The organism is Nocardia coffeae, assembly GCF_019890715.1.
GTDB classification, from domain to species: Bacteria; Actinomycetota; Actinomycetes; order Mycobacteriales; family Mycobacteriaceae; genus Nocardia; species Nocardia jiangxiensis.
The window spans coordinates 1-57,671 of sequence record NZ_JAINZY010000019.1 but is presented as its reverse complement, the minus strand read 5'-3'; the positions used below and the strand labels follow the sequence as shown (position 1 = coordinate 57,671).

46 protein-coding genes, 1 tRNA gene and 1 pseudogene (1 of these 48 running past the window's edge) are annotated in these 57,671 nt (G+C 68.3%); 18 read left to right on the top strand and 30 right to left on the bottom strand.

Annotated elements, in window-relative coordinates; translation table 11 throughout:
* On the bottom strand, positions 1-1,660 hold the 5' portion of the coding sequence (gene xdhB / locus K7711_RS41605) for a xanthine dehydrogenase molybdopterin binding subunit (RefSeq protein ID WP_222977656.1). It extends 839 nt beyond the left edge of the window; only the first 1,660 of its 2,499 coding nucleotides appear in the window; it begins with the start codon at positions 1,658-1,660; the stop codon falls past the left edge of the window.
* The gene (locus K7711_RS41600) at positions 1,657-3,093 is read right to left on the bottom strand and encodes a xanthine dehydrogenase small subunit (protein WP_222977654.1); all 1,437 of its coding nucleotides are present in this window, start codon (positions 3,091-3,093) and stop codon (positions 1,657-1,659) included. Before K7711_RS41600 ends, xdhB begins: the two co-directional genes overlap by 4 nt.
* A 594-nt stretch (positions 3,094-3,687) precedes the next feature.
* On the opposite strand from K7711_RS41600, the gene K7711_RS41595 reads away from it, so the two are divergent.
* The gene (locus K7711_RS41595; protein ID WP_222977652.1) at positions 3,688-5,058 is read left to right on the top strand and encodes a nucleobase:cation symporter-2 family protein; all 1,371 of its coding nucleotides are present in this window, start codon (positions 3,688-3,690) and stop codon (positions 5,056-5,058) included.
* Positions 5,059-5,191: 133 nt separating this feature from the next.
* Positions 5,192-6,076, top strand: a complete 885-nt coding sequence (locus tag K7711_RS41590; protein ID WP_222977650.1) for a sterol desaturase family protein — start codon at positions 5,192-5,194, stop codon at positions 6,074-6,076.
* A 114-nt stretch (positions 6,077-6,190) separates the two neighbouring features.
* On the opposite strand, the gene K7711_RS41585 is transcribed toward K7711_RS41590, so the two are convergent.
* Both K7711_RS41585 and K7711_RS41580 read right to left on the bottom strand, forming a co-directional pair.
* Positions 6,191-7,615 carry an MFS transporter gene (locus K7711_RS41585; protein WP_222977647.1) on the bottom strand — a complete coding sequence of 475 codons (1,425 nt, stop codon included), beginning with the start codon at positions 7,613-7,615 and terminating at the stop codon, positions 6,191-6,193.
* A 361-nt stretch (positions 7,616-7,976) separates the two neighbouring features.
* Positions 7,977-8,050 (bottom strand) — tRNA-Met (locus tag K7711_RS41580).
* A 535-nt stretch (positions 8,051-8,585) separates the two neighbouring features.
* On the opposite strand from K7711_RS41580, the gene K7711_RS41575 reads away from it, so the two are divergent.
* On the top strand, positions 8,586-9,137 hold the full coding sequence (locus K7711_RS41575) for a transglycosylase family protein (RefSeq protein WP_235748615.1): 552 nt from the start codon (positions 8,586-8,588) through the stop codon (positions 9,135-9,137).
* 89 nt (positions 9,138-9,226) lie between these two features.
* Here K7711_RS41575 and K7711_RS41570 read toward each other — a convergent pair whose 3' ends face one another.
* Complete coding sequence (locus K7711_RS41570; RefSeq protein WP_222977645.1) at positions 9,227-12,226, bottom strand: UPF0182 family protein; 3,000 nt, start codon at positions 12,224-12,226, stop codon at positions 9,227-9,229.
* Positions 12,227-12,459: 233 nt separating this feature from the next.
* Between K7711_RS41570 and K7711_RS41565 the strand changes: the two genes are divergently transcribed.
* Positions 12,460-13,053 (top strand): PPA1309 family protein, encoded by a 594-nt coding sequence (locus tag K7711_RS41565; RefSeq protein ID WP_222977643.1) that lies wholly within the window; start codon positions 12,460-12,462, stop codon positions 13,051-13,053.
* Positions 13,054-13,071: 18 nt separating this feature from the next.
* Here the strand turns inward: K7711_RS41565 and K7711_RS41560 are convergent, their stop codons facing one another.
* The gene (locus K7711_RS41560; protein ID WP_222977641.1) at positions 13,072-14,097 is read right to left on the bottom strand and encodes a YlbL family protein; all 1,026 of its coding nucleotides are present in this window, start codon (positions 14,095-14,097) and stop codon (positions 13,072-13,074) included.
* Between the two features lie 50 nt (positions 14,098-14,147).
* Here K7711_RS41560 and K7711_RS41555 point away from each other — a divergent pair, with 50 nt between their 5' ends.
* The gene (locus K7711_RS41555; protein ID WP_222977639.1) at positions 14,148-15,551 is read left to right on the top strand and encodes a zinc-dependent metalloprotease; all 1,404 of its coding nucleotides are present in this window, start codon (positions 14,148-14,150) and stop codon (positions 15,549-15,551) included.
* Position 15,552: 1 nt separating this feature from the next.
* On the opposite strand, the gene K7711_RS41550 is transcribed toward K7711_RS41555, so the two are convergent.
* Positions 15,553-17,091 carry a carboxylesterase/lipase family protein gene (locus tag K7711_RS41550; RefSeq protein ID WP_222977638.1) on the bottom strand — a complete coding sequence of 513 codons (1,539 nt, stop codon included), beginning with the start codon at positions 17,089-17,091 and terminating at the stop codon, positions 15,553-15,555.
* A 411-nt stretch (positions 17,092-17,502) separates the two neighbouring features.
* Between K7711_RS41550 and K7711_RS41545 the strand changes: the two genes are divergently transcribed.
* Positions 17,503-18,435, top strand: coding sequence for a hypothetical protein (locus K7711_RS41545; protein ID WP_235748613.1), 933 nt, complete (start codon positions 17,503-17,505; stop codon positions 18,433-18,435).
* 187 nt (positions 18,436-18,622) lie between these two features.
* Positions 18,623-19,966, top strand: a complete 1,344-nt coding sequence (locus K7711_RS41540) for an ABC1 kinase family protein (RefSeq protein ID WP_222977637.1) — start codon at positions 18,623-18,625, stop codon at positions 19,964-19,966.
* A gap of 87 nt (positions 19,967-20,053) precedes the next feature.
* Here K7711_RS41540 and K7711_RS41535 read toward each other — a convergent pair whose 3' ends face one another.
* The 3 genes from K7711_RS41535 to K7711_RS41525 all read right to left on the bottom strand — a co-directional run bounded on the left by K7711_RS41535 (position 20,054) and on the right by K7711_RS41525 (position 23,159).
* Positions 20,054-20,338 (bottom strand): WhiB family transcriptional regulator, encoded by a 285-nt coding sequence (locus tag K7711_RS41535; RefSeq protein WP_051193573.1) that lies wholly within the window; start codon positions 20,336-20,338, stop codon positions 20,054-20,056.
* A gap of 177 nt (positions 20,339-20,515) precedes the next feature.
* The gene (locus K7711_RS41530; RefSeq protein ID WP_222977635.1) at positions 20,516-20,836 is read right to left on the bottom strand and encodes a hypothetical protein; all 321 of its coding nucleotides are present in this window, start codon (positions 20,834-20,836) and stop codon (positions 20,516-20,518) included.
* Between the two features lie 172 nt (positions 20,837-21,008).
* Positions 21,009-23,159 carry an ATP-dependent DNA helicase UvrD2 gene (locus tag K7711_RS41525; RefSeq protein WP_235748638.1) on the bottom strand — a complete coding sequence of 717 codons (2,151 nt, stop codon included), beginning with the start codon at positions 23,157-23,159 and terminating at the stop codon, positions 21,009-21,011.
* Between the two features lie 278 nt (positions 23,160-23,437).
* Between K7711_RS41525 and K7711_RS41520 the strand changes: the two genes are divergently transcribed.
* Complete coding sequence (locus K7711_RS41520) at positions 23,438-24,454, top strand: DUF4189 domain-containing protein (RefSeq protein ID WP_222977630.1); 1,017 nt, start codon at positions 23,438-23,440, stop codon at positions 24,452-24,454.
* An 8-nt stretch (positions 24,455-24,462) separates the two neighbouring features.
* Here K7711_RS41520 and K7711_RS41515 read toward each other — a convergent pair whose 3' ends face one another.
* Positions 24,463-24,915 carry a MarR family winged helix-turn-helix transcriptional regulator gene (locus K7711_RS41515; protein ID WP_222977628.1) on the bottom strand — a complete coding sequence of 151 codons (453 nt, stop codon included), beginning with the start codon at positions 24,913-24,915 and terminating at the stop codon, positions 24,463-24,465.
* The gene (locus K7711_RS41510) at positions 24,912-25,394 is read right to left on the bottom strand and encodes an EVE domain-containing protein (protein ID WP_222977626.1); all 483 of its coding nucleotides are present in this window, start codon (positions 25,392-25,394) and stop codon (positions 24,912-24,914) included. The genes K7711_RS41515 and K7711_RS41510 overlap by 4 nt, the downstream gene beginning before the upstream one ends.
* Before the next feature lie 79 nt (positions 25,395-25,473).
* Here K7711_RS41510 and K7711_RS41505 point away from each other — a divergent pair, with 79 nt between their 5' ends.
* Entirely contained in the window at positions 25,474-25,725 is a 252-nt protein-coding gene (locus K7711_RS41505) for a mycoredoxin (RefSeq protein WP_040827175.1), read from the top strand.
* A gap of 195 nt (positions 25,726-25,920) precedes the next feature.
* On the opposite strand, the gene nudC is transcribed toward K7711_RS41505, so the two are convergent.
* Both nudC and K7711_RS41495 read right to left on the bottom strand, forming a co-directional pair.
* Positions 25,921-26,844, bottom strand: coding sequence for an NAD(+) diphosphatase (gene nudC / locus K7711_RS41500; RefSeq protein WP_222977624.1), 924 nt, complete (start codon positions 26,842-26,844; stop codon positions 25,921-25,923).
* A 60-nt stretch (positions 26,845-26,904) separates the two neighbouring features.
* Positions 26,905-27,969, bottom strand: coding sequence for a potassium channel family protein (locus K7711_RS41495; RefSeq protein WP_051193574.1), 1,065 nt, complete (start codon positions 27,967-27,969; stop codon positions 26,905-26,907).
* Positions 27,970-28,066: 97 nt separating this feature from the next.
* On the opposite strand from K7711_RS41495, the gene K7711_RS41490 reads away from it, so the two are divergent.
* Positions 28,067-28,456 carry a DoxX family protein gene (locus K7711_RS41490; RefSeq protein ID WP_222977622.1) on the top strand — a complete coding sequence of 130 codons (390 nt, stop codon included), beginning with the start codon at positions 28,067-28,069 and terminating at the stop codon, positions 28,454-28,456.
* A gap of 33 nt (positions 28,457-28,489) precedes the next feature.
* Here the strand turns inward: K7711_RS41490 and K7711_RS41485 are convergent, their stop codons facing one another.
* Together K7711_RS41485 and K7711_RS41480 are read right to left on the bottom strand one after the other, a co-directional pair.
* Complete coding sequence (locus tag K7711_RS41485; protein WP_222977620.1) at positions 28,490-32,083, bottom strand: ATP-dependent helicase; 3,594 nt, start codon at positions 32,081-32,083, stop codon at positions 28,490-28,492.
* Positions 32,080-35,847 (bottom strand): ATP-dependent DNA helicase, encoded by a 3,768-nt coding sequence (locus tag K7711_RS41480; protein WP_222977803.1) that lies wholly within the window; start codon positions 35,845-35,847, stop codon positions 32,080-32,082. The genes K7711_RS41485 and K7711_RS41480 overlap by 4 nt, the downstream gene beginning before the upstream one ends.
* Positions 35,848-36,362: 515 nt before the next feature.
* Here K7711_RS41480 and K7711_RS41475 point away from each other — a divergent pair.
* The 5 genes and pseudogenes from K7711_RS41475 (at position 36,363) to K7711_RS41460 (ending at position 39,980) form a co-directional block, all read left to right on the top strand.
* A complete protein-coding gene (locus tag K7711_RS41475) occupies positions 36,363-36,662 on the top strand; it encodes an MGMT family protein (protein WP_222977618.1) in 300 nt (99 codons plus the stop codon).
* A gap of 73 nt (positions 36,663-36,735) precedes the next feature.
* A pseudogene (locus K7711_RS49580) lies at positions 36,736-37,101 on the top strand (VOC family protein); the annotation flags it as partial.
* A complete protein-coding gene (locus K7711_RS49575; protein WP_443678117.1) occupies positions 37,081-37,470 on the top strand; it encodes a VOC family protein in 390 nt (129 codons plus the stop codon). The pseudogene K7711_RS49580 and the gene K7711_RS49575, both read left to right, overlap by 21 nt.
* A gap of 316 nt (positions 37,471-37,786) precedes the next feature.
* Complete coding sequence (locus tag K7711_RS41465; protein ID WP_222977614.1) at positions 37,787-39,520, top strand: NTP transferase domain-containing protein; 1,734 nt, start codon at positions 37,787-37,789, stop codon at positions 39,518-39,520.
* Between the two features lie 70 nt (positions 39,521-39,590).
* Positions 39,591-39,980 (top strand): limonene-1,2-epoxide hydrolase family protein, encoded by a 390-nt coding sequence (locus tag K7711_RS41460; protein WP_222977611.1) that lies wholly within the window; start codon positions 39,591-39,593, stop codon positions 39,978-39,980.
* A 68-nt stretch (positions 39,981-40,048) separates the two neighbouring features.
* Here K7711_RS41460 and K7711_RS49150 read toward each other — a convergent pair whose 3' ends face one another.
* Positions 40,049-40,483, bottom strand: coding sequence for a YdeI/OmpD-associated family protein (locus K7711_RS49150; protein WP_222977609.1), 435 nt, complete (start codon positions 40,481-40,483; stop codon positions 40,049-40,051).
* Positions 40,484-40,735: 252 nt separating this feature from the next.
* Between K7711_RS49150 and K7711_RS41450 the strand changes: the two genes are divergently transcribed.
* The gene (locus K7711_RS41450) at positions 40,736-41,617 is read left to right on the top strand and encodes a TIGR03854 family LLM class F420-dependent oxidoreductase (RefSeq protein WP_222977607.1); all 882 of its coding nucleotides are present in this window, start codon (positions 40,736-40,738) and stop codon (positions 41,615-41,617) included.
* Between the two features lie 82 nt (positions 41,618-41,699).
* Complete coding sequence (locus K7711_RS41445; RefSeq protein WP_222977605.1) at positions 41,700-42,203, top strand: anthrone oxygenase family protein; 504 nt, start codon at positions 41,700-41,702, stop codon at positions 42,201-42,203.
* A 1-nt stretch (position 42,204) separates the two neighbouring features.
* Here the strand turns inward: K7711_RS41445 and casG are convergent, their stop codons facing one another.
* From casG to K7711_RS41400, 9 genes are all read right to left on the bottom strand, one after another.
* Positions 42,205-43,854 carry a steroid-24-oyl-CoA synthetase gene (gene casG, locus K7711_RS41440; protein ID WP_222977603.1) on the bottom strand — a complete coding sequence of 550 codons (1,650 nt, stop codon included), beginning with the start codon at positions 43,852-43,854 and terminating at the stop codon, positions 42,205-42,207.
* Positions 43,855-43,888: 34 nt separating this feature from the next.
* Complete coding sequence (locus tag K7711_RS41435) at positions 43,889-44,932, bottom strand: NAD(P)-dependent alcohol dehydrogenase (protein ID WP_222977601.1); 1,044 nt, start codon at positions 44,930-44,932, stop codon at positions 43,889-43,891.
* Between the two features lie 157 nt (positions 44,933-45,089).
* On the bottom strand, positions 45,090-45,425 hold the full coding sequence (locus tag K7711_RS41430; protein ID WP_222977599.1) for a TfoX/Sxy family protein: 336 nt from the start codon (positions 45,423-45,425) through the stop codon (positions 45,090-45,092).
* 45 nt (positions 45,426-45,470) lie between these two features.
* The gene (locus K7711_RS41425) at positions 45,471-46,376 is read right to left on the bottom strand and encodes a 2-hydroxyacid dehydrogenase (protein WP_222977597.1); all 906 of its coding nucleotides are present in this window, start codon (positions 46,374-46,376) and stop codon (positions 45,471-45,473) included.
* 20 nt (positions 46,377-46,396) lie between these two features.
* The gene (locus K7711_RS41420; protein WP_222977595.1) at positions 46,397-47,374 is read right to left on the bottom strand and encodes an alpha/beta hydrolase; all 978 of its coding nucleotides are present in this window, start codon (positions 47,372-47,374) and stop codon (positions 46,397-46,399) included.
* A gap of 39 nt (positions 47,375-47,413) precedes the next feature.
* Positions 47,414-48,088, bottom strand: a complete 675-nt coding sequence (locus K7711_RS41415; RefSeq protein ID WP_308015190.1) for a DUF6875 domain-containing protein — start codon at positions 48,086-48,088, stop codon at positions 47,414-47,416.
* Positions 48,089-48,165: 77 nt separating this feature from the next.
* Positions 48,166-52,056, bottom strand: a complete 3,891-nt coding sequence (locus K7711_RS41410; RefSeq protein ID WP_308015189.1) for a non-ribosomal peptide synthetase — start codon at positions 52,054-52,056, stop codon at positions 48,166-48,168.
* 160 nt (positions 52,057-52,216) lie between these two features.
* Positions 52,217-52,663, bottom strand: coding sequence for a VOC family protein (locus K7711_RS41405; RefSeq protein WP_222977593.1), 447 nt, complete (start codon positions 52,661-52,663; stop codon positions 52,217-52,219).
* 104 nt (positions 52,664-52,767) lie between these two features.
* Positions 52,768-53,631, bottom strand: coding sequence for a helix-turn-helix transcriptional regulator (locus K7711_RS41400; protein ID WP_222977591.1), 864 nt, complete (start codon positions 53,629-53,631; stop codon positions 52,768-52,770).
* Positions 53,632-53,750: 119 nt separating this feature from the next.
* Here K7711_RS41400 and K7711_RS41395 point away from each other — a divergent pair, with 119 nt between their 5' ends.
* Entirely contained in the window at positions 53,751-54,815 is a 1,065-nt protein-coding gene (locus K7711_RS41395; RefSeq protein WP_222977589.1) for an aldo/keto reductase, read from the top strand.
* Between the two features lie 227 nt (positions 54,816-55,042).
* Here the strand turns inward: K7711_RS41395 and K7711_RS41390 are convergent, their stop codons facing one another.
* The 4 genes from K7711_RS41390 to K7711_RS41375 form a co-directional block, all read right to left on the bottom strand.
* Positions 55,043-55,774: a sirohydrochlorin chelatase gene (locus tag K7711_RS41390; RefSeq protein WP_222977587.1), complete on the bottom strand. Its 732-nt coding sequence runs from the start codon at positions 55,772-55,774 to the stop codon at positions 55,043-55,045.
* Positions 55,771-56,985: a uroporphyrinogen-III synthase gene (locus tag K7711_RS41385; protein WP_222977585.1), complete on the bottom strand. Its 1,215-nt coding sequence runs from the start codon at positions 56,983-56,985 to the stop codon at positions 55,771-55,773. The genes K7711_RS41390 and K7711_RS41385 overlap by 4 nt, the downstream gene beginning before the upstream one ends.
* Positions 56,982-57,365 (bottom strand): nitrite reductase small subunit NirD, encoded by a 384-nt coding sequence (nirD, locus tag K7711_RS41380; protein ID WP_222977583.1) that lies wholly within the window; start codon positions 57,363-57,365, stop codon positions 56,982-56,984. The genes K7711_RS41385 and nirD overlap by 4 nt, the downstream gene beginning before the upstream one ends.
* A gap of 101 nt (positions 57,366-57,466) precedes the next feature.
* On the bottom strand, positions 57,467-57,671 hold a 205-nt coding region (locus K7711_RS41375), incomplete at its 5' end, for a hypothetical protein (protein ID WP_222977581.1).

Below are 57,671 nucleotides of genomic sequence, written 5' to 3'. Positions count from 1 at the left end.
CCGCACCGCACCCGAGCCGGGTCGCGGCGACCTGCGAAAGTCGTTCGCGCAGCTGCTCACATGCGTTCTTGATGGCCGCGCCGTTGAGATCAGCACCGGAGCTGGCCGCGGTGGCCGAGGTGTTCGGCACCTTGTCGGTGCGGGTCGGGGCCAGCCGTACCGTGTCCAGCGGGACGCCCAGGGTGGTCGCGGCGACCTGCAGCATCTTCGTGTGCAGCCCCTGACCCATCTCGGTGCCGCCGTGATTGATCAGGACCGAGCCGTCCTTGTAGATCAGCACCAGCGCACCGCCCTGATTGAACGCGGTCAGATTGAACGAGATGCCGAATTTGACCCCGGTGATCGCCAGACCCCGTTTGACGTGCCGATGCGCGGCGTTGAACGCCTCGATCTCCCGGCGGCGAGAGGTCAGATCGGCGTTCTCGTGCACCTGCTGCCACACCGTTTCGATCCGCTCCGGCGTGCGCACCAACTGCCCGTAGGGCGTGCACTGACCCGCGGAATAGAAGTTGCGGCGGCGCAATTCGGCCGGATCCAGACCCAGCAGCGGTGCACAGCGCCCGAGCAGATCCTCCATCACGAGCATGCCCTGCGGCCCGCCGAACCCGCGGAAGGCGGTGTTGGAAGTCTTGTGCGTCTTGGCGATTCGGCCGCTGATGCGGGCGTGCGGAATCCAGTAGAGATTGTCGACGTGGCACAGCGCGCGAGCCAGGACCGGTTCGGACAGATCCAGACTCCAGCCGCCGTCGGCGGTGAGGGTCGCGTCCAGTGCGCGCAGGCGGCCGTCGGCGTCGAATCCGGCCCGCCAGACGGCGTGGAATCCGTGCCGCTTGCCGGATATGGTCAGATCCTGAGTTCGGTTGAGCCGCAGGCGAACCGGACGTCCGGTGAGGGTCGCACCGAGCGCCGCGATGGCCGCGAACCCGTGCGGCTGCATCTCCTTGCCGCCGAAGCCGCCGCCCATCCGCAGGCACTGCACCGTCACCTCGTGGCTGCGCAACCCCAGCACGTGCGCGACGATCTCCTGCGTCTCCGAGGGATGCTGCGTGCTGCTCTGCACGAAGACCTGCCCGGACTCGTCCACCATCGCCAGCGCGGCATGCGTCTCGAGGTAGAAGTGCTCCTGCCCCGAGAATTCCAGCTCACCGCTGAAGATCCGCACCGATTCGGCGAATCCGGTGTCGATGTCGCCGCAGCGGATCTGCGGCTGCGCACCCTGGAAACTGCCGGCCTCGATCGCATCGGCGATGGTGATCAGCGCCGGGAGCGGTTCGATACCGACCTCGACGGCCGCCGCACCGAGCCGAGCCGCCTCGAGCGTCTCGCCGAGCACCCAGCAGACCGGATGCCCGTAGAACATGACCTCGGTGGGGAACAGCGGTTCGTCGTGCTTGACTCCGGCATCGTTGATGCCGGGCACGTCCTCGGCGGTGAGCACCCGAACCACCCCCGGCACCGCCAGCGCGGGTGCGGTGCGCAACGAGGACACCCGCGCATGCGCGCACATGACCTGCACGGGGTAGGCGTGCAGCACGTCCTTGGTTCGATGTACCAGATCGTCGGTGTAGAGCGCGGCACCCGTGACGTGCAGAGCGGCACTCTCGTGCGGCATCGGCACACCCACCGACGGGTCCTCCGGTCGTTGCGACAGAGCGCTCATACCGCGGCCCCCTCGGTGGTGCGCGCATACATCTCGCGCAGACTCTGCCCGAGCATGGCGCGGCGGTAACCCGCGCTGGCACGGTGGTCGTCCAACGGGGTGCCCTCGGCTTCGAGAACCCGCGCCGCCGCCGCGATGGTCTCGGGTGCCCAGGGTCGGCCGGACAACGCCGATTCTGTGTCGTAGGCGCGGACGGGAGTTTCGGCCACTCCGCCCAGTCCGATTCGGACCGAACGCACCACGTCGTCGTCGACGTCGAGCGCGAAAGCCACTGCGACACTGGAGATATCGTCGAAGCGACGTTTGGCGATCTTGTGGAATCCGGACAGTCGGGCGAGCGGACGCGGAATGTGCACGGCGCAGATCAGCTCATCGGGGCGGCGCACACTCCGCCGATATCCGGTGAAGTAGTCGGCCAGATCCACCTCGCGCTCCCCGGCCGGGCCCGCCAACACCACCGACGCGCCCAGGGCCAACAGTGCCGGTGCGGCGTCACCGATCGGCGAACCGGTGCCGAGGTTGCCGCCGAGGGTTGCACTGTTCCGGATCAACCGGGAGCCGAACTGCGGGAACAGTTCCGCCAGCAGCGGCACCTCGCCTGCGAGTCGCCGTTCGAGTTCGGTGAGGGACAGGGCCGCGCCGAGTTCGAACCGATCGGGTTCGACGCGCAGCACACGCAGTTCGGGCAGCTGATCGATGGCGATCACGTAGTCGGCTCGGCGGGCGCGGATGTTCACCTCCACACCCCAGTCGGTGCAGCCCGCGACGACGTCGGCGTCGGTGTGCGTGTGCAGTAACGTCACCGCCTCGGTCAGCGTCGCGGGCCGGACGAAGGTGCGGCCATCCTGCTCGAGTACGGTCGGCGCCGGTTCGGGCGGCGCGGCCGCACCGCGCCGGGCGAGCGGATCGTCGGCGTCCGGTGTGCCGATCGCGAAGGCGGCATCGCGAATCGGTCGATATCCCGTACAGCGACACAGATTTCCGCTCAGCGCGTGCAGATCGAATCCGTTCGGGCCGTGCTCGGAATCCGCCGGGCCATCGGCTGCCACCCGGTCGGGCCGGTAATATTCGGCGGCCATACTGCATACGAATCCCGGTGTGCAGTAACCGCATTGGGAACCGCCGCGAATCGCCAGCTCGCGCTGCACCGGATGCAGCGCCTCCGGCGTACCCAGCCCCTCGGCGGTGACGACCTCCTGCCCGTCCAGTGCGGCAACCGGAATCAGGCAGGCGTTGACCGCGATCCATTCGGTGCGCCCGACGATCCCGGGGCGAGCGAGCATAACCGAACACGCACCGCATTCCCCCTCCGCGCAGCCTTCCTTACTCCCGGTGAATCCCCACTGCCGCAGGAATTCCAGCAGAGTCGTCGTCGGCGCGGCCGGAGAAATCGGCATGACTTCTCCGTTCACCGTGATCCGCGCCGTTACCATGGCAAACCCTCTTTTCGCTGTCGATCGAATGAACGTGCGGTCGGGTCGAGGACGACAATCACCATTTTAGGCGGCTTTCTGCATCGAGCGTGCCAGGCGAATTCGGTGGCGCATATCGATCTGCGCCGGAAATCCGGAAGGGTGGACGACACCGTCCGGAACGAGACGAAATACCCGGTCAGCAACCGTGCGCGACGCGGCCGGGAATCCAGACCCGGCGGTGAGCGAGACGACGCAGATCGCACTCGACACCCATCCCGATCACCTCCTCACATCGACCGTGCAACACGCTGGAATTTCAACGTACTCACCGCTCGCACGACCGGTCAAGCATCGCCGCGAGCACTCCGCGCCTTTGGGATGATCCTCCAAACGACACAACGTATTTCATCGTTCCGATCGGATTATCCACCGAACCGGCGCGACAGGGGTGTTACCTCCGGTAAACATATCGTTGCGGCACGGCCGGGCATCGACTCGCGGCATTTACGCTTGCGCCGCGGGACGTTCGCCTGACGAATTTCCCGCGACACTTTCGCGCCGGGAGTTCCGGCCGTCGTCGGCCGGTATATCCGCTCGCCCAGGAGGCTTGCCATGTCATTGCGCTTCTCGCGTCCCTCGCGCAATCCCGACGACGGGCCGCCCCATCCGGTCGACGAGGTGCCGCCCCCGGCCCGGCTCGCGCTCCTGGGCCTGCAACACCTGGCGATCATGTACGCCGGTGCGGTCGCGGTTCCGCTGCTGGTCGGCGGCGCGCTGAAACTACCGCAGCACACGATCGGCATTCTGGTGAACGCCGATCTGCTGGTCTCGGGGATCATCACGATCGTCCAGTCCGTCGGCATCGGCAAGATTCTGGGCGTTCGACTGCCGCTCGTGGCGGGGGCGACGTTCACAGTCGTCTCACCGATGATTCTGATCGCCGAGCAATTCGGCGGCGGTGCGGCGGGACTGCCCACGGTGTACGGCGCGATTCTGGTGTCCGGCGTCTTCGGTCTGATCATCGCGCGCTTCTTCGCCACGGTGGTTCGCTTCTTCCCGCCGCTGGTGTCCGGTTGCGTGATCTGCGTGATCGGGCTGTCGCTGATCGGCGCGGATGCCGGGCTGATCGCCGGCAACGACCCGAAATCGCCGGACTACGGCCAGATTTCGCACATCGGCCTGGCCGGGCTGGTGATCCTGATCATCGTGCTGATCCACCGATTCACCCGCGGCCTGATCAGTCAGCTGGCGGTACTGCTCAGCATCGTGATCGGCACGATCGTCGCGATCCCCATGGGGCTGGTGCATCTGGCCGAGGTCGGTAAGGCCGGATGGTTCGGGATCTCGCATCCGTTCCTGTTCGGCGCCCCCCAATTCCACATCGCCGCAATCATTTCCATGTGCGTGGTGATGCTGGTGACGTTCACCGAGTCGACCGCGGACATCGTCGCGGTGGCCGAGATGGTCGACAAACCGCTCCAGCCGGGCGATCTGGCGCGCGGCCTGGCCGCCGACGGCCTGTCCGGCGTGCTGGCCGGACTGATGAACTCCTTCCCCGACACCGCGTTCGCCGAGAACGTCGGCCTGGTCGGGCTCACCGGTGTGCGCAGCCGATGGGTGGTCACGGTGTGCGGCGTGCTGCTGGTGGCGCTGGGACTGGTGCCGAAGGTCGGCAGTCTCGTTGCGGCACTTCCAGATCCGGTGATCGGCGGGGCGGCGACGGTGATGTTCGCGATGGTGACCGCGGTCGGCCTGCGTGTGCTGCACAAGGTCGAGTTCGACGGGACGCACAACATGCTGATCATCGCGGTGACGTTGTCGGTGGCGCTGCTACCCTCGGTCGCGCCGAACTTCTACACCAAGTTCCCCACCGACTTCCAGATGATCGCCGCCAGTCCGATCACCTCCGCGGTGATCGTGGTGTTCGTGCTGAATCTGCTGTTCAACCACTGGCGGGCCGGCACCCGGGCGGCGGCGAGCTGATCCGGGGAACCGCGCGAACATCCCCTGTCCGGGGGATGTTCGCTCACCTGCCGAGGTGACGATTTCGCCCCCGGAACTTCCTACCGTGATCGGTGACGGCGGCACAGTGCGGCCGGCTCGCCAGGAGGTAGGGATGTCCAACGGTCTGTTCCTGTACGCGTTACCCGCGTTCGTCGTGCTGATGCTCGTCGAATGGGCGGGATACCGGTTCGATCCGGATCGCCGCGGCGGCACGATTCGCGATTCGACCACCAGCATCTCCATCTACCTGCTGGGGCGGGTGGCCAAGATGTTCGAGCGTTTCCTGGTGCCCTTCTCCATCCTCGGGGCGGCGGTCGCGCTGACGCCGTGGCACCTGAATCCGCACGAGTGGTGGGTGTGGGCGCTGGGCCTGGTGGTCACCGATTTCTGTTACTACTGGGCGCACCGGGCCGATCACCGGATCCGGCTGCTGTGGGCCGGGCACAGCGTGCACCACTCCAGTCAGCAGTTCAATCTGACCACCGCGGTGCGGCTGCCCTGGCTCATCCCCGGGACGTTCATCCGCTCGGCCGCGTGGATCCCCGCCGCGCTGATCGGCCTACCGCTGTGGATGATCTTCCTGCTGCAGTCGATCGGCCTGCTCTACCAGTTCCCGATCCACACCCAGCGAATCGGCAAACTCCCCGCCCCGATCGAGTACATCTTCAACACCCCCTCGCACCACCGCGTCCACCACGGCTCCAACAACCCGTACCTGGACAAGAACTACGCCGGAATCCTCATCATCTGGGACCGCATGTTCGGCAGCTACGCCGAGGAACTCGAACCCGTCCGCTACGGCCTGACCAAGAACATCGACACCCACAACCCCCTCGAGGTCAACTACCACGAATTCGTCCGCATGATCTCCGACGTCCGCCACGCCCACACCTGGCGAGCCCGCCTCGGCCACATCTTCGCCCCGCCGGGCTGGACCCCGGAACCGGTCGCCACCCCGCACGCCTCGGAACTGGAACCCGTCGGAGTCGGCGATTGACGCCCGCGCTCGAAATACTCGCGGCGGAAGAATCCCACCCGCTCGAGATCGTGACGGGAGATCACGCGAACGAGCGACTGGTGGCGGTCGGTACCGGCAAACTCCGCTTCGGCTTCACCGTCTGGCGGGATTGTGGGAGGGCAGAGCGAAGCACAGCGCGGCCGCTGCCGCCAGTGCGACGATGACGGCCAATGTGGCTGCGGTGAAACCGGTTTCGTAATCGACGGTGGCGAAGAACACGCTGCTGAGGGTGGCGACTCCGATCGCGCCGCCGAACTGTTGGGCGGTGGTCCACAGGCCCGAGGCCGAGCCCGCGTAGCGCTGGGGCACAGTACTGAGGAACAGGGTTGTCAGGGGCGGCTGGACGAGATTGATGCCGACACCGATTACGAACAAGCCTGGAACGAGCAACCATGGACCGATTTCGGTTGCGGCAGTGTGGGATACGGCGAGTACCGCGAGGGCGCCGATCGCGCCCAGCAGCGTTCCGGTCACGACGGTGACGCGGCCGAATCGTACGGTGAGCCGTCCGACGAGCGGGGCGATGGCCAGCGCACCGAGGGAGAACGCCACGGTCACCACCCCGGCCCGCAGCGCGGAGTAGTGCCGACCGTCCTGCATCCAGAGCACGAACACCAACTGGAATCCACTGAAGGCAGCAAAGGCCACCAGCTGCACGATCAGGGCGACACCGTTGTTGCGTTCCCGAAGCAACTCCCACGGCAGCAGGGCGCCGTCGCGAAGATCCGCGCGGCGATGTTCGGCGACGACGACCAGCGCGACCGAGGCGACGCCCGCGAGGAACAGCAGCCAGATCCACACCGCCCAGTGATACGAATGCCCTTCCAGCAGCGGAAAGACGATCGCCACCATACCCGCGGTCAGCCCGGTGGCGGCCGGCCAGCGTGGCCGCTGCGCATCCTCGGCGCGGTTCTCCGGGATCAGCCGGAGACCGAGGACGAGCAGGACCACCGCGACCGGCACCGTCACCCAGAACACCGCCCGCCACCCCGACCCGCCGACGTCGGCGGTGACCAGCACGCCACCCAGCACGAGACCACCGGCCTGAGCGAATCCCGCGACCACACCGAAAACGCCGAGGACGGTCGCGCGTTCGGGCCCACGAAACAGCACGAACAGACTCGCGAGCACCTGCGGCGCCACGATCGCGGCCGCCACCCCCTGCGTGGCACGGGCGGCGATCAACTCCCCGGGACTCTGCGCAAGTGCGGACCAGGCCCCGGCAGCGGCGAAACCGCCCAGCCCCGTGAGGAATACACGCTTGCGCCCGAACAGGTCACCCAACCGCGCGGAGGTGATCATGGTCGCGGCGAAGGCGAGCAGGTACGGCGTCGCAATCCAACCGACCTGCGCGGACGTCGCGCCGAGACCGGCCTGAATCGCGGGAAGACCGACGTTGACGACCGTGACGTTGAGCAGATCCAGCATGAAACCCAGTACGAGGATGATCATCGCCACCCACCGCCATCGGTACGGCGTGTCGGGTGCGCGATCCTCCGCGGTGATCGGTTCGGACATGACGAAATACCCCCTGAGCGGTCGGTACGCGTTGTTCAGCAGCAGACCGAACTTCCATATTTGAACTCGCTGGTTCAATCTAATGATCTCGTCCGCGAAGGGCAACAGCGAGTTCTGAAGCGCGAGTTCATCTGCCGAGGGCGAGGACTGCACTGCACAGCCCTCGACGGGCCGCGATGTGATGAGGATGCGGCGATGGCGGTGACATGGCGAAGGTGAGCCGCTGAGCGGCGGTTGAATCCGACGCATCTACGCCGATGGGCACGTGCGGGCGAAGTGGGCATCACGCTCCTGCGCGCGGCGCACGATGCCGGAAAAGAAAAACGGCCCGGAACCTGATGGTTCCGGGCCGCTTCGCTAGTAGCGGGGACAGGATTTGAACCTGCGACCTCTGGGTTATGAGCCCAGCGAGCTACCGAGCTGCTCCACCCCGCGTCGGTGAACACAACATTACACACGGGTGGTTCGCGATCGCAAATCGCCTGGTCGATAAGGGTTTTCGGGGTACAGAACGAGCGATTTGGATGATCTTGACTCTCCCGCTCCCATGTGACTGTCATCACATCCCAACGGATGCAGGGGTACGTGGTGGCTGTTACTTCGCGCACGCACGCGTGCGTCTCCAATGCAATAGGAAAATAACGTGATCCATGGCACAAATTGGCGGTGATTAGCGCCACATAATAGACAAATAACAGACCGACCAGAATTTACCATTATGGCATTGCCGACCTGCATGGACAGCGATTTTTCAGTTATTCGCTTCATGCAATTCCGTACGTTATCAAGACGTGATCTGCTGAAATTTGTTCGTTATGGTCGTCGACGACCCGGATCGACACCGTGACGGGCACCCATCCGAACCGCTGCCACCGGCAACCCTGCCCCGCGGTACGGGAAACCCCGACCACCTGGGGGCAGGGACTCGGCGTAAATCGCCGTGTCGGCGGGCACGGGGAGGGACAACCACATGAACAAGAACCGGAAGATCAGCAGTCGCGCCCTCGGCCTCGCCGCCGTGACCGGCGCCCTTGTTGCCGTCCCGTTCGGAATCGCCGGTACCGCCTCGGCCGCGCCGACCCACGACTGGGACGGCGTCGCGCAATGTGAGAGCGGCGGGAACTGGCACACAAATACCGGTAACGGCTACTACGGCGGTCTGCAGTTCACGCAGAGCACCTGGCGGGCGAACGGTGGCGACGGCATGGCGAGCCAGGCCAGCAAGGAGGAGCAGGTCCGCGTCGCGGAGAACGTGCTCAACACCCAGGGCGCGGGCGCCTGGCCCGTCTGCGGCAAGTACCTGCGCTGGGGCGCCACCAGCTCGCCCGAGGCCGCGGCTCCCAAGCCCGCCCCCGCCCCGGCCCCGGCCGCTCCCGCTGCACCGGCCCCAGGCAGCCGCGAGGCCATGATCGCCCAGGCCCAGGACACCGCCTCCCAGGTCGCCAAGAAGCTCGGCTTCGATGCGCAGTACCAGCAGGTGCTGCAGCAGAACAGCGGGCTGATCCAGTCCCTGGGTCGCTGATCCGGCGAAAGACTCCCCATACCGGAGACTCGAACGGCGTCGCCATCATTGTGATGGCGACGCCGTTCGCGTATTGCGAGCCGGGCGGACTAGCCGCCGGACTTGTTGTAGTCGTCGATGGCCTTCTGCAGATCCTGGAAGGCCGAACCGAGCTTGCCGAGATCACCGGACTTCTGGGCGTCCTGCACATTTTTCAGCGCCGTGTTGAGTTCCTGGACCGCGGTATCGCGCGCGGCCGAGGAACCGGTCGGCGGGATCACGGGCGGAGGCTGGGTCGCCCCCTGATTCGGCGTGCTCTGATTCGGCGACGTACTCGTCGCGGCCTGCCCCGGCTGCTGGGTCGCGGCCGCACCCAAGCCGGGCTGCATGCTGTTGAGCGCGTCGCCGAGCGTGGCCTCGTAACCCACGTTGCCACCGTAACTGGCCAGCACCTTCACCAGCTGCGGGAACGATGCCGCACTGGCACTGTTGCGTTCCAGATACCAAGGCTCCACGTACAGAATTCCGCCGTTCCCGATGGGTAGGGTCAGCAGATTTCCGTATCTGATCTTGTTGGTATTACCGCCGGTCAGAGTCGTTCGCTCATTGGATACGCGCGCATCCGTCGTCATCGACGTCTGCACCTGTTGCGGACCCTGGGTCTGCGAATCGGTCGGTAGCTGCAACACCGTGAACTTGCCGTAGTCGGCCGGATCCGAACTCACCGAGATGTACGCGGCCAGGAACTGACGCTTGTAACCGACCATCGCGCTGGTCAGATCGAAGGACGCCTGCCCGGTGGCCGGATTGCCCTTGAGGACGTAGTACGGCGGCTGATTGGCACTGGTCGGCGTGTCCGAGGTCGGATCGCTGGGCACCGACCAGAACGCGTTGTTGGTGAAGAACTCGCGCGGGTCGTCCACGTGGTAGCGGCCCAGCATGTCCCGCTGCACCTTGAACAGATCCTCGGGGTAGCGGAAGTGCGAGCGCAGCTCCGGGGTGATCGCACTGGCCGGTTTCACGGTGCCCGGGAACACGCCCTCCCAGGCCTCGAGCACCGGATCGGTCGGATCGACGGCGTAGAGATTGACCGTGCCGTCGTAGGCGTCGACGGTCGCCTTGACCGAGTTGCGGATGTAGCTGACCTCCTTGCGGGGCAGCACCCGCCCGGTGTTCTGGTCGATGCTGTCCTGGGTCAGCCCGTCCAGCGAGGAGTGCTGGGCGTAGGGGTAGTTGTCCAGGGTGGTGTAGGCGTCGACGACCCACTGGATGCGGCCGCCGACCACCGCCGGATAGACGTCGTTGTCGGTGGTCAGCCACGGCGCCACCTGCTGCACGCGGTCGCGGGGATCGCGGTTGTAGATGATCTTCGAATCCGAGCCGATCGCGCCGGAGAACAGGATGTTGCGCTGGGCGTACTTGGCGGCGAAGGCCAGCCGGTTGAACCAGTTGCCGATCGGCACGCCGCCCTTGCCGTCGTAGGTGAATTGCTTTGTGCCGGTGTCGTATTCACGCGACGGCTGGTCGTTGCCACCGACGATGGCGTAGTCGTCGTCGGATTTGGCGATCATCTCGCCGTAGTAGATCCGCGGCTGATCGACCTGGATCGCTTCCTTGTCCTTCTGCGAGAACAGATCGCTGACGGTCGACTTGTCACCGACGTTGAACACCGGGTAGCCGTAGGTGCCCGAACTCGTATTGGTCCCGTTGGCCACGCCCGTGGCCGCCTGCGAGGTCTCCTTCGGCGGCGCGACGTTGACGCGGTTGGCCGGGGAGGCGACGAATCCGTCACCGTGGGTGTAGACGGTGTGCTTGTTGATCCAGTCGGTCTGGTTGCCGGACAGGTTCTGCGGCACCAACTCTCGCGCGGCGACGATATAGTCCTGGACCTGGCCGTCGATCGTGTAGCGGTCGATGTCGAGCGGATCCGGGAAGCCGTAGAAGTTCTGCAACTGCTGCTTCTGGATGAACGTCTGGGTCAGCAGATTCGGATCCAGCAGCCGGATGTTCGAGATGGTCTGCTGATCGGCCGGGATGCTGGTCGGATCCTTGGTCTGGTTACCCGAGTAGTCGACGTACTGCACCTTGTCGCCGTCCAGACCGTACGCGTGCCGGGTGGCCTGGATATTGCGCTCGATGTAGGTGGACTCCTTGGTGGCCGCGTTCGGGCGCACCTCGAACTGCTCCACGATCAACGGCCACACCGCGCCGACCAGAATCGAGGACAGCACCAGCAGCGCCGCGGCCATCGCCGGAACGCGCAAGTCCCGCAACACGACTCCGGCGAAGAAGGCCAGCGCGCAGATGATCGCGATGGACAGCAGAATCAGTTTCGCGGGCAGCACCGCGTTGATATCGGTGTACGAGCCACCGGTGAACGTGGGCTCCTTGCGAGTGCTCGACAGCAGCGAATACCGGTCGAACCAGTAGGCGATCGCCTTGAGCAGCACGAAGATTCCCGCGATGACCGCCAGCTGGATACGCGCCGGACGGGTCAGCGTGCCTTCGCGCCCGGCCAGGCGCAGACCGCCGAACACGTAGTGCGTCACCAGATTCGCGAAGAACGCGATCACAGTGGCGACGAACAGCCAGTTCAGCAACATCTTGTAGAAGGGCAGATTGAACGCGTAGAAACTGACGTCCAGGTGGAACTGCGGGTCCTTGATGCCGAACGCCCCGCCGTGCAGGAACAGCTGCACCGTCACCCAGCTCGACTGCGCCACCAGGCCGCACAGCAGGCCCACCAGCAGCGGCAGGCCGATGCCGAACAGCCGCAACCGGCCCATCACCGTCGTGCGGTACCGCGCGATCGGATCGTTGGGACCCGCGACCGGGACGAACACCGGCCGCGCCCGGTAGGCCCCCAGCAGCGCCAGCCAGATGATCAGGCCGACCACCAGGGTCACCACCACGAACAACACGATCCGGGTGAACAGCACGGTGGTGTACACCTTGCGGAAACCGACTTCACCGAACCACAACCAGTTGGTATAGGCGTCGGTCAGCCGCGGCCCGACCAGCAGCAGTGCTGCTATGACGAGGGCTGTCACCAGCAGCACACGGCTGCGGCGAGACAGCGAAGGTAAGCCTGTCGGGGGGCGCATGCCCACGATGCCACTCTCCCAGGTCCGGCGGCACGCCGGTCCGAGTTCGTGACCGGCGCACCGCAGTTGCTTGCGTTGGGGGTGGTCCTTTACGGACCATTCGGGCCCCACTCTACGTAAATCCTGATCACGTGCACCGAACTCCCTAAGGAAGTGGGTGCGTGTGCTGGTGCGAGGTGTGCGCGAGCGAGCGGGGCCGACGAGTGCGCGACGCTTCGATCCCCCTAGACTCACCGCGCGTGACCGTAGACAACCCGGCCTCCGCCCTCTACCGCTGCATTCGCGAAGTGGCGGAGTTCGCCGATGCCGAGGGGTGGGACCGGCCGCCGCAGATGTTCGCACTGGTGCCGACCGCGGATCTGGTGGCCGCCGAACCGGCCCTGCAGGATCAGCTCGACGACGGCGCGGAGCTGACTCCCATTGCGCAGGAACCACTTCCCGACGACGTGACCGGTGAGCTGGCCCTGGACGAATTCCTGGCCACCACCAGTTGGCCCGAGGCCGTGCGCGGGTGCGTGCTGGTCCAGCAGATCGTGGTGCTGCCCCCCGACGCCGAACAGACCCTGGACGACGCCATCGCCCCGCTGCTCGCAGACCGCGACGCCGCCGACCGCGCCGGCCGCGACGCCGCCATCACCCACCCGGGCCGCCGCGACGCCCGCCTGTACGCAGGCGTCCTGCGCGAGGGCGTCTCACTGTGCCTGCTGCAGGTCCGCCCCGACGAGGACGACGAGGACGACCCCTTCGGCACCGACCTCGACCTGCGCACCGCCCCCAACCTGGCCCCCAACATCATCGAGGCCCTGGCCCACACCCTCGAGAACGAGAACTAGCGGAGTATTTCGGCCCCCTCAGCTGCAGCTGGGGGTGGGCTTTCCGGCGTTCAGGTCGTCGAGGGCGGTGACGGCGGTGGTGAGGGTGTCGACCTTGATCAGTTGCAGGCCCTTCGGGGTGCGCTGACGGGCCTCGTTGCAGTTGTCGGCGGGGACCAGGAAGGTCTGCGCGCCCGCGTCGTGGGCGGCGATCATCTTGTACTGGATGCCACCGATCGGGCCGACCTTGCCGTCCGGCTCGATGGTGCCGGTGCCCGCGATGAACTTGCCGCCGTTGAGTTTTCCGGTGCTGAGCTTGTCCACCAGACCGAGGCTGAACATCAGCCCGGCGGACGGACCGCCGATGTCGGCCAGATTGAAGTCGACCTGGATCGGGCCCTGGGCGACCTCGGTGGGCGTCACGCCGAGATAGCCCTTGGCCGAATCGTCCGGGCGCGCGGCGAGTTTCACCTCGACGGTCTGCTCGGCTCCGCCGCGGCGCACCACGATCGGCACCACCGCGCCGGGCTTGGCGCCCTGGACCGCGCTCACCACATCCGCGGAATTGGCGACCGGTTTGCCGCCGACGCTCACGATCTGATCGCCGACGTTCAACACTCCCTTGGCCGGGCCGTTGTCGGCGATGCCGCCGACCTGCACATCGGTCGGATACTTCAGGAAGTGCAATGCGGCCAGTTCCGCGTTGTCCTCGGAATTCTTGAAATCCTGCTGATTGGACTTGTCGACTTGATCACGCGGCACGCCCGGCGGATAGACCTCCGCACGCGGCACCAGACCGTAGTTTCCGTCCGCCCACAACCCGAACGCCTCGAAGATATTCAGCCCGTCGCGAACGGACACCGTTGTCATATTGAGATTTCCGGCGGTCGGATTCACCGTCGCGCCCCGCACGTCGACGACCTGTTTACCCTCCACCACGCCGAGCGTATTGAAGGTGGGACCAGGGCCGAGTGCGACGAAGGGCACCGTCACGGCGCTGCCGACGATACCGAGAACCAGGACGGGTATCAGGGCGGCCAACAGGGTGAGGATCCGACGATTCACCCGGCCCACAGTAGCGGCTCCGGTTCCGGCACCCGCGTAGCCTTGGGGGCATGAGCGACGTGCCCTTCGGATTCTCGAACCGCGATGACGACGACGACCGCAAACGCGGCGACGAGCATGGCGGCGCCGGGGCGAACAATCCGTTCGAATTCGCCATGGGCGGTTCGGGCGCGGCATTCGATCCGTCGCAGCTCGGGCAGATGCTGACCTCGCTGGGTCAGATGTTCTCCAATATGGGCCAGCCCGGCTCGCCGCAGGACGGCCCGGTGAACTACGACATCGCCAAGCGCCTGGCCCGCCAGCAACTCGGCGCGAGTGTGCCGCCGGTGTCCGCGGGCTCGCAGAGCGCGGTCAACGATGCCGCACATCTGGCCGAGCTGTGGCTCGACGCGGCGACCACGTTCCCGGCCGGTGCGACCCGGACGGTGGCCTGGACCGCCAACGACTGGATCGAGGAGACGCTGCCGACCTGGAAGCGGCTGTGTGATCCGGTGGCCGAGCAGGTCTCGGGCATGTGGACCACGACGATGCCGCAGGAGGCGCGCGAGTTCGCCGGTCCGATGCTCGGCATGCTGGGACAGATGGGCGGGCTGGCGTTCGGCTCGCAGCTCGGTCAGGCTCTCGGCCAGCTCGCCGGGGAGGTGCTGACCTCCACCGATATCGGCCTGCCGCTGGGTCCGGACGGCACCGCGGCACTGCTGCCCGCGGCGATCACCGAATTCAGCAAGGGACTGGAGCGTCCCGAGAGCGAGATCCTGGTCTATCTGGCTGCCCGCGAGGCCGCCCATCAGCGGTTGTTCGCCCATGTGCCGTGGCTGCGCCAGCAGGTGCTCGGCGCGGTCGAGGACTACGCACGCGGCATCCGGATGGACTTCTCGGCCATCGAGGAGGCCGCGCAGGGGATCGATCCGATGATGCTGGCCGATCCGTCCAAACTCGAGGAACTGCTCTCGCAGGGCACATTCGAGCCGCAGGCCACGCCCGAACAGAAGGCCGCGCTCGAACGTCTGGAGACGATGCTCGCGCTGATCGAGGGTTGGGTTCAGGTCGTCGTCGCCGAGGCGGTCGGCGATCGCCTGCCCGGTGCGGGCGCGCTGGCCGAAACCCTGCGTCGTCGTCGCGCGACCGGCGGCCCGGCCGAACAGACCTTCGCGACCCTGGTCGGTCTGGAGCTGCGCCCGCGCAAGCTGCGCGAGGCGGCCGAACTGTGGCGGCGGCTGACCACCGACGCCGGGATGCAGGCCCGCGACGCGATCTGGGCCCACCCCGACCTGCTGCCCAGCTCGACGGATCTCGACAATCCGGCCGGTTTCATCGACGGCGTGATCGGTGGTGGCACAGGCGAGTTCGACGATCCGCTCGCCCAGCTCGCCGAGACCGAGGAGCGCGAGCGTCAGGAGCGCGAGGGCAGGTCCGGCGAGCCCGAGAAGGGTTCGGACGGCACCGAGAAGTAGTTCAGCGCGTCCACAGTGGCCGTTGCGCGGCGAACGGGTCCGCTGCCACGTACGACGCGTCGTTCCAGATCATCGCCTGCCGGGTGCTCGGGGTGTAACGGGGCCAGTCCGGTCCCGGATCGCCGTCGCGCACGAATGATACCCAGGCCGCGTGCATTCGGGTGGCCAGGGCCTGCGGCGGGTTGTCGCCCTCGACGTCGGTGACGCCCTTCGCCTCCAGCAGGTCGAACGCGAACGGGATGTCCAGGCAGTGTGCGGCGAGCCCGTGATATCCGCCGGAAGCCGTTGACGTCCGGTCGAATTCGTACAGCCAGGTGGGCCGACCACGTCGGGCGTGATCCTCGGCGAGCCGGTACGACGGGCCCCGGATGGCCAGATCACTGACGATCTGCCCGACCAGCTGCGCGGCGGTGGAGCTGGGATAGGCTGCGCGATAACCCTTCTCGGCGATCGCATCGATCCGCATCCGGGCCAGCGCGGCAGGGGCGGTGGCATCGGTCACCTTCGCCGAGCCCATGGTGAATTCGTGCCGGGTGAATCCCAGTAGCAGCGGAATATCGGCGCTGTTACCCGAAACCAGCAGCTGCGCACAGGATTCGGGGATGAGTTCGTCGTCGGCGACCGGGGCGAGGTGCAGCACAGCGGGATTCGTGTTGCCGGGCCCCGGCTTGGGCACCATGTTCTGAAGTTTGTGCAACCGGTCCCGGGACAGATCCCGCAGTGCCGCAACGGTTGCGGGCACACCGGTCCGCTTGGTGAACACCGCGGCGCCCGCGGCGGCGGTAGCCCGATCGGCGGGCTGGCCGACCACGCCGGACTGACATATTCCGGCGCGGAACAGCGAGCGCGCGGCGGGTGCGGCCATGAGCGCCCACACCGCACCACCGCCCGCGGACTGCCCGGCCACGGTCACCTTCGCCGGGTCACCACCGAATGCGGCGATATTGTCCCGCACCCAGGTCAGCCCGGCGACCCAGTCCAGGACCGCGCGGTTGTCGGGTGCGCCGTCGACGTGCAGGAACCCCTCGATGCCCAGCCGGTAGCCGAGCGAGACCAGCACCACGCCGTCGCGGTTGAACGCCGAACCGTCGTACCAGGGGCTGGCCGGGGAGCCGCCGACGAAACCACCACCGTGAATCCACACCAGCACAGGAAGTTTCGCGCCCGGCGACGGATCCGGTGTGAAAACGTTCAGGCTCAGGTAGTCCGCGCCCGCGATACTCGGCTCGGGAATCGTGGTCACCGCCGCGACCGGGTGCAGCTGCGCGGTGGGCCCGTAGGCCGTGCAGTCCCGGACCTCGGTCCACGGCGCGGGCGGGACCGGCGCGGCGAACCGCAGCTCCCCCACCGGCGGCTGAGCGTACGGAATCCCCAGGAAGGCGAATCCGGTCGGTCGGCGGACGCCGCGCACCGGCCCGAGTGCGGTGCGGACGGTATCGTGCGGCATCGAATCAGAATGCCCGGTCGAACAGGCCGCCGCCAAGGCCAGCGCACCTGCCCCGAGGATCAGCGATCGGCGAGTGAGTCGGTCCGCGGGCACGGCGACCGAGCCTAGCGGGCACATCGCACCGAACACCCCACCGGCACCGGCCCGGCGACCGATCACACCCGATGACGCGTATGTGACGTGATTCACTCGGCACGCGGAATGGTGTTGCCATCGCGGGACGCCAGCGGATCGGCGGTGTGCCACTTCCCGTCAGTGACCGGGGAGACGCTGGGGATGAATCGAATCGGTCGAAGCCGTCATTTCAGGGTATTCGAGAGGGTGGTGAAAAACTTTGGGTTCCTGGGGATATCGCAACGGACCCGGAACGCGCAGGACAGGGGTGAGCGGGGCGGGGACACGGGGTCGTCCTGGGTGAATGTCCTGTGGATCAGTGGTCGATTCTGTGGATAACCAGGGGTTTTCGTGGTCCCGGCGGCGGCCCTCGCCGCGACACTGATGCGCATGAACGTCTTTCGCCCTCGTGGGCCGATGTTGCATTCGCGGGTGACGGTGCTGCGGCGTCCGTCGGGGACGGTGCAGTTGGGCTGGGATCCCGAACATGCCGTGGTACTCGAGCCCGCGGGTGTCGCCGCCGACACCGTGGCGGAGTTCCTGCGGATGCTGGACGGGCTGCGCAGCCATCCGCACATCGTCTGGCAGGCCGACGGTTTGGGCATCGGCGTCGAGGAAACCCTGCGGATGCTGGCCGAACTCGATGCCGCCGGACTGCTCGTCCACCCGCGATCGCGGCCCGCGCAGGTACACCGAATCCATGTGCACGGTCGCGGGCCGCTGTCCGAGGCCGTCGCCACGGGCGTGCGCCGCCTCGGCCTGCGCCCGACCCGCTCGCGCGAATATCCCACAGCCGCCACGGCGTCGAACTGGTCCGCCGACGTGGTGGTTCTGGCCGACACCCTCGTCCCCGATCCGATCCTGGTGAACGACCTTGTGCTGCACCGGATTCCGCACCTACCGGTGCGCATGCGCGACGGCCGCGGCATCGTCGGCCCGCTGGTGCTGCCCGGCGGCACCAGCTGCCTGCGCTGCGCGGATCTCACCCGCGGCGATATCGACCCGGAATGGCCGCATCTGGCCGCCCAGCTGCTGGGCCGGATCGGGTACGGTTCCGCCGCCGCGATCACCGCGACCACCGCACTGGTCCTGCGTGATCTCGAGGCGGTGGTCGAATGCGCCACCGAACGCCCACCCCGAACTTTGAACACCACACTGGAATTGGATCCCGACACCCATCGCATCGCCCGACGTCACTGGCCGATACACCCCGGCTGCGGCTGCCGAATATTGGCCGAGGCCGGGACCGGAGCGGTGGTCAGGACCACAACCACTGAAGCCGAGACCCGGACCGGAGGCGTCGTCGCGGGGAGTGCGCGGTGACGAGACCGGTGGGCGTAACCGCTTCACAGCACGCCGAGAGCGACCGGTCATATTGTGTCGTCGCTCACAGTTGAACTCGCCGCGAGCGGTCTCCCGGCCGCCCACAACGACTGTGACACATGCCACGTGCAGGTCTTTTACCCAATTCTCATGGCACGGCGCGCGGTCGGTCGGGAATGATGGGGTTGTGTCTGAGATTGTGAGCCGCCGCTCCTCCCGTAATGCCAAGCTGGCCAAGATTCCGCTGGGCATCGCCGGTCGCGCGGCCGTGGGATTCGGTCGCAAGCTCGCCGGGGGCGACAAGCAGGAGATCAACGCGGAGCTGAATCAGAAGGCCGCCGAGCAGCTTTTCTCCGTCCTCGGGGAACTCAAGGGCGGGGCAATGAAATTCGGACAGGCGCTCTCGGTGATGGAGGCCGCGGTTCCGGAGGAGTTCGGCGAGCACTACCGCGATGCGCTCACCCGGCTGCAGGCGGCCGCGCCCCCGATGCCCGCCAACGCCGTGCACCGCATGCTCGACCAGCAGCTCGGCACCGCGTGGCGACAGCGCTTCAAGGAGTTCGACGACGCTCCGGCCGCGTCGGCGAGTATCGGCCAGGTGCACCGGGCGGTGTGGTCCGACGGCCGGATCGTCGCGGTGAAGGTGCAGTATCCGGGCGCCGACGAGGCGCTGCGCGCGGATCTGAAAACCCTCAACCGGATGGCCGGAATGATGGGTTCGGTCATCCCCGGCGCCGACGTCAAACCGATCCTCGCCGAGATCACCGAGCGCACCGAGGAAGAACTCGACTACCGGCACGAGGCCGCGAATCAACGTCAGTTCGCCAAGGCGTTCGACGGCCATCCGCGATTCGTGGTGCCCAAGGTGGTGGCGAGCGCGCCGAAGGTGATCGTCACCGAATGGCTCGATGCCACACCGGTTTCCGCGATCATCAAGCGCGGAGCCGAGGATCCCGAGGGCACCGTCGAGGAGCGCAACGCCGTCGGCGCGCTGATGGGCGAATTCCACTTCTCCTCCCCCGCGATCGTCGGTCTGCTGCACGCCGATCCGCATCCGGGCAATTTCATGATGCTGCCGGACGGCCGGCTGTCGGTGATCGACTACGGCGCGTGCGCACCGCTGCCCGACGGATTCCCGGCGCTGCTGGGCCAGATGGTGGCCATGGCGGTGGACGAGCGGTTCGACGAGCTGACCGCGCTGATGTACGACAACGGCTGGGTCATCCCGGGCCGCACGGTGACTCACCAGGAGATCTCCGATTACCTGCGGCCGTTCACCGATCCCATCCAGACCGAGTCCTTCCACTTCACTCGCAAGTGGATGCAGCGCGTCGCGGGCAAGGCCACCGACATCAACCGGCCGGAGATGAAAACCGGTATGGCCCTGCAACTTCCGGCAGAGCATGTGATGGTGTTCCGGGTGCTGGCCGGATCCATCGGGATCTGCGCGCAACTCGACGCCGAGATCCCGTTCATGAAGCTTATGCAGGACTGGGTGCCCGGTTACGTCGAACACCGTTCCGCCAGCTGATAATTCGGACTTTCTCCGGATAAGGGCGAGCCCCGCATCTCCGGTCGAGATGCGGGGCTCGGTGCCGTCCCCCGGAAGTCGTCCGGCTCACGCCAGAGCGACCTTGCGCGGGCGGCCACGGGGCCGCTTGCGGGCGATCACGACACCTTGGTCGAAGATCTCGCCGCCCCAGACCCCCCAGGGCTCAGCACGATCCAGGGCAGCGCTCAAGCAGCCCTTACGGATCGGGCAGGAAGCGCACAGCGCCTTCGCCTCCTCCAGTTGCGCGGGGCTCTCGGCGAACCAGAGATCGGGGTTGCCGACCCGGCAGGGCAGGCTCAGGGAAACCCCCCGAGTACGGGTAGCCGGGGCCACGGGTGTACGGCATGTCACGCGAAATGCGGTCGCGGTGGACACGTCTTGCTCCTTCAGCTCGTGCAGCGGTCATAGGTGGTGGAAGACAACTGCGTTGTCTCCCGCGAAACCGGGGCCGGTGGCTGAGAGCCGGTAAAACAATGGCCACGGTTTCGCTGGTGCGATCCGTGGCCAGAGGCTGTGGGAAGAGTTTCCCTACCTGAGTCGACTTCGGTGTCGACTCCTGATCACGGTCGCTGGGTGGGCCTGGCGGAGGTGGAATGCCTGCAGCAGATAGGCCGCCATGGGTGCGGCATCGGCTGCGTCGGCACCGGCATTCGTGAATGCCGGGCGCCAGCTCCGCTCGAGCTTGTCCGTTTTGATTTCACGCTGCGGCGCTTGCAATTCGGCACCGAAAACGCTTGCAACGGAATGCCCGGTCCCCTGCATGGCGAGGACCCCCCGGGAGACGGACGCACCCGGAATCACCGACACGGCAATGCCGATCGGGGCGATGGTGTTCGCGATTCCGTTCATTTCGTCTGCCTCCCTCCATGAATCGTTGTCCGTCGATGTACTGTGCGCGCGGGGATTGTCCTCCCGTTGCTTGCAATCCACCCTACGGGCGTCTTACAGACCCGCACAACCCATTTTTCACCTGCAGTTTTGGGGGCATGCGGCCACCCGCGGAATGTGGTTGTGTCGGTGGTTATCGCGCTGCCATCCGCGAGCGCACGATCGCCAGCAACTCCGGGCCGAACTGCTCCCGACGCTGCTGTCCCATCCCCGGCACCCCGGCCAGTGCGTCGTCGGTGGTCGGCCACTGTTCCGCGATCGCGGTCAGGATGTTGACGCTGAGCACCGCGAACGGTTTGATCTCCAACTCGTGCGCCTTGTCGCGCCGCCAGTCCTGCAGCTCGGCCAGCAGCACCGGATCCACCTCGCCGGGGCAGCCCGCACACCGCCCGAGCAGGGTGTCGCGGGAGGCGAGCAGGGAGCGGCCGCACACCCGGCAGACCGGCAGGCGCTTGGTGCGTTCGGCGCCGGGATCGGCGCGGCGAGCCACCAGTGAGGCCGGGGAATCCTCGGGGACCAGGCCGTTCAGGAAGCGGCTGCGCCGGCGCGAGCTGCGTGCGCCCTCACTGCGGGCCAGCGCCCAGGTCAAGCGCAGATGTTCGCGAGCGCGGGTGACGCCCACATAGAGCAGCCGGCGCTCCTCCTCGAGCGCCGCCTCGTCGGCGACCGCGCCGCCGTCACCCAGCACGTGCGAGATCGGCAGGGTGCCATCCGCCAGACCGATCAGGAATACCGCATCCCATTCCAGTCCCTTGGCCGCGTGCAGCGAGGCCAGGGTGACGCCCTGCACCGTCGGTGGATGGCGGGCCTCGGCGCGGGCGGCGAGTTCGCGCAGCAGGCCGGGCAGGGCCAGTTCCGGATCGGCCTCGGTGAGTTCCTCGGTGAGGCGGACCAGCGCGTTCAACGAGGCCCAGCGTTCGCGGGCCTGCGCACCGCTGGGCTCGATGGCGGTCAGGCCCAGCCGGGACAGGGCCGCGCGCACCAGCGTGATCAACTCCGGGCCGCGCGCGTCGGGGAGATCTTCGCGAGATGCGTTCTGGCGCAATGCCTGTACCGCCTGGCGGACCTCCGCGCGCTGGAAGAAACCCTCGCCCCCGCGCACCTGATACGGAATGCCTGCCTCGGTCAGTGCCTGTTCATAGGCCTCGGACTGCGCGTTGATCCGGTACAGCACGGCGATCTCCGCGGCCGGGACGCCCTTGCTCAGCAGGCGCCCGATGGCCTTGGCGACACCGAGCGCCTCCGCGGGTTCGTGCTCGTATTCACCGAAGGTCGGTTCCGGGCCGTCGGGTCGCTGGCCGATCAGCTGCAGCCGGGTGCCCGCGATCCGGCCGCGGGCCGCGCCGATCACCCGGTTCGCCAGCGCCACCACCTGCGGAGTCGACCGGTAATCGCGTTCGAGGCGGACCACCGTCGCCTCCGGGAAGCGGCGCGAGAAGTCCAGCAGATACCCCGGACTCGCGCCGGTGAAGGAATAGATGGTCTGATTCGCGTCGCCGACGACGGTCAGATCGTCGCGACCGCCCAGCCAGGCATCCAGCACACGCTGCTGCAGCGGCGTGACGTCCTGATATTCGTCGACGACGAAACACCGGTAGCGACCGCGGAACTCCTCGGCCACGGCGGCGTAGTCCTCGAGTGCGGCCGCGGTGTGCAGCAGCAGATCGTCGAAGTCCAGCAGCATGCCCTCGGGCGTGGTCTTGAGCGATTCGTAGCTGGTGTAGACCTCGGCGACCCGCTGCGGGTCGTACGGCGTCTCGCGCCGGTGCCGGGCCGCGGCCGCGGCATAGTCCTCGGGAGCGATCAAAGATGCTTTGGCCCACTCGATTTCGCCGAGCAGATCGCGCACGCTCTCGGTCGCGGTGGACAGTCCCACCCGGTTCGCCGCCTGCGCGACGATCGGGAACTTACCGTCCACCAGCCGCCACGGCACCTCGCCGACGACCTGCGGCCAGAAGTACCGCAGCTGACGCAGCGCCGCCGCGTGAAAGGTGCGGGCCTGCACCGTATTCGCCGTACCGCCCAGCCCCAGCGAGCGCAATCGCCCACGCAGTTCACCGGCCGCGCGCGCGGTGAAGGTCACGGCCAGTACCTGATCGGCCCGGACGTGCCCGGCCGAGACGAGATGAGCGATGCGATGGGTGATCGTGCGGGTCTTGCCGGTACCCGCACCCGCCAGCACACACACCGGCCCGCGAGGCGCCCGGACGGCGGCCGCCTGCTCGGGATCGAGTCCGTCGAGCGGGTGGCCGGACGAGGCGGGCAGAGCGGGCACGGGCTCCATCATGACAGCGCGGTCCGACAGATTCTCCGGGTACCGCCCGCCGCCGTGCTCCCGGCCACCGAAGTTGCCTGCGCGATCGTATCGTCGGCTCCGAAATCCGATGGCACGCCGATTTCGCTGGTGGCACACTACATTCATCGAGCATGCGACGGTCAGCCGGACGTGCGCTACAGTGACGAGCCGATGTGGGCTCGAGAGTACAGACGGGGGTGTTCAGCGGTGGTACCGACAGCAGCGCAACACCTTTCCCTCGTGATTGACACCAAGGCGGTCGACCGGTGAGTTACCCCCCGCAGCCACCCCAGCCGGGTCAGCCCGACGAAGAGGCGGCGAAGCCCACGATCCACTACTCGGGACCGCCGGATCAGGCGCCGGGCCAACCCGCACCGGGTGCTCCGTACCCGCCTCCCGGGCAGTCCTCGCCGGACAACCCGACCCAGCAGATCGGCCAGTCCGCACCGCACAACCCGACGCAGCCGATCGGCCAGTCCGCACCGGGAATTCCGTATCCGGCCGATCACGCCACCCAGATGTATTCGGGTCAGCAGCAGCCGTACACCGCACCGCCGCAGCCGTACACCCCCGAGCAGCCGTACACCGGACCGGCCCAGCCCTATGCGGGCGATCAGGGTTATCCGCAGGGGCAGTATCCGTCCGGTCCGGCGTATCCGCAGGCGCAGTACTCCCCCGAGCAGCAGTATCCGCCGACGCAGGGCTATCCGCCGGGACAGATTCCGCCCGGCCAGATTCCGCCCTACGGGACCGGCGGCCCGGCCGGATCCGGTGGCGGCGGGGGCACCAACATTCCGCTGGTCATCGCGGCGGTCGTGGTCGCGTTGATCGTCGTCGGCGTCGGCGGGTACTTCCTGCTGCGCCCGCATCACAGCGACAACAACGTCGCGACCGGAACCTCGACCACCACGTCGGCGGAGTCGTCGGAGACCGAGACGACGACCACCGCGCCCGAGACCACCACCACCGAACCCGAGCCCGCCGACGAATGGATCGCCGCGACCTACAACGCCGACACCCACCAGGTTTCGTGGGCCAAGAGTTCGGTCGGGTCCGACGACGCCACCTCGCGCGCCAACTCCCAATGCGGCAACAGCTGCCAGCCGGCCACCTGGGCGAAGAACGGGTGCGTCGCGATCGCCGTCGGCGCGCGCGACGGCTGGGCCGGTTCCTGGGGCTCCACCACGTCGGAGGCCGAATCCAAGGCCATCTCCTCGGCGCAGACGAACTTCAAGGTCGCCGGGCCGTTCCACACCTGGTCCAAGTGCGCGAGCGACAGCTGAGCGGGCGGCTATCGATCGCGTAGCCGCCGCAGGTTCCGGGCGAAATCGGCGGCGTCGGCCCCGAGCCGGTCGAAGAAGTCCCGGTCGCAGGCTTCCACGGCGGTAATGGCACGGTTCACCAGCGCCGTGCCCGCCGCGGTGGGGAGCAACGCCTTGGCGCGTCGGTCGCTGGGATGATCGCGGCGCTCGACCAGTTTCTTGTGCTCCAAGGTGCGCAGGACCTGGGAGGTCATCATCGGATCGGTGGCCGCGTGCTCGGCCAGGTCCCGCTGGGTGACCGGTTCACCGGCGGCCGTATCCGTGAGCCAGGTGACCGCCGCCAGCAGCACGAACTGCACATGGGTGAGGTCGAACGGGGCCAGCGCCGTACGCTGGGCGGCCTGCCAGCGGTTGGTCACCTGCCACAGCAGCAGACCCGGACTGTCGTCCGCGCGGGCGAATTCGGTGTGCAGTGCGTTCACGCGCCGATCATCGCCCTGGAGATCACCCCGAAGTCGTGTGCGCTGAGCTCGACCAATCCGCGCCGGAGCACGACGCCCCAGTTGGGGACGCTGGTCAGTTCGAGTTCCCCGCGCAACGCATCGATCGGCACCTCCCGGATTCCGGTGTCGTAGCTCACCGCCCGACGCCACGGCCGGAAGCAACCACCCTGGTCCTCGGCCTGCCAGACCGGGCGATCCTCGATCACGCCGAGCGCGGTGAACGCCTTGATCACCGCTCCCTCGCGCATCCCGGTACGCGGCGAGTAGTGCACCAGGCCGTCACCGGGCCGCATCCGCTCGACCGGTGCGCGTTTGCCGTGATTGGCCTGTGCGACACCGAGTTCCACGCCGCGACGGACGTGGTCGCGAGAGACCACGGCCAGCCAGTACCTGCTCGTGCCCACCGGATCGGGTATGAGCTGCCACTGTGTTCGATCGTCCCGAGCTGTACGCGTCATGAATATAGTATGCGCGCTTACTATTCGTCGCCGCAACCCCGCCGGGAACACCGTCGGGCCGCACGATGTTGAATCAGCCGTGACTGGAACCGATCTGACCATGTACTCCACGACCTGGTGCGGCTACTGCCGCCGCCTCGAGAAGCAGCTCGACGAGGCGGGCATCACCTACACCAAGGTCGACATCGAACAGGACCCTGCTGCGGCCGAGTTCGTCGGCAGCGTCAACAACGGCAACCACGTGGTGCCGACCGTGAAGTACAGCGACGGTTCCACCGCCACGAACCCAACCCTGGTCCAGGTCAAGCAAGCCCTCTCGGCCATCGCCTGATCCCGGTGTCTTTGGCCTACGCTCCGCTCCGGCGTGTTCGCGGCCCCCTGAGGCTCGCCGATGAGCACTCGAGACTCGGGCTTCGCCCATGCGCTTCGAGTGCTCATCGGCGAGCCGGGCCGCGAACCGAAGGATGAGGGATTGCGGGTTGACGGTGCCGCCGCGAAGCGCCGGGGCGAAGCCGAGGCCGAAAACTCACGCAGCCCAGGATTCGACGATGGTGCGGGCGATGGAGATGGAGCCAGGCAGCAGTAGACGATGTTGATCTGCGTTGGCAGCCGCGCTCCCTGTGACCGAGCCCCACGCGCCCGCGGCCAGGGCCGCACGCACCTCGTCGCGGGTGAACCAGTGCGCCTCGGTGATCTCGCCGTCGGAGAAGACCAGCGGCTGATCCGGGTCGCCGACTGCGGCGAAACCGAGCATCAGCGAACGCGGCAGCGGCCACGGCTGGCTGCCCAGGTATCGGATGTCGCGGACGTCGACGCCGACCTCCTCGCGAATCTCCCGCTGCACACACCGCTCCAGCGACTCCCCCGCCTCCACGAACCCGGCCAGGATCGAGAACATCCGCTCCGGCCAGGTGTGTTGGCGAGCCAGCAGCACCCGGTCGCCGCCGTCGTGGACGAGGCAGATCACGGCCGGATCGATGCGCGGGAATTCCTCGTGCCCGGCCTCGTTGAAGCGCGACCAGCCGCCCTTCGCCGCCGTGGTGGCCGACCCGTCGACGGCGCTGAAGGTGGCTCGATCGTGCCAATTCAACAGTGCCAGAGCAGTTGTCAGCACACCGAGGGTGGCGTCGTCGAGTTCCACCGGACCCATGCCGACCGCGCGCAGATCCATCAGCTGCCCGTCGATCTCGTTGTCCCGCACCGCCCAGATGTGGCCGTCGTCGACACCGAGGAACACCGCCTCCGGGGCCGGTTCGGCGGCCAGCGAGGTCGCCGCCTCCAGTACCACCGTCGCCCCGTCGACCCGGACCTGTCCGCGTCGGTTCATCCGCAGCAGCCGAGCGGTGGCCCAGCCCTGCTTCAACGCCTGCTCGTCCGAACGCAACTCCTCGGCTCGATCGAGTCCGGAACGGGACAGCAGCGGAACTTCATTCAATTCGAAACCAGCCACCCGTCGAGCCTATCCGCCGGAAGTGACGAACCCCGAGGCGGCAGCGAACAGCTCGGCGAACTACTGCTTGTGCGCGCGGTGGATGTACAGCAGTTTGTCGCCGGGCTCCAGTGCGTCCACCTCGGGCTCGTCGGCGCGGATGAGGCGATCCTCGCGCACGACGCCCAGCACCGTGTCGCGCAGATGACGTGGTGAACCGCCGACCTCGTCGGCATCGACCTCGCGTTCGGCGACGGCGAAACCCACCTCCGGGGTCAGCAGATCCTCGATCATGTCGACCACGCTGGGGGTGATGGTGGCGACGCCGAGCAGACGGCCCGCCGTCTCCGAGGAGACCACGACCGAGTCCGCGCCGGACTGACGCAGCAGATGCGCGTTCTCCGATTCCCGGATCGAGGCGATGATCTTGGCCGTCTTGTTGAGTTCGCGGGCGGTGAGCGTGACCAGCACGGACGTATCGTCGCGATTGGCCGCGACCACGATCGCGGACGCGTGCTGAACTCCGGCCAGCCGCAGCACATCCGAGCGCGTGGCCGACCCGGTCACCGTCACCAGTCCCGCGTTCGACGCGGCCTCGAGCGCCGCCGGATCGACGTCGACGACCACGATCTGCGCGGCGGGTACACCGTCACCGAGGATCGCGTCCACCGCGGTGCGGCCCTTGGTTCCGTATCCGACGACCACGGTGTGATTGCGCACCCTGTGCCTCCATCGCTGAATCTTGAACGCCTGCCGGGATCGATCGGTCAGCACCTGCAGGGTGGTGCCGACCAGCACGATCAGGAACAGGATGCGCAGTGGCGTGATGACGATCGTATTGATCAGCCGGGCGTGCGCGGTATAGGGCGTGATGTCACCGTAGCCCGTGGTCGACAGCGAGACCGTCGAGTAGTACGCCGCATCCAGCAGGCCCAGCCGGGTGCCGCGGCTGTCGTGATAACCGTCACGGCCGAAGTACACCACCGCCGTCGCGAGGGCCAGCATGCCGAGTGCCAGCGCCACCCGGCGCACCAGCGCGGCCCACGGGCTGGACTGCAGTTCCGGGATACGCAGAATACCGACGAGCTTGTAATCGGGCCGGTCGTTGAGTCGCGGCAATCCGGGCGAGGGCTGCTCACCGAACATCGAACTCACCATCCCCTCGCGTGCGCCACACGCACCGCAGCGTACCGTTCCACGACCCACTCGACGGGATCGGCGCACGGATGGAACAGTGGTCCGCATGAACGAGCAATCCCCGGCGCGGCCCGGCCGCCTCTATCTGCTGATCGCGCTGCTGTTCGGTGTCGGCACACTGCATTTCGTGGCGCCGAAACCGTTCGACTCGATCGTGCCCGGCGCCCTGCCCGGCAAGGCCCGCACCTACACCTACCTGTCCGGTGTCGCCGAGATCGCGGTCGGCCTGGCCCTGGCCCTGCCGCGCACCCGCCGCCTGGGCGGACTGCTGGCTGCCGCACTGTTCATCGCGGTCTTCCCGGCCAACGTCAAGTTCACCGCGGACTCGCTGGGCAACCCGAAGGCCCCGCTGCCGATCAAGATCATCTCGGTACTCCGCCTGCCCATGCAGATCCCGATGGTGACCACGGCGCTGAAGATCAGCCGCACCGCCTGAGCCCGCCGCGAATCACACACCGGGACGGGCGATTCACTCTCCGGGCTCGTCCTCGTCGGTGGTTCCGGCGAGCGGAGTCGCGGTGATCAGCGCGGCGAGTTCGGCGGGGCCGGGCAGGTCCGGCGGGGCAATGGTGCGGCCCGTGCGGACGTAATGGAATGCGGCACTGATTCTTTCGAGCATCTCGGCTTCGGGTGCGCCGGTGCGGGCGGCCATCAGGCGAGCCCAGGCCAGGCGATAGACCGCCAGCTGCATCGCCACCGAATGCTCCTGTGCGCGGGTCGGTTCCGCGCCGGTCTTCCAGTCCACCACCAGCCAGCGGCCACCGGATTCGGCGAAGACCGCGTCCATCCGGCCCCGAATGAGCGTTCCCGCAACGGAAGTCTCGAAGGCGACCTCGACCTCGACCGGATTGCGATTGGCCCAGGACGAGGACAGGAACGCCTCCTGCAGCCGGGTGAGTTCGGCGTCGACCTCCTCCGGATCCTCCATGCCGGACAGTACGTCCAGGTCCAGCAGCTGATCGGCCCCGAACCAACGCTGCAACCAGGCGTGGAACGCGGTGCCTCGGCGCGCGAACGGACTCGGCGGATACGGCAGCGGACGCCGCAGCCGGGCAGCCAGTTTCGCCGGATCCGCCCGCAACTCCACCAGCGACGTGGCGGGCATCTGTTCGGGCAGCTCCACCTCTGTGATCGGGTCGGCGGCGGCGAAATGCTCGGCGAGCAGCGCGTCCACGTCGGCGGACCAGCCCTCGGGATCATCGGGGTCATCGGCGAAATCCGCATCGCCGGTGGCGAATTCGGGTGATTCCGCGTCGTCCGGAAAATCGTCCGGATCGGCGAAGAGAGCCAATTGCCCAGCAGGGCCGGTCGATTCGGAAGCTCGGTTGTCGCCGGAGGCAACCTGGTTGGTGAGTTCACTTTCGGGCGGCAGGTCCGCGAGCGAGTCTCGCACCAGCGTCGCACCCGATTCCAGTGCGGTGCGGCGTTTGCCGAGGGGGTCACGGGGCCAGGTCGCGCTGGCCGGATCGTCGGTGAACGGGTTGACCGCGTCGGGGGGCGGGGCCTGATCCCAGCGGTCGATGCGGACGGCGGTGGCCAGGTCGGCGCCGGGAACCTCGGTGGCGTGTTTCAGCTCGAGCAGGAAGTCCGAGGGGCCCTTGGGCAAGGACCCGGTCTCGGCCCAGTGGTGTGCCGAAACGAACAGGGCGCGTTCGGTTCTGGTGAGCGCGACGTAGAACAGCCGGCGTTCCTCGTCGATCCGGCGACGGGCGAGCGCATCCTTGTGTTCCTTGATGGCGCGTTCCAGATCGGCGCGGTCGTAGAGGCCGGACAGGTCCAGGACCGGCACACCGTCGCGGGCGTCCTCGCGCTGCCGGTCGCCGCGTAGCGAGGTGGGCAGCTCGGCGAGCGCACCGAGCCAGGTTCCGGCCGCGGCGCCCGAGGGGAAGACCGAGCGCACGACGTGCGGAACGGCCACCACCTCCCATTCCAGGCCCTTGGCGGCGTGCACGGTCAGCACCTGCACGCGATCGCGGGCGACCTCGACTTCGCCCGGCTCCAAACCGTTCTCGACCTCCTCGGCCGCGGCGAGAAAGGTCAACAGACCGGTCAGGTTCGCCCGGTGATCGCTCGCATAACCGGCGACGACCTCGGCGAAGGCGTCCAGATGTTCGCGCCCCGCGCCACCGCCCGCCGCCGCGCGACGCGCCTGGGTCTCCACCCCGACCCCGATGGTCCGCTCCACATCGGCGACCAGTTCGGGCAGCGACTGCCCGCCGCGTTCGCGCAGGGCGGCCAATTCCTGCCCCAATGCCTCGATCCGCCGAAATCCGGGCTCCGAATACTGTTCCGGCGCACCGGGATCGGCGATCGCATCGGCCAAGCCGGCGCGTTCGGCGGGTTCGGGGGCGACGGTGTGCAACGCCTCGGCCAGGGCCGCGGTATCGGTGATCACGGCGGCCTGTTCTTGCGGACGGGTGATGGACAGATCCCGCGCGCGACGCGCCAGCGCGGCCAGATCGGTGACCCCGATGCGCCAGCGTGCCCCGGTCAGGATGCGCATCGCCGCACTTCCGGCCGCGGGATCGGCGATCAGGCGCAGGGTGGCGACCACGTCGGCGACCTCGGGTGTGGCCAGCAATCCGCCCAGACCGACGATCTCCACCGGTAATCCCCGCTCGCGCAACGCTTCCGCGAGCGGAGCCGCATCGGCGTTGCGGCGCACCAGCACCGCCGATGTCGGCGGGGCGGCACCGGCGTCGGCATACGCCTCCCACTCCGCGGCGATCCGCTCGGCGATCCATTCCCGTTCGTCGGCAACGGTTTCGGTGAGCGCGAGGGCCACCGCACCCGGGACCGCGCCGGGCCTGGGCCGCAACGCGTCGACGCTCACCCCGCCCTCGGTGTGCCGCAGCGGTTCGGCGACCAGATTCGCCAGATCCAGCGCCTCGGGCGGATTGCGCCAGCTGGTCAGCAGCGGCAGAATCGGCGCGGGAATGCCCGGCGCACTGGGGAAATCGGTCGCGAAACGAGGCAGATTGGCCGCCGACGCGCCGCGCCAGCCGTAGATGGACTGCATCGGATCGCCCACCGCGGTGACCGCCAGCCGCGATCTCTCGGGACCGAGGGAATCATTCTCCGCACCAGGGAAATTCGACTCGTGAGCAGCCGGTGCACCCTCCGCGTCCGGATCGCCGAACAACGCCGCGAGCAGAATGCGCTGCGCGTGACCGGTGTCCTGGTACTCGTCGAGCAGCACCACCCCGAGCCGACCGCGCTCGGCGGCGCCCACCTCCGGATGTTCCGCGGCCAGGCGGGCGGCCAGTGACATCTGCGAGCCGAAATCCAGTGCGCCCCGGCGGCGCAACTCCTCGGCCAGGCGGCGCACCAGCGGCAGCAGCGCCACGCGTTCGGTCTGCACGGCGATGATGTTCTGTAGATCCTGACTCGGCCCGCCGCGTTGGCGCGGCCCCTTCGGCAGCGTGTAGACCAGCTTCTCCAGCTCGGTGTGCGCCTGCACGAGTTGCTCGGGTTCCACCAGATGTTCGGCCAGCTGCCCGGCGAGCGCGAGCACGGCCTCGGTGACCGATACCGGAGTGCGCTGGGTCTCCAGATCACCGTCCCAGGTACTGACCACCCGGTGGGCCAGCTGCCACAGCTGCGTCTCGGTCAGCAGCGTCGCGGTCGGCTCGACCGGCAACAGCAGTCCGTACTCGCCGAGCAGGCGGCCCGCATACGAGTGGTAGGTGCTGATCTCCGGTTCCGACCCGGTCAGCAGGCCGCGCAGTCGTCCGGTCGTATCGATCTCGCGCAGCAGCGGCGATCCGGCCAGCCGTGCGAGCCGGGTGCGGATACGCGTGGTCAACTGCTGCGCGGCCTTGCGGGTGAAGGTCAGGCCGAGCACCGCATCGGGGACGACCAGACCGTTGGCGACCATCCACACCACGCGGGCGGCCATCGTCTCGGTCTTGCCCGCGCCCGCGCCCGCGACCACCAGCGTCGGGCCGGGCGGTGCGGCGATCACCGCGGCCTGCTCGTCGGTCGGCGGCGGCAGCCCGAGCGCGTCGGCCAGCTGCCACGGCGTGATGCCGCGACGACCGGTCCGCTCGCCGGGCACGCTCACTCCTCGGTCACCTGGCGCCCCGAATCCTGAACCGGGCAGCTGCCCGCGACCGTGCAGTGGCGGCAGCCGTCATTGCGGACGGCCAGATAACTCGGGCCGCGGGTCGCCGCGGCGGCATCGTGAATGGTGTTGCGCCACTGCTGGATCGACTCGTCGTCCAGGGCGGTCTGCAATCGCTGCGCGGCGCCCTCCTTGGCGCTGGGTTTGGCGACGTAGACCAGGCGCGCCCCACCGGGCTGCGGATCCGTGCCGGCGTCGTCCAGGGCCCCCGCCGCAGCCGCCACCTGATAGGTCGCCAGCTGGGCGTGGTTCTGGGCGGCCTGTTTGGAGATGGGCGTCTTACCGGTCTTCACGTCGACGATCACGAAGCGTCCCAGCGCATCCCGCTCCACCCGGTCCACCCGGCCGCGGATGCGCACCGGATACTCGTCGGCGGTGCGGGCGGGCAGCACACAGTCGACGGGCACCTCCACACCCAGCTGGGTGAGTTCGGTGCGGGTGTTGCGCAGCCAGGCCATGAAGGTGTCCAGCATCGTCTCGGTGCGGCGCAGATCCAAGCGGGAATGCCAGCTGTGCGGGCCGTTGTCGTCCGAACTCGGATCCACCGCCTTCCACGCGCGCACCAGCGCCGCCTTGACGTCGGCCTCGGTGACCTGCCCGGCCAGCGCCTGAACCAGGGTGTGTACCAGATTTCCCTTCACCGCATAGGGATTCTCCCCGTCGCTGCCGCCGTGCCGTTCCAGGGCCCAGCGCAGCGGGCAGGTCTCGAGCAGTTCGACCGTGGAGGGGGACAGCGCGACCGGCCCCTCGTCCTGACCCCACAGCGGCAGTTGTGAGCTGAGTTCGGCGGCGCCGTACCAGTCGTCGGGATGTGCGCCGCGAACCCGGGCGCGGGCCAGCCGGGCGAGCTGGCGCGCCGCGCGCTCGCGACGTTGCGGAGTGTCCTCGGGATCGCATGCCACCGTGCGCAGTTCGGCGATCAGCGCCTGCATGACCAGGGCCCGTCCGGGGTCGACCGGTGGCGGGATACGGCCCAGCTCACCTGAGCCGGCGTTGGCATCGAGTTCGGCCAGGAAGCGCGAGGGCACCAGATCACGATCGCCCGACACGGATTCGACGGCCGTGACCAGCAGCGAGCGCCGGGCCCGGCTGCACGCGAGCAACAGCAGCCGCCGCTCCTCGGCCAGAATGGGCGCGGAGCGACTCAGCTGTTCACCCGGAAAGCCAACTCCGGCAAGAAGATCCACCAGATCCTCGACCCCGAGCAGGGTGCCGCGCGGCCGCAGATTCGGCCAGATCCCCTCCTGCACACCGGCGACGGCGACCACATCCCATTCCCGGCCCGCCGCGGTATGCGCGCTGACGATCGCGACCGCACCACCCGGATCGGTGACCGGGGCCGAATCCTGCGGAATCTCCTGCTGCTCCAGATATTCCACGAATCCCTCGACGGTCGCCCGAGGCAGCCGATCCACGTAGGCCGCGGCCGCATCGAACAATCCGACCGCGGCGTCCAGATCGCGATCGGCCTGCAGCGCGCCCGCACCACCGCGCTCGGACTGCCCGACCCAGCGTCGCTCCAGACGCGAGGCCGTCCACAACGCCCACAGCACATCCTCGAGCCCGGCCCCACGCCGCAATGCCTTGTCCGCCCGCCGCACCGCGGTCAGCACCCGCCGCAGCGGCACGGATTCCACGTCGGTCAGCCGTTCCAGCATCGACGCGTCACCGGCCCCGACGATCAGATCCCGCAGCACCTGCGCGGAGGACCGATCCAGATCCGCGAACCGATCGGAATCCATGGTGTCGCCGTCGAATTCGAGTTCGTCAGCGGTGTCGGTTGCCTTCCCACGCCGACTCGGCAGACCGCGGGAATCGGCGTCGGCACCCGATGCGGCCGTCGTGCGCACCTCGGACAGGCCGGAGCGTTCGAGAGTCTCATCATCGAGGTCACCGGAGACCGCGCGTCCCGATGTGCCGTCACCCTGTCCGGAATCCGCTCCGGCTGCCTTGCCGCCGTCATGTGCGGCACCGTAATTCGACAGTTCAGAACTGTCGGCATCGCCTGGTTCCGGCGGGGGTTGCCGACCAGCGGCGGCCCACGGATCGGACGGGTCCTCGCGGCGGCTGCGTTCCAGGATGGTGCGGCGGATACCGCGACGCAGACGGCGAAGGCTGATCTGGTCGGCTCCGCCCAGGGGGCCGGTGAGCAGATCGAGGGCGTCGTCCTCGGTGAACAGGTCGGGGCGGTCCCGGGTCGCGGCGAGCAGGGCACGCAGGGCCAGCAGCATCCATCCGGCCCCGCGACGCCGGGCCAATGGCACATCCGGTTTCGGTTGCAGCACAGGGACTCCGGCGGACAGCAGAGCGCGGCGCAGCGGGGCCAGCGACAGCGGGACCGACCGCACCACGACCGCCATCCGAGACCAGGGCACGCCGCCGGTCAGATGCGCGCGACGCAGATGGTCGGCGATCAACGCCGCCTCCTTCGCCGGAGTCGTCAGCACCTGCACCGTGAAATTCGCGTCCTGGTGTTCGACGCCCTCGGTATCGGCCACCGCAACGCTCGGCTCCGCCGGGAATGCCGCCGCATCGAGATGTGCCGGTGAATTCTTCTCGGGGGCACGCATTTCCCCCGAAGAGGTGTGCCGGTGTGCCGCTCGGCCCGGCATACGGTCGCGAATCCGGGCAACCGCCTCGTCGACGACCGGGGCGGCCCTATGGTTGTCCCGCAGCAGGATTCGACGCTCGGGCCGCGTCTCCAGATCGGTGAGGAACTGCGGATCCGCACCACGGAAGGTGTAGACGGCCTGATCGGGATCGCCGGCGATCACCGTCGTCGCACCGCCTCCCCCGATCACACGAATCAGTTGCGCCGCAAGCGGATCCAGATGCTGGGCGTCGTCCACGAGCAGACCGTGGATGCGGGCGCGTTCGGCGTCGAGCAGGCGGGGTTCCATCGCGAGAGCGTCCAGGGCCGCGCCGACCAGTTCCGCGGCATCGAGGGCGGGCGCACTCGCTTCCGGCGCCTCGATACCGACCGACCAGCGCAACAGCATGGCCTGCTCGTAGCGCTCGGCGAAACGTCCGGCGGCCTCCCATTCCGGACGCTCGTGCATGCGCCCCAGGTCGACCAGATCCTCGGGCCCCAGGCCACGTTCGGTGGCACGCAACATCAGATCGCGCAGCTGCTCGGCGAATCCGAGGGTGCCCAGGGCCGGATGCAGGCGCTGCGGCCACAGATCCATCGCACCGCCGTACGGGCCGCCGGGACCGGCCTGGATGTCCTCCAGTTCGCCGCGCAGCATCTCGCGCAGCACGACGTCCTGTTCCGCGCCGGTCAGCAGCCGGGGCGGCGGATTGCCGTTCAACTCGGCCTGCATACGCACTATCGCGAACGCGTAGGAGTGCACGGTGCGCACCAGCGGCTCGCGCGTCGCCCCCGGCACACCGCCGACGGTCTCCTCGGCGGCGGCCGAGACTTGCCGGGTGATGGCGTTGCGCACGCGCAGCGCGGCCTGTTTCGAATGGGTGAGCAGCAGGATCGACTCCGGATCCGCACTCGCGGCGATCCGGTCGGCGGCGATATCGATCAGCAGCGAGGTCTTACCCGTGCCCGGCCCGCCCAGCACCTGCCAGGGCCGCCAGCCCGGATCCGCGCCCGCACCACCCGCGAACAGCATCCGGACGTCGGCGCCCCATTCCCGCGGGCGGGGGGCCGTCTCGCCACGGCGCACCAATCGCACCGGGCTATCCGATCGCATCACGACCGCTATTTCAACAGACGAGGCCGACAGAAATAATTTCGCCGCAGCAAATCGCCAGGTCCGAGACATGTGTATCCGTCCCGTGATCGGCCTGCCGAGTTACCCGAACCAGCCGCGAGACGAATTCGCCCGACTGCCGCGCACCTCGTCCGAGACCCGCGGCAGCAGCGCGAATCCGATTCCCCCGTGCGCCATACGCAGCCCATGTCCGCGAATCCGATCAGCCCACGATCGATTGGTGTCCGTGCGCCGCAATGGCGTCGAACCGTGATTCACGCCCGTCCCGAGAGCAATCATCCGGCGCGCGGTCGCCCCGTCCCAGCGGCGTGAATCCTCGCAGAACCACCGGCTCACCGCATCGCCGGGGCGGCCGGAAAACACGGCATCGAACCTTGTCGGTGCGGCCGGGCACAATGGGGCGGTGCTCATGCCGCAGGTTCATCGCATCGGTGTCCGGCCGAAACTCGGTCCGTTCGGGGTGACGGCCGCCGTGTCCGGGCCCGGGTGCTGACGTGCCGACCACCGATGCGCAGATCGAGCGGGTGCGTGAGCTGGTCGCGGCCATTCCGCCGGGTCGGGTGAGTACCTACGGCGATATCGCGGCCGCGGCCGGATTGTCCACCCCGCGCACGGTCGGATGGATCATGCGCACCGATGCCGCCGATCTCCCCTGGCATCGGGTGCTGCGGGCCGACGGGTCGCCCGCACCGCATCTGGTGCATCAGCAGCTGTCCCGGCTCGCCCTGGAAGGCTGCCCGATCCGCGGGGATCGAGTGGATATGGCGGCCGCGCGACACCGATTCCCGGACTGAGGGACGCGCCCGGACACCTCGCGAACCGGGCGAATCCACCCGCGAGCCGGGGTGCGGAAGCTACCGTTGAGTCATGTCCACCCGGCTGGCGTGCGTGGTGTTCGACGTGGCGAGTCCGCGTCAGGTGGCCCGGTTCTGGGCCGAGTTGCTGGGGTGGCAGGTGACCCTCGACCGGGCCGGTGAGGTCGACGTGGCCGCACCTGACCCGGATGCGCTCGACGTCGCGCTGAGCTTCGTGCCCGCCCGGACGCCCAAGGTCGGGAAGAACCGCATCCATCTGGATCTGGCCAGTCAGTCGCTGGATCATCAAGTCGTACAGGTGGATCGGGCGTTGTCCCTGGGGGCGCGACGGATCGACATCGGCCAGGGTGCGGTGCCCTGGGTCGTGCTCGCCGATCCGGAGGGCAACGAATTCTGCGTGCTGGAACCGCGCGAGGAGTACATCGACACCGGCGCGGTCGCCGCCATCGTCGTCGACACCACGGACCCGTCGCGACTGGCTACGTTCTGGTCGACCGCCTCCGGTTGGCCGATCACTCACGAACGCAATCGCTACGCGGGTATCCGCTCGGCCACCGAACAGGGCCCCTGGCTGGAATTCCTGCAGACACACCATGATCCGAAGAATCCCGGTCACCTGCACCTGGACCTCGTCCCCTTCCCCACCGACGACCCGGCCCGCGAGATCGAGCGGCTGTGCGCCGCCGGGGCACGCACACCCGGCCCCACCGACTCCGCCACCCCGCCGATCATCCTGGCCGACCCGGAAACCTACGAGTTCCGGCTCCTGCGCCCCCACCAGGACTGAACACATACACGCGCGCGCCGCACAGCCGCCTCCCGCACTGGCCATGGGCCCCACCGCAACGCGGCGACGACCAGCGGCATGCGCGGCCGGGCGTGCCGAATCGATCAGGCCCCGACGATGGACGGTCTCGCAGAATCCTCCTGAGCCGCACGGCCCCACGGGCACGGCGTCATCGATCCGGGCCGACGGGACGGCGCAGCGGCACACCGGTGGGAGATCATCTGCCCGTGCGTATCGCCGAGGCGCCGCTGTGACGCGGCCCTGCCGACCGGACGAACTACGATCGGCGCATGGACTACCGCGCGGGTGAACGATCGTGACCACCGTGGACGCGATCGTGCTGGCCGGAGGGCGGGCCAGCCGAATGGGCGGGGTGGACAAACCGGCGATCGTCGTCGGCGGGCAATCGATGCTGGAGGCCGCCATCGGTGCGGTGGCCGCATGTATCCGCACGGTGGTGGTGGGACCGCACCGGCCGGATCTGGGCCCGGATATTCGGCAGGTGCAGGAGATTCCGGCCGGGTCCGGTCCGGTGGCCGCGATCTCGACCGGACTGAAAGCGTTGGCGGACTGTGATTTTCCCGCCGATCTGATGGTCGTGCTGGCTGCGGATATGCCGTTCCTGACCGCCGCGGCAGTGGATGCCCTGATCGCCCGCGCCGTCGAATCCGGAGCCGATGCGGTTTTCGCCGCCGACGAGTCCGGGCGTCCGCAATATCTGGTCGGGGTGTGGCGGCGCACCACGCTGCAAAATGGCATCGAACGGCTCGACGCGCCGGTCAATCAGCCGATGAAGGCTCTGATTCCCGAACACGCGCTGCTGATGCCATTGACGGACGTCACCGATTGCGACACCCCTGACGATATCGCCCGAGCCCGCGCGCAGGCCGCGCCACTCTCACTCGATCAGGCGCGAAATGTTGTGCGCCACAAGTTGTCCCGGCTGCCTTCCCGACGTGTCACGCTCAGCCGGGCGGCGGGCGCGATCCTGGCCGAACCGTTGACCGCCGCCGAGGCGCTGCCGCGATTCGACGTCTCGGCGATGGACGGCTACGCGGTGTCCGGGCCCGAGCCGTGGCGGGTGCGGCGCGATATCGGGTTCGCCGGTGGGGAACGTCCCGCCGGACTGCGCGCCGGGGAGGCGGTTCGGATCGCCACCGGCGCGCACATCCCCGAGGGCACCGAGGCGGTGGTGCGCGACGAATTCGTCCGCGCCGATGCCGACGGACTACATCGCTTGCCGGACACCCCGATTCGCGACGACATCCGCCGCCGCGGCGAGGACTGGCGACCCGGCGATGCGCTGGCTCCGGCGGGCACTCCGGTCTCGCCCGCACTACTGTCGGTCGCCGCGGCGGCCGAGGTGTACGAGGGACTGGTGCACGGGCCCGTGCACGCGCGAATCGTCATGACGGGCGACGAGATTCGCAGCGAGGGCCCGCTGCACACCGGGCAGACCCGCGACTCGATCGGCCCGGTCCTGCCGGATCTGTTGTCCTGGTGTGGCATTCGTTCCTTGGACCGGGTCCACCTGCGCGACACCGCGAACGGTTTCGACGAGGTGCTGGCGCAGGCCGTCGACTGTGAACTGCTGGTGATCGTCGGCGCGACCGGAGGCGGCGCGGCCGACCAGCTGCGCGCATCGCTGGAACGCACCGGAGCCCACCTGCCGGTGCACCGATTGCGGCTGCGCCCCGGCGGATCTACCGTCGTGGCCGAAACCCGCAGTGGGACAGCAATCCTGGGACTGCCCGGAAATCCGTTCGCGGCAGTGGCAACCCTGCTCACATTGGCTCCCGCGATCATCGAGGGTCTCACCGGACGCCCGCCCCGCCGCGCGATCACCGGTCCGCTGCACAACGCCGCCGACATCTCCGGCCCCGTCCCGCGCATCGTGCCCGCCCGCGCCGCCCCCGAAGGCGGCTGGACCGGCGACCCTGGCATCCGCACCGCCCACTTGGCGGGCCTGCTCGACCGCGACGGCCTGGTGATCGTCCCCGCCCATGCCGAGAACGGAACGTCGGTCGAATTCCTGCCCCTGCCGGACTGAACCGGGGGGGTTGCGTCCGCCGAGCGAGATCGGCATCGGAGAAACGCGTTCTAGAAATCAGGAGGACCACATGACCACACCCGGCGAACTCGTCACCGAATTCTGTGCCGAATGGCGCACCGGCACACCGGAATCCATCGTCGAGTACTTCACCGACGACGCGGTCTACCACAACATCCCGATGCCCCCGCTGACCGGGAAACCGGCCATCCTGGAATTCCTGCGCGGATTCATCGGCGGCTTCGGCAATATCGACTTCGACATCCACCACCAGGCCGAAGTCGGCACAACGGTACTCAACGAGCGCACCGACCGTTTCACCATCGGCGAGAACAAGATCGAGCTCCCGGTCATGGGCAGCTTCGAGATCCGCGACGGCAAGATCGCCGCCTGGCGCGACTATTTCGACATGGCCCCGCTGAACGCCCTAGCGGCAACTGACGAGAAGCAACGGTCGTGACCGGAATCGTCATCGTGACATGGCTTTTCACCCACCCGACGCGCTTCTGCCGGTGACGAAGGTCCGGACTACCGCAATGCCTCGATCGTCTTCTCGATGCGGCGAATCCGTGTTTCGGTGCGTTTGGCTTCGGTGACGGCGGTGACGTATTCGCGGCGGCGGCTGTAGGAGAGGGCGTCGAAGCGGGCGCGCAGGTTCGCTTCGACGAGTGCCGCGGCCAGGTCTTCGGGGATTTCGACGGTGCGTTCGGCGGTGTCTCGCTCGACGGTTACCACGACCGTGTCGCCGGGGGTCTTGTGCAGTGCGGCGCGGATGTCCTTGCGTATGCCCAGGCAGGGGCCTGCACCCATCGACGCGATCGAACCGGTGTACTCGATCCCGTCGAACGTCGCCCGCACCGGTATGCGCCCGCCACCGCCCAGCGCGTCGATCACCTCCGCGGGTACCGGTACGAACGCACCACCACCCCGCGCGGGCTCGATCCTCGCCTCGAATCGCTGCACGATCGCACCCTAGCCTTCACCGCGGTGCGTCGAGTCGAGCCTGCCCGATTCCACGGCAGGGATCGTCGTCCCACGATCGCTTCGCCGAGTACGGGCGACGCCCGCCGCTCGCCGGGTCGGCCGCCGATCAGCGGGCTGCTTTCCCGGGGAGACAGCCCGTGACCGGCCGGGCCGGACGTGATCGCGCCCGCGGGGAATGTACGGCGGCCGGTTTCGGGTTGGCACCGAATGAGTTCGGCGGAGGAGGTGCGGATGAAAGTTCGATTCGGGGTGGCCGCGGGGGTCGGGAGTGATCCGGCGCGTTTCGCGGGGTTCGTGGACCGGTTGGAGGAGACCGGGGTGGACTCGCTGTGGCTGCCGGAACTCGTGTACTCGAAAGCCGTGGATCCGACGGTCGGGATGGCGTTCGCGCTCTCGCGGACGACGCGGCTGAAGGTGGGGACCTCGGTGGCGATTCTGCCGGGGCGGCATCCGGTTCTGGTGGCCAAACAACTGGCCACGCTGGCGGCGCTCGCCCCCAAACGCGTGCTGCCCGTCTTCGGTCTGCGACCCGCGCAACCCGCCGAACACGAACTGTTCCCGGTGCCGCAGGGCAAGCGGGCGGCGGTATTCGACGAATCGCTGCGACTGTTGCGCGAGGTGCTGGACAAGGAGCGAGTGGACTTCGCGGGCGAGTTCTTCACACTCGACGGCGAGGGGCTCGAGGCGCGCCCGGCACGGCCGCTGGACATCTGGCTCGGCGGTTCGGCACCCGCGGGATTGCGGCGGGTGGGCCGCCTCGCCGACGGCTGGCTCGGCAGCTTCCTGACCCCGGCCGAGGCCGGACGCGCCCGTGAGACCATCCGGTCCGCCGCCGCGCAGGCCGGTCGGGAGATCGAGGACGACCACTACGGCATCACCGTATTCCTCGCCGAGGACGGCATCGCACCCGAGCGGGCCGCGCTGATCCGCAACCGTCGCCCGGACATCGATCCGAGCGAACTCATCGCGAACGGCTGGTCCGGTCTGCACCGCCTGATCGACGGATATCTGGCGGCGGGACTGAGCAAATTCGTCATCAGCACCACGGGCGATCGCCCGTACGAGGAGTTCATCGATCGATTCGCGGCCGAGCTACTGCCCCGGCAGAACTGACGCGCGCCCGCGTAGACGCTCGCATATGTTTCTGCGTGTCCGGGCCATGGGCACGCGCACCGCGAACAGCTGTACTGGATCCATGACCACGACAGCACCCGCCACATCCACCACCTTCGGCGCGATTTCCCTTGCGGCAGCGACGATTACGACCGGCCTACTGGCCGGAGTGTTCTACGCCTACGCCTGCTCGGTAATGCTCGCCCTGCACCAGCTCGACGACCGCACCTTCGTGGACGTGATGAACCGGATCAACACGGTCATCGTCAATCCGGTGTTCATGCTGAGCTTCCTCGGCTCGGTGGCCTTCACCGCACTGGCCGCGCTCGGGCACCTGCGTGGCGACCAGCGCACCGTGCTCTGGTGGATCCTGGCCGCGGTGGTGCTGAACGTGCTGAGCTTCCTGATCACCTCCGGCGGCAACATCCCGCTGAACAATCGCCTGGCCGACGTACACACCGGCGACTTCGCCACGCTGCGAGCGCAATTCGAGACTTCGTGGGTGCGGCTGAACATCCTGCGCGCCCTGGCGAACACCGGCGCACTGGGCGCGCTGGCCTGGGCCGCACACCTGCGACGGGGCTGACCTACAGATGTATCTCGCGACGCACGACCTTGCCGGTTGCGTTGCGCGGCAACGGATCCGCGGTGATCGCCCAGCGGGACGGCACCTTGAAGTAGGCCAGGCGCTCGGCGACGAAGGCGCGCAACTGCTCCGGCGTCACCGCGTCGACCTCGGCGACGACCACCACCGCGGCCACCTCCTGTCCGAGATCCTCGTGCGGGACGCCGAGCACCGCCGACTCCAGCACCGCGGGATGTTCGTCCAGGGCGTTCTCGATCTCGATCGGGTACACGTTCTCCCCGCCGCGCAGAATGAGATCGCTGCGTCGGCCGGACAGGTGCAGGCGACCGTCGGCGAAGGTGCCGAAATCGCCGGTGCGCAACCAACGTTCGCTGTCGATCGCCGCGGCGGTGGCGGCCTCGTCGTTCCAGTAGCCGAGCATCACGTACGGGCTGCGCACGCAGATCTCGCCCTCTACGCCGTCGGGAACGGCCTTGCCCGCCCCATCGCGGATCTCGACCTCGACGCCCAGGATCGGCCGGCCCACCGTCTCGGGATACGCGGCCAGCTCTGCCGGGGTGGCAACCGTTGCGGCCGTACCGCTTTCGGTGAGCCCGTAACTGGTCGTCAAGGCCACCTCCGCGACCGGCAGACGTTCGCGCAGCCGCTGCTGGAACGCCGGGGAGGAGGGTGCGGCGTTGAGCGAGAGCGCCGCCAGGGAGGACAGATCGTAATCGCCCAGATCGCGTTCGAGGATGCGCGCGGCCATGGTCGGCACCGCGCCCCAGTTGCTGACCCGTTCCCGTTCGACCAGCCGCAGCACCCGGTCCACCTCGAACGAGCCCTGATGCATCACCACCGCGGCGCCGGTGATCAGCCGCGGGACGACCAGATTGTGCAGGCTGGCGATATGGAACAGCGGCGAGGTGAGCAGGAAGCGCTTATCGCTGGGCTCAGCGAACTCCCGTCCGCGCATCGTCGCCGACATGGCGTCGGTGAAACGGTGATAGTCGCTGACCGCCACCATATTTCGATGCGAATGCACCACACCCTTCGGCCGCCCGCTGGTGCCGCTGGTGTACAGCACGACCGCCGGATCGTCCGGCGCGACCGGCGTGCGGGGATTCTCGCCGGCATGTGCGGCGATCAGCTCGGGCACCTCGCGCTCCATGCTCAGCACCGGCCCGTCGAACCCCGAATCACGCAGCAGTGCGGCTCTTTTCGCATCCGCCACGACGACCTTCGGCGTGGTGTGCCCGAGTCCGTAGGCGATCTCGCGCTGCGCCCACCAGGCGTTGTAGCCGACCGCGATCGCGCCCAGGCACTGCGCCGCCCAGAACGTCAGCACCCATTCGGGCGAGTTGGCGGCCAGAATCGCGACCCGATCTCCTTTGCCCACCCCGTACCGCTGCGCCAGCGCCCCGGCCAGAGCGCCTGCGGCAGCGGCGTGTTCGGCGAAGGACAGCCGCCGGTCCGCGGTCACCAGATAATCCCGGTCACCCCAGGCCGTCGAGGCGTCGAGCAGTTCGGACAGCGAGCCACGGCGGTGACGCAGCACCGTCAGGGGTGCGCCGAGCACCTCTTCCACGGTCGTCTCGAACGGGCCGCCCGGTCCGGTGAGAGTGGCGGTGATCTGCGCGGCGGCGGCGCGCGGGTCGGCGGATGCGGTCATGGGCTCCCTGTCTGTCGCGGAATCGGCACGGCCGTCACGGAATCAGCACGGCGCGGCCGCGGATCTCGCCGCGATCGAGACGTTCGAACGCGGCGCGCCCCTCCTCCAGCGCGAAACGCTCCACCTCGACCCGCACCTTGCCCCGCTGTGCCAGCTCGACCGATGCGGCCAGGTCACTTCTGGTGCCCGCGTAGGACTTTCGCACCGTCGCACCCCAGGGCAGCCCCGGTCCGCCGGCGGGTCCGGCATCGATACCGGGCACTCCGCCACCCAGGCCCACCATCCGGTACGCACCGTCCGGGGCCACCACCTGTACCGCCAGCGCCGCGGTCGAATCGGTGCCGACGAAGTCGAACACCGCCTCCGCGCCGCGCCCGCCGGTGAGTTCGAGGATGCGCGCGGCGGTCTCGTCGGTGGCCAGGACGCCCAGTGCGGCACCACAATCCGCGGCCAGATCCAGTTTGTCCTGCGCGATGTCTACCGCGATGACGCGGGCCGCGGTGACCGCCGTGAGAATCTGCACCGCCACGTGCCCGAGCCCGCCGATGCCGATGGCGACGGCGGTGGACCCGGGTTGCAGCTGATCCATCGCTCCGCGAATGGCGTGATACGGGGTCAGTGCGGCGTCGGCCAGCGGCGCGGCCTCGGCGAAATCCAGTTCGTCACCGATGGCGACGAACGAATTCGCCGGTATCGCAACGTATTCCGCCATTCCCCCGTCCGGACCCAGCCCCGGGCACGGCGGCATCGCGGTGCGCCCCGCGGCCAGGCAGACGTTCTCCCGCCCCCGCACGCACTCCCGGCACACCCCACACGACCAGCACAGATAGACGATTCCGCGGTCACCGACGGTCAGTCCGTCGACCTCGGAACCGACCGCCTCGATGGTGCCCGCGATCTCGTGTCCCATGGTCAGCGGATCCTCGCGCATCGCGAACGGCAGGCTCAGCACATACGAATCCGAATGGCAGATACCGGCCGCGCCGACCCGCAGCAGCACCTCGGCCGGACCGATCTCGGGGATCGGGATCTCCCGCAGTTCCAGCGTGCCCGGCCCGGTCAGTTGCAGCGCACGCATCATCTCGCTCCGTTCGCCGCACAGGGCAGCCGATCTGTGTCCAACTCGTTCTCCCGCTCGCCACGCGTGAGCTGAGGCACACGCTAACACTCGCCGGAGCGACCACCGCCCACCCCGGGCTCGCCTTCCCGCTGACCGGGACAGCCGGTGGACAACGCTATTTCGGCGGGAGGCTGCGAGCGTATTCGACGCCGCGCTCGACCAACTGCTGCAGGGCCGCGTCGTCGTGGACGATGTCGGTGTCCACTCGCAGCCAGTTCTTCATCTCGCGGCCACCCATGACCATCGGGGTCACCCCGGCGCCATCGATGAGCGACCCCGCCAGAGCCGGATCGACCCGGACCATCAGCCCGCCCTGCCCACTGGCCGCGACCGCCATATTGCCGCCGATCAGGAAGGCCAGGCCACCGAACATCTTCTTCTCGGCCGCCTCGGGCAACGCGGGACCCAGCAGATCCCGAATCCGGTCGGCCAACTCCTCGTCGTAAGCCATACCGCATTGTGGCACCCACCACCGACAAAATCCCCGGGGAAGCGCTCAGGGCTGTGCGGCCCACTCCCGAAGCCGAGCGACCAGGGCTCCTTGCATGAGCGCGCGGGACTGGTCGGTCAGGTAGACCAGGGGCGGGTCGACGAAGCCCGGACAACCGTCGAAATAGGCGATCGTATCGGGAAGGGCGTGATTGAGAATCGCGCGAACCTCGCCGGTCTCGGTGCGGGCGCGCAGGGCGGCGAGGTCGATCAGTTCCAGGGGTGCGGTACAGACGAGCACGGTGCCGGGGGCGAGTGCGGCGATCCGGTCGGCGTCGAGCACACCGCGCGTTCGGTCGGTCAGCGCCAGGTTGACGGAGACGAAATCGGCCTCGGACAGCAGCGCGTCGAGGTCCTGGTACCGAAATCCGCTGTCGTCCTTGCGGTGTCGTGACCAGTACCGAACCTCCGCGCCGAGCCCCGCGGCCATCTCGGCCACCCGGCGACCGATGGTGCCGAGCCCGACCACCGCGACCCGACTGCCGCGAAACTGCTTGGCGGGGAACGCGAGTGGGAACAGATTGCCCTCCCGCCGGAACGCACGACCCGCTGCCAGACCACTGGCCTGCTCGAGCAGCACCGCGAGGACGAACTGCGCCACCGGTTCGGTCATGTAGTCCGGCAGGGTGGCCACGGCGATGCCGCGATCACGGGCGTACCGCACGTCGACGGCATCGAACGCGGTCGAGGCGACCTGCAGATACCGCAACCTCGGCGCGGCATCGATGGCGTTGCGGCCGAAGGGGATCGCGAACGCGAGGACGGCAGCATCGGCATCGGCGAGTTCCGGGCCCGGATCGGCCCCGCGGGCCACGGTGACGACGGTGTCGGCCAGTTCGTCCAGGATCGCGCGATGCGGCGGGTTCAGCACCGCTTCCACACCGCCGACGACCACCAGCTTTCGGAAGATCACCGCCGCACTCTACCGAACGCTCACACCCCCAGCGCGGCGGCGAACACGGGCCAGGAATTGTGCAGGTCGTCCTGCCAGTACGGCCAGGCGTGGGTGCCGGCGTGGTAGAACTCGGTGGCCGGAATACCCAGTGCGGCAAGGCGATTGGTGAGGGTGTGCGTGCAGCTGTTCACCACGCTCTCCATCGTGCCGCCGATCGAGAGGCGGTTGCTCAGAGAGAGCGGATTGCCGCCGATGGACGGGTCCGCCAACGTATCGTGCACGCCCGCACTGCCGTTGCCGGAGGAGATGTACATCGCGACACCCCGCAACCGGGCGGCATTCACGACCGGATCGTGCGCCGACCAAGCGGTACTGGCCGGTCCGCCCCACATGTTCGTGGCGTTCGCGCCGAACGTCGCCAGCTGCGAGTACACCAGTGCTCGCGATGCCGGATCGCTCGTGCTCGTGCATCCGCTGTAGACACCGGCGGCCTGGTACATCCCGGGCGCCTCGATCGCCAGATCCAGCGCCGAGGTCCCCGACATCGACACTCCCGCAACGGCATTGCGACCGGTGGTGTGGAAACGCGCATTCAACAGCGGCGGCAGTTCGCGGATCAGGAAGGTGGACCATTCGTTGCGCCCCAGCGCGGGATCGTCCGCCATCCAATCGGTGTAGTAGCTGGCCCGACCACCGATCGGCACGACCACGTTGACCGGCTTGTCGGCGAAGAATCGAGCGGCATCGGTGCGCACATTCCACGGGCCGCCGTCCTCACCTCCGTCGACGGCATTGAGCAGGTACAGCGTGGGCGCGGGGCGATCGGGATGCGACATCCACAGGGTGATCGGCCGGTTCATCGCCGCGGAATACACGACCACCTGGTACTGCAGCCCGCCCAATGGCCGCACATCGAGAATGGCGGGCCCCCTACCGGCGTCGGCTGCCGCGACAACCGGGACGAAAGTAGCAATCGCGGCAAACAGGACGAAAAGGCAGTGCAGAAGCCGACGCATCTTTGCAGTATGCCTCGAGCAGGCGGCCTTTCGCCCACATCAACGGGCGTGTTCATCGCGGGTGTGCGCCCGTAGCGCGGTAATGTCCGCCACCGCCGCACCCTCGACCAGCATCCGATTGGCTATCGCCCAGCGCAACCGGCGCGGCAGGTCCGGCGCGAGATGGGTGAAGTAGGCGTACAGCCAGTCGGCGCGACCTGCCAGGAAGGGGAAGTCGGTGCTCATCATCGGGCGCAGCACCAGCATCGGCACCGGGGCGTCCAGCGGGTGGAAGTCGCGATTCCACAGCCCCGGAACACCGCATCCGGGATAGAACTGGCCCAGCATGGCACCGTGCCGGACCGCATCGGATTTGCCTGCCAGATGCGCCGCGTCGATGCGCTCGTAGCGGGTCAGGCCCGGAAAGAGGGTGACCAGTGCGAGTTGCCGGTCCCGATCGGGATGTTCGGCGGACAGGTCGCGATACTGCTCGAGCGCGTCATGGACGATCCGCCGCAGATCCACCGAGCCGAGCCCGTCGCCGCCGGTGGCCAGTCCCGCCCAGAGCAGGCCGTGCGCGACGCCGGCACGCACGAACGGACAGACCGGACCATCTCGGCCGAGGTCGGGATGCGGGTGCATCAGATGTCCGTCCACCCATCGGGTGAAGGCCGCGGCGGCGGGATCGAGCCGGTCCCAGTCCGCCCGATCCCGATACACCCGTCGCCATCGCACACCGGTACGGTCACCGGCTCTCGCCACCCCGCCGGCTGCTCGCGAATCATGTTGTGCGGCGGAGTCTTCGGGGGAACTCATGTCGACAGCCCGAGCAGATGCGAGGCCAGCAGGGGGCCGATGACCTCCACCACATCGGAATTGGTGAGCTGTGCGTGGGCGGCCGGGACGGGATGTTCGATCAGGGCACCGGTCACGTACGGCTGCCACAGATCCGCGCCGAGCGGTGCGGTCACACCGCGGGTGGCCGAGAAGTACAGCAGGTCACCGTCGTACACCCCCGGACGATAGCCGTGCGAGAGACGGACACATTCGGCATAGCCGCGATGCAGCCGGGTCAGTTGCGCCGACGTCAGTCCCGCGCCGAAACTCGGTCCGGCTGCGGCCAATTCGGCCGCGGCATCGGCTGCGGTCAGGTCGGCCAGGGCATCGCCGTCCTCGGGTTCGTCACCGAGCAGATGGGTGAGCAGATCGCGCATCCGCGGCGTCGGCGGAGGCGGCGCGCCGTCGGGAAATACGATGCTGTCCAGCATCGCGAGAACTGCTACGGCACAACCGCGTGCACGCAGGCGCACGGCGACGGCATGGGCGATCTGCCCGCCGAGCGACCAGCCGAGCAGATGGTACGGCCCCTGCGGCTGAATCCGGAGTATGTGCGTCACATAGCGATCGGCGAGATCATCGATCGTGACGGCCGAATCCGGTTCCCCCTCCGGTCCGATCCCCTGCAGGCCGAACACCGGACGATCGGTGACGTAACGCGCCAGCCCCGCATAACACCAGGCCAGTGGCACCGCGGAATGGATGCAGAACAGTGGCGGCGCGAAACCGCCGCGACGCAGCGCCAGGACCGCGCCGAGTCCGTCCTCGGTCTCCGAACCGCCCCGGTGACCGGTGATCCGCTCGGCCAGCTCGCCCACGGTCGGGCTGGTGTAGAGCCACCGCACGGTCACCGGAGCATCGGCCGCGGCGGCCAGATCGGCCGAAAGTGTCACTCCCACCAGCGAATTGCCGCCCAGTTCGAAGAAGTCGTCGTCGAGACCGACGCGCGGCACCCCCAGTGCCGCGGCGAAGCACTCGGCAACTCGCTGTTGCAGAACGGATTCCGGTGCCCGGTAGGGCCGCTGCACCTGGGCCGGGATCGCGAGCGCGGCCCGATCGACCTTGCCGTGCGCGGTGACCGGAAGCCGGTCCAGGCTCACCAGCTGGGCGGGCACCATGGCCGAGGGCAGGACCTCGCGCAGACTCCCGACGATCGCCGCCGGATCTGCCTCGACTCCCTGGGCCGCAACGAAATAGCCGATCAGCCGAGGCCCCGAAGGTCCGTCGGCGACGGCGACCGCCGCCTGTGCCACCTGCGGCGAGGCGGTCAGCGCGGCCTCGACCTCGGCGGGTTCGATCCGCCGTCCACGCACGCTGAGCTGTTCGTCGGCGCGACCGAGGAATTCCAGAGTTCGATCCATCTCCGCGCGGACGAGATCCCCGGTGCGGTACAGCCGTTCGCCGGTACGGAAAGGATCGGCGACGAACCGCTCGGCCGTCGCACCCGGCCTGCCCAGATATCCCTGCGCGACCCCCGGGCCACCGAGATACAGCTCCCCGCGAGTGCCCGGCGGGACCGGCCGCAGCGCGGGATCGAGCACCAGTGCCCGCACACCCGGCAGCGCCCGTCCGATGGTCACCGGGCCGCTCGCCCGCAGCGGATCGGATTGCGTTGCCATGACCGTGGTTTCGGTCGGACCGTACCCGTTGAACAGGCGCAGCGAGGTCGCCCAGCGCCGGACGAGTTCGGGCGGGCACACCTCCCCACCCACCACCGCCACACACAGGCCGGGCACCTGCCACGGCTCCAGGGTCGCCAATACCGCGGGTGTGGTGAGGAAATGGGTGATCGCGGCGCCGTTCAGCAGATCCGCCAGCGCACCTCCGGCAACCGCCGTGGTCGGTTCGATCACCAGCCGCGCACCGGCCGCGAAGGCGGCGAGCAGTTCGAGTAGATGCGCGTCGAAGGAGGGCGCATGTGCGTGCAGAACGCGCGAATCCCGGTTCACCCCATGGTGTTCGACGAGGTGATCGGTCAACGCCCCCAGGCCCGCATGACCGACGACGACGCCCTTCGGTGTTCCGCTCGTGCCCGAGGTGTAGCTCAGATAGGCCGGATGCCGCACGTCCAGCGGGCGATTGCGGTCGGCATCGGAGACCGGATGGGCGTCGCGACGCTCGGCACGCGCCACCGTCGTGGGATCGTCCAGCACCAGCCAATCCACCGCACCGGGCAGCTCCTCACGCACGGACCGCACCGTAATCCCCAGGCGTGTACCGGAATCCGCCGCAATCGCCGCGATCCGACGCGCCGGATCGGCCGGATCCACGGGAACGAATGCCGCACCCGCCCGCGCCACCGCGCAGACCGCGAGCACCGACTCCAGCGATCGCGGTGCGGCCACCATCACGAAAATACCGGGGCCCGCACCGAATTCGATCAGCTCGCGGGTCCAGCGGTTGCACAGCCGTTCCCACTCACCGCCGGTCCAGGTGTGCGCACCCGCCTGCACCGCGATCCGGTCGGGTGCACCCTGCCAGCGCAGCAGATCCGCCAGCACACGATCCGCGCGTACCTCCGGAACCTCCGGGGGCACGCGCGGCGGATCCAGCGTCCGGACGACGCGATCCGGTGCGGCGGAGAGGAATCGGTCCAGGTAGTCCAGGAATCGGCGATGATGCCAGTTCAGCGCCGCCGCGGAGTACAACGCCGGATTGGCCTGCATGCCGATGGTGGCGCTGCGCTCGTCGGGCCCGAGTTGGTAGCCGTTGACGAGCAGATCCTCCACCGGCCCCAGCGACAGCAGCCGAACCTGGCCGGTCACTCCGCTCATCCGCAACGGTTCGACGAAGCCGAGCACATTGAGCACCGGACCGAATCCGCCTCGGGTCACCTGTGATTCGCCGCGATCGCGCTGCATATCCTCGTACCGATAGCGCTGATGGCGCAGTGCGCCGATCACCCGCGCCCGGACCTGCGCGATCATCTCCTGCAGCGTCAGATCGCCGATCCCGTCCAGGCGCAACGGAACCACATTGGACACCGACCCCGCCGACCGGCGCAGCGCCGCGGTCGGCCGGGCGGCGACCGGCAGCGACACCATCACCTCGTCGACTCCGAGGGCCGCGGCCAGGTAGCAGGAGAAGGCGGTGACGACCAGTTCGGCGAAGCTCGCACCGGTCCGTTCGCGCGCGGCGGCAAGGTGTGCCGCGGTCACGGGCGACATCATCGCCTCGACGCGATGCGGCTGCGGCGCGGGTACGGCCGAACGTCCCGCCAGGCCCGCGCAGTGCAGCGGGCCGGACAGTTGCGCACGCCAGTACTCGCGGTCCACGCTCGCGCGCGCGGAATTCCGGTACGCGCGTTCGTCATCGAGCAGTTCCGGAATGGTCAGAGGCCGCCGTCGGTCCGAAACCGATTGTGCGACCGGGCTTTCCCCATCGGTGTACAACTCGGCCGTGCGGTGCAGGATGGCCGCGGCCCCGACGCCGTCGAGCACCATGTGATGGCTGCGCAGGTACAGCAGACACCGCGCCGCGTCCACCCGGTACACCATCGCCACGGTGATCGGACCCGCGATCAGATCGACCGGTGCGCCATGGTCTGTCTCCATCGCCGCGCGGGCCTGGGCGACCGGATCGGGACGACCGACGAGATCGTGGCAGGGCACGACGCCGAATACATCCGGATCCAGGATCTGCCGTGGCCCGTCGGGTCCGGGGACGAATCGCACATGCGGAGACTGCAATTCCCACGCCGCGCGGGCAATGGCGCTCCGCAGCAGCTCGAGATCGAGCGGCCCGGCCAGATCCAGGTACATGGCAACGGTATTGGGCACATCGGGATACAGCTGCTGCGCCACCCACCATCGCAATTGGGCGGCCGACAACGGGAATTCACCGGTGCCGATCCCGGCTGACCGCACTCGCCCTCCTCGTATCCGGATGCACACTGGACGATTCCGGGCAAACCTACGGCATTCGCTCGGTCGTGGGTGGGTAATCCGGGCGGGTCGTCGGTTTCCAGGCGAGTATCGGTCGCATCCGCCCACCGGATGCGACCGAGTGATCCCGCTGCGCGCGTGCTCAGCCACGCAGGTGCGCCTCCCGCAGACCGGGCAGGTCGATCTTGGACATGCCGTTCAGCGCGGCACCCACCGCGGCGGCGTGCTCACCGCCCAGCAGTTCCGGCAGTTCGGACGGGACGACCTGCCAGGACAGCCCGTACCGGTCGGTCAGCCATCCACAGGGACCGGGCTTGCCGTCGGTGGTCAGGGCCGCCCACAGCCGGTCGACCTCGTCCTGACCGTCCACCAGGACCTGGATGGATGCCGCGTCGGTGTGCGGATGTCCGGGGCCGCCGTTCATCAGCGTGACCGCGTGACCGGCCAGTTCGAGCGTCGCGACGAAGGCCGAGCCGTCCGCGTTGCGGGTGATGCCGGTGATGCGCGAATCCGGAACCGCCGCGGCGTAGAACTCCGCGGCCTGCTCGGCCTCGCTGTCGAACCAGATGAAGGTGCTGACGCTGGTCATGATGTGCTCCTCGGGTGAAGTGAACCTGCTGTCATCCTTCGGTCGGAGCCAACCGCCACGATTCGACACATCCTCGCCGATTTCCCGAGAAATCTCCCGAACACTCACTCCGCGGGCACGTCGGTTCCCGGATCGCCCTGTGCGCACAACCGGTCCAGCGCCGACTGGCTCTCCGGGTCCACCGCCCGGTAGATCACCAACCGCTGGTCCGGATCCTGCAACGGCATCAACACCTCGAACTGTACGGCCATCCGCCCGACCTCCGGATGCCGCAGCACCTTGGTGCCGCGACCGTTCACCCGAACGTCGCGCTGATCCCACATCGTCGCGAATTCCGTATCGGCCGCGATGAATTCGGCGATCAGATCGGCCAGCACCTGATCCTCGGGATGGGCGGCCCAGGCCGCGCGCAGATCCGCGATCCCTTCGCGCAGAATGGTTTCCCGGTCGACGTAGAACCCGTCCCGCATCCGCGGATGCATCAGGCACATCCACATCGAATTGCGCTGACGCGGCGGCAATTTCTCGAAATCCACCAGCACGCGGGACATTTCGCGATTCCAGGCCAGAATGTCGTAGCGGTGGTTGACCAGCATCGCGGGCAGCGGCGCGAGATCGGCCACCAAGCGGACCAGTGCCGGGTCCGCGGTGCTCGCGGGCTTGCCGATCGCGGGTGCGCGCTGCTGGGCCAGATCGAACAGATAGGCGCGCTCGTCGGGCGCCAGGCGCAACGCACCGGCCAACGCCTCGAGCACCTCGGCCGAGGGACGCAGGCCGCGGCCCTGTTCCAGACGCACCACGTAATCGGTGCTGACCCCCGCCAGTTCGGCGACCTCCTCGCGACGCAGGCCCGGGGTGCGCCGGGAGTGCCGGCGTTGCGGCAGGCCGAAATCGCGCGGGTCCAGGCGCTCGCGCCGGGCTCGCAGAAATGCGGCCAGTTCCTGGGTGGTGTCCACGGTGTGCGTCATCGCCATCGATCCTACGGCCGGGTAGGACCGGCGTTCCTAGGCAAAACTCTCCCTTAACCACACGCCTGCCGCACCACAGACTGGTTCTCGACATCGGATCACGAGTACAGGAGAACAAGATGTCCCTCACCCTGGACACCTATCGGCTGCTGGGACGTTCCGGACTGCGAGTCTCGCCGCTGGCCCTGGGAACGATGACCTTCGGCGCGGACTGGGGCTGGGGCGCCGACACCGATGACGCCCGCAAGCTGTTCGACCGCTACGTCGAGCTGGGCGGCAACTTCATCGACACCGCCAGCGCCTACACCAACGGCAGCTCCGAACGTCTACTGGGCGAATTCACCCGCGACAACCGCGACAGCCTGGTGCTGGCGACCAAATACACCATGCTGCGCAATCCGACCGATCCCAATTCCGGCGGCAACCACCGCAAGAGCATGGTCACCTCGGTGGAATCCAGTCTGCGACGGCTGAATACGGATTACATCGACCTGCTGTACCTGCACGCCTGGGATTTCACGACGCCGGTCGAGGAGATCCTGCGCTCGATGGACGATCTGGTGCGTCAGGGCAAGGTGCTCTACGTGGCGATCTCCGACGCCCCCGCCTGGCAGGTCTCCCGCATGCAGGCCATCGCCGATCTGCGCGGCTGGTCACCGCTGGTCGGGTTGCAGGTCGAATACAGCCTGGTGGAGCGCACCTCCGAACGCGATCTGATCCCGATGGCCGCCGAAATGGGCCTGGGAGTGATTCCGTGGTCGCCGCTGGCCAACGGCGTGCTCACCGGTAAGTACAGCACCGCCGACCTACAGGGCGAGACCATCACCTCGCCCGAGGGCTCGCGCAAGAGCGTCGCACTGGCGCAGGGCTCGCTGACCGAGCGCAGCCTGCGCATCGCGCAGGTCGTCCAGGAGGTCGCCGCGGATCTGGGCCGCACCCCGGCCCAGGTGGCCCTGGCCTGGACGCTGCAGAACCCGGCGGTCACCGCCCCGATCATCGGTGCGCGCACCCCCGACCAGCTCGAGGACAACTTCGGCGCCCTCGACGTCGAATTCGACGCCACCCACCTGGCCCGCCTCGCCCAGGTCAGCGCCATCGACCTCGGTTTCCCGCACGACATGCTGGCCCGCGACATGACCCGCACCGTCATCAACGGCGACCTGAAAGTCCAAGCCCGCGCCTGACGGTCATCGCCGCGAATTCGACCCCCTGTACAAGGCCGACGGTTTTGTACAGGGGGTCGAACCGCATTCTCGGCATGCCGATGGTCAGCTGGGCCCTGCCGTGCAGCAAGGCCGGTCGGCGATCACGGCAGAGCACTCTTCCGAACCGTGGTCGTTCACGAATTCATATTGCACTGAAACATAATTCCTGCGTCCCCAACGCGTCTGCGTCGGCGCACAACAGCCGATCAGGCAGCGGTGCGGATCAGATCTCGTACCGCGGCGTGGTAGCGACCGGCCAGGAGGCGGACAACCGCCGGGTGGATGCCGATGGGTTCGGCGACGCCGTCCGCGCCTGCCTCGTGCAGACGCTGGTGGAACAGGCCGTGCGCGAGCAGATACGAGGCGATGAAGACGCGCCGCGATCCTGACTCACGCAGTGCCGCAACGACTTCCGGGACTCGTGGCGATCCGGTGGCGACGTACGCGACCCGGGCGGGGGTGTCCAGTTGCGCGGACAGCAGGGTCACGGCTCGACGGACATCACGGCGGGCACGGGGGTCGGAGGATCCGGCGGCGGCGAAGACCACCGCGTCGCCGGGACGCCAACCGGCCGTACGCAATCGCATCCGCATCACCCGGGCCAGGGCGACGTCCGGGCCCATGGCCGGGGTGACCGATACCGACGGATGTCCGCTCTCCCCGATCTCGCGCGGAACGTCCTGGTACACATGGTATCCGGAGGCCAGGAACGCCGGAACCACCACGGCCGGAACGGATCCCAGATCTCGCAGCACCTCCGAGGGCGCCGGGCCGAGCACGTCCACGAAGGCCGTGCGCACCAGGGGAACCGAGATGTCTTCGGGCGCAGCGGTTCCCCGCAGTTCGCGTGATACCGCCTCGGCCAGGTCGCCGATCATCCGCACGCCGCGAGCGCTTCTGGTGCCGTGCGCGACCAGCACCAGAGCGGGGACGCTCACCACACTCCCGCCAGCGGGGCCGGATGCGGCGGGCGTCCCGGAGACACCGATCCGCCGACGGCCGGACGCGGATTGTTGTCCACGCACTCGGCCGGATCCATGGCGAGCCGGTAGCCCCGTTTCACCACGGTCTGAATGACTTTCGGCGCGCCGAGTCCGGCGCGCAGCCGGGCGATCCCGGTCTCCACCGCATGGGTGTCCTCGCCGCCGCCGGGCAGCGCGGCCAGCAGATCACTTCGGGACACCACCCGGCCGGGCTGGCGGGCCAGCGCCCGCATCAGCGCCATCGGCGCGGGTGCGAGCTGACGCACCGCCCCGTCGACCACGACACATCCGCCGCGCACACTGAGTTCGTGCCCGGCGGCGTGAATCCGGTTGGCGCGCCGGGGAAGTTCCTCCGCGACGTGCCGTGCCAGCGCACCCAGGCGCGCCCGCGCGGGCATCGTGGTGGCCACACCGAGCTCCTCGAGCGGTGCGGCGGTGATCGATCCGACGCAGGCGGGCAGCACCCGGGTCCGCAGTGCGTGCAGCACACCCTCGAGTAGCCCGGTTTCCTTGGCGCGCATCAGCATCGAGGCAACGGCCGGAGCGCTGGTGAAGGTGACGCAATCCAGTCCGGCGGTGATCATCGACTCGATCAGCCGGTCCATCGGCACCTGATCCTCCGGCGGGATCCAGCGGTACACCGGCACCGGCACGACATCGGCTCCCGCACAACGCAATACCTCGCAGAAGTCGGGCACCGGCTCCCATTCGGTGGTCGCGCCGTGCAACTGCACCGCGACGCGAACGCCCTCCACGCCCTCGGCGAGCAGATGATCGAGCACCTCGGCCGAGGACTCCGAGGCCGGAGACCACTCCTCACGCAGTTCGGCGGCGCGGATGGCGCCCTTGGCCTTCGGGCCGCGGGCCAGTAGCCGGGTCGAGGCCAGCGTCGAACGCAGGTCCTCGGCCAGCCCCCAGCCCTCGGCGGCCTCCATCCAGCCGCGGAAGCCGATTCCGGTGGTGGCCACGGCCAGTTGCGGCGGGTCGGCGACCAATTGCCGGGTGACCCGTTCCAATTCGGTGTCGTCGGCCAACGGGATGATCCGGATGGCCGGCGCGGTGATGATGGTCGCACCGCGTCGGGTCAGGATCGTGGAGAGTTCGTCGGCGCGCCGGGCAGCGGTCACGCCGACGGTGAATCCCTCCAGGGGAAGTTGTTCGTTCACGGGCAGTCCACAGGTTCGTTGGATACCGATACCAGCCCGTCGTCCACACGCACAGCGTAGACCGGCAGAGCCGCGCTGGCATCGTCCAGGCAGTGCCCGTCCAGCAGGGAGAATGCCTGCTTGAGCAGCGGCGAGGCCACCACCGGCACACCGGCGCGGTCGCCGACGATCCCGCGCGACATCACCGCGGCGCGCCCGAACGGGTCGACATTGCCGACGGCGTGGATGGTGCCGCCGGGCAGTAGGAACAGTGCGGCCTGCCGCCCGCCCCTGAGCAGCACGGCCACGCCACGGCCGGGAATCAGCTGATCGAGCCGGCAGGCCCGGGTCCAGCCGGTCGTCGCGACAGGAGCATATGCGGGTGTATCGATAACGGTCATCGGTAATTCTCCTCCGAACGCCTTAGCTATTGGTACCGGCGAACTGTTTCCACGCGATTACGCGCCTATTTCCCATGCGTGGCGGCACTGTGAGTCCCGCCTCAGTGTGTGATCGGAATTTCCGGAATACCCAGCAGCACCGGCACTTTGCGCTCTCCGGTGTCGTCGAACGAGATGGTCGGGTCGGCTTCCTCGGGGGCATTGACGAAGGAGACGAACCGCGAGAGCTTGTCCGGATCCTCCAGAACCGCGGCCCATTCGTCCTTGTACCCGGCGACATGCCGGGCCATGGCGGTTTCGAGTTCG

Bases quoted from the DNA above. Each gene is read 5' to 3' on its own strand.
- K7711_RS41600 (WP_222977654.1), bottom strand. From the start codon at position 3,093: ATGGTAACGGCGCGGATCACGGTGAACGGAGAAGTCATGCCGATTTCT.
- K7711_RS41595 (WP_222977652.1), top strand. From the start codon at position 3,688: ATGTCATTGCGCTTCTCGCGTCCCTCGCGCAATCCCGACGACGGGCCG.
- K7711_RS41590 (WP_222977650.1), top strand. From the start codon at position 5,192: ATGTCCAACGGTCTGTTCCTGTACGCGTTACCCGCGTTCGTCGTGCTG.
- K7711_RS41585 (WP_222977647.1), bottom strand. From the start codon at position 7,615: ATGTCCGAACCGATCACCGCGGAGGATCGCGCACCCGACACGCCGTAC.
- K7711_RS41575 (WP_235748615.1), top strand. From the start codon at position 8,586: ATGAACAAGAACCGGAAGATCAGCAGTCGCGCCCTCGGCCTCGCCGCC.
- K7711_RS41555 (WP_222977639.1), top strand. From the start codon at position 14,148: ATGAGCGACGTGCCCTTCGGATTCTCGAACCGCGATGACGACGACGAC.
- K7711_RS41545 (WP_235748613.1), top strand. From the start codon at position 17,503: ATGAACGTCTTTCGCCCTCGTGGGCCGATGTTGCATTCGCGGGTGACG.
- K7711_RS41530 (WP_222977635.1), bottom strand. From the start codon at position 20,836: ATGAACGGAATCGCGAACACCATCGCCCCGATCGGCATTGCCGTGTCG.
- K7711_RS41525 (WP_235748638.1), bottom strand. From the start codon at position 23,159: ATGGAGCCCGTGCCCGCTCTGCCCGCCTCGTCCGGCCACCCGCTCGAC.
- K7711_RS41510 (WP_222977626.1), bottom strand. From the start codon at position 25,394: ATGACGCGTACAGCTCGGGACGATCGAACACAGTGGCAGCTCATACCC.
- K7711_RS41495 (WP_051193574.1), bottom strand. From the start codon at position 27,969: ATGTTCGGTGAGCAGCCCTCGCCCGGATTGCCGCGACTCAACGACCGG.
- K7711_RS41490 (WP_222977622.1), top strand. From the start codon at position 28,067: ATGAACGAGCAATCCCCGGCGCGGCCCGGCCGCCTCTATCTGCTGATC.
- K7711_RS41480 (WP_222977803.1), bottom strand. From the start codon at position 35,847: ATGCGATCGGATAGCCCGGTGCGATTGGTGCGCCGTGGCGAGACGGCC.
- K7711_RS41460 (WP_222977611.1), top strand. From the start codon at position 39,591: ATGACCACACCCGGCGAACTCGTCACCGAATTCTGTGCCGAATGGCGC.
- K7711_RS41450 (WP_222977607.1), top strand. From the start codon at position 40,736: ATGAAAGTTCGATTCGGGGTGGCCGCGGGGGTCGGGAGTGATCCGGCG.
- K7711_RS41445 (WP_222977605.1), top strand. From the start codon at position 41,700: ATGACCACGACAGCACCCGCCACATCCACCACCTTCGGCGCGATTTCC.
- casG (WP_222977603.1), bottom strand. From the start codon at position 43,854: ATGACCGCATCCGCCGACCCGCGCGCCGCCGCCGCGCAGATCACCGCC.
- K7711_RS41435 (WP_222977601.1), bottom strand. From the start codon at position 44,932: ATGCGTGCGCTGCAACTGACCGGGCCGGGCACGCTGGAACTGCGGGAG.
- K7711_RS41430 (WP_222977599.1), bottom strand. From the start codon at position 45,425: ATGGCTTACGACGAGGAGTTGGCCGACCGGATTCGGGATCTGCTGGGT.
- K7711_RS41420 (WP_222977595.1), bottom strand. From the start codon at position 47,374: ATGCGTCGGCTTCTGCACTGCCTTTTCGTCCTGTTTGCCGCGATTGCT.
- K7711_RS41405 (WP_222977593.1), bottom strand. From the start codon at position 52,663: ATGACCAGCGTCAGCACCTTCATCTGGTTCGACAGCGAGGCCGAGCAG.
- K7711_RS41400 (WP_222977591.1), bottom strand. From the start codon at position 53,631: ATGACGCACACCGTGGACACCACCCAGGAACTGGCCGCATTTCTGCGA.
- K7711_RS41395 (WP_222977589.1), top strand. From the start codon at position 53,751: ATGTCCCTCACCCTGGACACCTATCGGCTGCTGGGACGTTCCGGACTG.
- nirD (WP_222977583.1), bottom strand. From the start codon at position 57,365: ATGACCGTTATCGATACACCCGCATATGCTCCTGTCGCGACGACCGGC.